At 41.5% G+C, this 57,671-nt stretch carries 51 protein-coding genes and 1 tRNA gene (1 of these 52 running past the window's edge); 34 read left to right on the top strand and 18 right to left on the bottom strand.

The window, feature by feature from the left end; all coding sequences use genetic code 11:
* The 19 genes from FTU38_RS02915 to FTU38_RS02820 all read left to right on the top strand — a co-directional run.
* Nucleotides 1-462: the 3' portion of an HK97-gp10 family putative phage morphogenesis protein gene (locus tag FTU38_RS02915; RefSeq protein ID WP_180110526.1), read on the top strand. Its footprint begins 27 nt before the window's first position; 462 of the gene's 489 nt are visible here — the last part of the coding sequence; its start codon lies off the left edge, out of view; it ends in the stop codon at nucleotides 460-462.
* On the top strand, nucleotides 462-830 hold the full coding sequence (locus FTU38_RS02910) for a DUF3168 domain-containing protein (protein ID WP_180110525.1): 369 nt from the start codon (nucleotides 462-464) through the stop codon (nucleotides 828-830). Before FTU38_RS02915 ends, FTU38_RS02910 begins: the two co-directional genes overlap by 1 nt.
* Nucleotides 831-874: 44 nt before the next feature.
* On the top strand, nucleotides 875-1,387 hold the full coding sequence (locus FTU38_RS02905) for a phage tail tube protein (RefSeq protein ID WP_180110524.1): 513 nt from the start codon (nucleotides 875-877) through the stop codon (nucleotides 1,385-1,387).
* A gap of 39 nt (nucleotides 1,388-1,426) precedes the next feature.
* A complete protein-coding gene (locus FTU38_RS02900) occupies nucleotides 1,427-1,900 on the top strand; it encodes a phage tail assembly chaperone family protein, TAC (RefSeq protein ID WP_180110523.1) in 474 nt (157 codons plus the stop codon).
* A 233-nt stretch (nucleotides 1,901-2,133) separates the two neighbouring features.
* Nucleotides 2,134-3,009: an exonuclease domain-containing protein gene (locus FTU38_RS02890; protein WP_180110522.1), complete on the top strand. Its 876-nt coding sequence runs from the start codon at nucleotides 2,134-2,136 to the stop codon at nucleotides 3,007-3,009.
* Nucleotides 3,010-3,028: 19 nt separating this feature from the next.
* Nucleotides 3,029-3,349: a hypothetical protein gene (locus tag FTU38_RS02885; protein ID WP_179997223.1), complete on the top strand. Its 321-nt coding sequence runs from the start codon at nucleotides 3,029-3,031 to the stop codon at nucleotides 3,347-3,349.
* A gap of 53 nt (nucleotides 3,350-3,402) precedes the next feature.
* Nucleotides 3,403-6,375 carry a hypothetical protein gene (locus FTU38_RS02880; RefSeq protein ID WP_180110521.1) on the top strand — a complete coding sequence of 991 codons (2,973 nt, stop codon included), beginning with the start codon at nucleotides 3,403-3,405 and terminating at the stop codon, nucleotides 6,373-6,375.
* Entirely contained in the window at nucleotides 6,372-7,553 is a 1,182-nt protein-coding gene (locus FTU38_RS02875) for a hypothetical protein (RefSeq protein ID WP_180110520.1), read from the top strand. Before FTU38_RS02880 ends, FTU38_RS02875 begins: the two co-directional genes overlap by 4 nt.
* A 3-nt stretch (nucleotides 7,554-7,556) precedes the next feature.
* Nucleotides 7,557-8,606, top strand: coding sequence for a DUF2163 domain-containing protein (locus FTU38_RS02870; RefSeq protein WP_180110519.1), 1,050 nt, complete (start codon nucleotides 7,557-7,559; stop codon nucleotides 8,604-8,606).
* A complete protein-coding gene (locus FTU38_RS02865) occupies nucleotides 8,606-8,821 on the top strand; it encodes a hypothetical protein (RefSeq protein WP_120375889.1) in 216 nt (71 codons plus the stop codon). The genes FTU38_RS02870 and FTU38_RS02865 overlap by 1 nt, the downstream gene beginning before the upstream one ends.
* Nucleotides 8,822-8,828: 7 nt before the next feature.
* The gene (locus tag FTU38_RS02860) at nucleotides 8,829-9,059 is read left to right on the top strand and encodes a hypothetical protein (protein ID WP_180110518.1); all 231 of its coding nucleotides are present in this window, start codon (nucleotides 8,829-8,831) and stop codon (nucleotides 9,057-9,059) included.
* Nucleotides 9,052-11,781 carry a phage tail protein gene (locus tag FTU38_RS02855; RefSeq protein WP_180110517.1) on the top strand — a complete coding sequence of 910 codons (2,730 nt, stop codon included), beginning with the start codon at nucleotides 9,052-9,054 and terminating at the stop codon, nucleotides 11,779-11,781. The genes FTU38_RS02860 and FTU38_RS02855 overlap by 8 nt, the downstream gene beginning before the upstream one ends.
* On the top strand, nucleotides 11,778-12,665 hold the full coding sequence (locus FTU38_RS02850; protein WP_180110516.1) for a hypothetical protein: 888 nt from the start codon (nucleotides 11,778-11,780) through the stop codon (nucleotides 12,663-12,665). The genes FTU38_RS02855 and FTU38_RS02850 overlap by 4 nt, the downstream gene beginning before the upstream one ends.
* A 150-nt stretch (nucleotides 12,666-12,815) precedes the next feature.
* Nucleotides 12,816-13,073, top strand: a complete 258-nt coding sequence (locus tag FTU38_RS02845; protein WP_180110515.1) for a holin — start codon at nucleotides 12,816-12,818, stop codon at nucleotides 13,071-13,073.
* Nucleotides 13,057-13,608 carry a glycoside hydrolase family protein gene (locus FTU38_RS02840; protein WP_180110546.1) on the top strand — a complete coding sequence of 184 codons (552 nt, stop codon included), beginning with the start codon at nucleotides 13,057-13,059 and terminating at the stop codon, nucleotides 13,606-13,608. Before FTU38_RS02845 ends, FTU38_RS02840 begins: the two co-directional genes overlap by 17 nt.
* On the top strand, nucleotides 13,605-14,114 hold the full coding sequence (locus FTU38_RS02835) for a hypothetical protein (protein ID WP_180110514.1): 510 nt from the start codon (nucleotides 13,605-13,607) through the stop codon (nucleotides 14,112-14,114). The genes FTU38_RS02840 and FTU38_RS02835 overlap by 4 nt, the downstream gene beginning before the upstream one ends.
* A 500-nt stretch (nucleotides 14,115-14,614) precedes the next feature.
* The gene (locus tag FTU38_RS02830) at nucleotides 14,615-16,030 is read left to right on the top strand and encodes a methylenetetrahydrofolate reductase C-terminal domain-containing protein (RefSeq protein WP_180110513.1); all 1,416 of its coding nucleotides are present in this window, start codon (nucleotides 14,615-14,617) and stop codon (nucleotides 16,028-16,030) included.
* Between the two features lie 187 nt (nucleotides 16,031-16,217).
* A complete protein-coding gene (locus FTU38_RS02825; protein WP_180009025.1) occupies nucleotides 16,218-16,628 on the top strand; it encodes a hypothetical protein in 411 nt (136 codons plus the stop codon).
* A gap of 97 nt (nucleotides 16,629-16,725) precedes the next feature.
* On the top strand, nucleotides 16,726-17,370 hold the full coding sequence (locus FTU38_RS02820) for a HEPN domain-containing protein (RefSeq protein ID WP_180110512.1): 645 nt from the start codon (nucleotides 16,726-16,728) through the stop codon (nucleotides 17,368-17,370).
* A 54-nt stretch (nucleotides 17,371-17,424) separates the two neighbouring features.
* On the opposite strand, the gene FTU38_RS02815 is transcribed toward FTU38_RS02820, so the two are convergent.
* Both FTU38_RS02815 and FTU38_RS02810 read right to left on the bottom strand, forming a co-directional pair.
* The gene (locus FTU38_RS02815; RefSeq protein ID WP_180004611.1) at nucleotides 17,425-18,621 is read right to left on the bottom strand and encodes an MFS transporter; all 1,197 of its coding nucleotides are present in this window, start codon (nucleotides 18,619-18,621) and stop codon (nucleotides 17,425-17,427) included.
* A gap of 123 nt (nucleotides 18,622-18,744) precedes the next feature.
* Complete coding sequence (locus FTU38_RS02810; RefSeq protein WP_180004610.1) at nucleotides 18,745-19,662, bottom strand: DMT family transporter; 918 nt, start codon at nucleotides 19,660-19,662, stop codon at nucleotides 18,745-18,747.
* Between the two features lie 941 nt (nucleotides 19,663-20,603).
* On the opposite strand from FTU38_RS02810, the gene FTU38_RS02805 reads away from it, so the two are divergent.
* The 5 genes from FTU38_RS02805 (at nucleotide 20,604) to FTU38_RS02785 (ending at nucleotide 25,831) form a co-directional block, all read left to right on the top strand.
* Nucleotides 20,604-21,731, top strand: coding sequence for a Re/Si-specific NAD(P)(+) transhydrogenase subunit alpha (locus tag FTU38_RS02805; RefSeq protein ID WP_078191288.1), 1,128 nt, complete (start codon nucleotides 20,604-20,606; stop codon nucleotides 21,729-21,731).
* Nucleotides 21,732-21,742: 11 nt separating this feature from the next.
* On the top strand, nucleotides 21,743-22,063 hold the full coding sequence (locus tag FTU38_RS02800; protein ID WP_078191287.1) for a proton-translocating transhydrogenase family protein: 321 nt from the start codon (nucleotides 21,743-21,745) through the stop codon (nucleotides 22,061-22,063).
* Between the two features lie 3 nt (nucleotides 22,064-22,066).
* A complete protein-coding gene (locus FTU38_RS02795) occupies nucleotides 22,067-23,521 on the top strand; it encodes an NAD(P)(+) transhydrogenase (Re/Si-specific) subunit beta (RefSeq protein ID WP_078191286.1) in 1,455 nt (484 codons plus the stop codon).
* Between the two features lie 347 nt (nucleotides 23,522-23,868).
* Nucleotides 23,869-25,200, top strand: a complete 1,332-nt coding sequence (locus FTU38_RS02790; RefSeq protein ID WP_180110511.1) for an ammonium transporter — start codon at nucleotides 23,869-23,871, stop codon at nucleotides 25,198-25,200.
* 13 nt (nucleotides 25,201-25,213) lie between these two features.
* Nucleotides 25,214-25,831 (top strand): hypothetical protein, encoded by a 618-nt coding sequence (locus tag FTU38_RS02785; RefSeq protein WP_111885449.1) that lies wholly within the window; start codon nucleotides 25,214-25,216, stop codon nucleotides 25,829-25,831.
* A 95-nt stretch (nucleotides 25,832-25,926) separates the two neighbouring features.
* On the opposite strand, the gene rsfS is transcribed toward FTU38_RS02785, so the two are convergent.
* The 5 genes from rsfS to FTU38_RS02760 all read right to left on the bottom strand — a co-directional run bounded on the left by rsfS (nucleotide 25,927) and on the right by FTU38_RS02760 (nucleotide 31,851).
* Complete coding sequence (rsfS, locus tag FTU38_RS02780; RefSeq protein WP_078191283.1) at nucleotides 25,927-26,328, bottom strand: ribosome silencing factor; 402 nt, start codon at nucleotides 26,326-26,328, stop codon at nucleotides 25,927-25,929.
* Between the two features lie 73 nt (nucleotides 26,329-26,401).
* Complete coding sequence (locus tag FTU38_RS02775) at nucleotides 26,402-27,199, bottom strand: hydroxypyruvate isomerase family protein (RefSeq protein WP_078191282.1); 798 nt, start codon at nucleotides 27,197-27,199, stop codon at nucleotides 26,402-26,404.
* A gap of 42 nt (nucleotides 27,200-27,241) precedes the next feature.
* Nucleotides 27,242-28,111 (bottom strand): NAD(P)-dependent oxidoreductase, encoded by an 870-nt coding sequence (locus tag FTU38_RS02770; RefSeq protein WP_180110510.1) that lies wholly within the window; start codon nucleotides 28,109-28,111, stop codon nucleotides 27,242-27,244.
* A gap of 32 nt (nucleotides 28,112-28,143) precedes the next feature.
* Nucleotides 28,144-28,932 carry a crotonase/enoyl-CoA hydratase family protein gene (locus FTU38_RS02765; protein WP_180004603.1) on the bottom strand — a complete coding sequence of 263 codons (789 nt, stop codon included), beginning with the start codon at nucleotides 28,930-28,932 and terminating at the stop codon, nucleotides 28,144-28,146.
* 111 nt (nucleotides 28,933-29,043) lie between these two features.
* Entirely contained in the window at nucleotides 29,044-31,851 is a 2,808-nt protein-coding gene (locus FTU38_RS02760; protein WP_180110509.1) for an ATP-binding protein, read from the bottom strand.
* A 153-nt stretch (nucleotides 31,852-32,004) separates the two neighbouring features.
* Between FTU38_RS02760 and cysM the strand changes: the two genes are divergently transcribed.
* From cysM to FTU38_RS02735, 5 genes are all read left to right on the top strand, one after another.
* Nucleotides 32,005-32,925, top strand: a complete 921-nt coding sequence (cysM, locus tag FTU38_RS02755; RefSeq protein ID WP_078191278.1) for a cysteine synthase CysM — start codon at nucleotides 32,005-32,007, stop codon at nucleotides 32,923-32,925.
* Nucleotides 32,926-32,957: 32 nt separating this feature from the next.
* Complete coding sequence (locus FTU38_RS02750; RefSeq protein ID WP_180009011.1) at nucleotides 32,958-33,776, top strand: 3'-5' exonuclease; 819 nt, start codon at nucleotides 32,958-32,960, stop codon at nucleotides 33,774-33,776.
* Nucleotides 33,777-33,782: 6 nt separating this feature from the next.
* Nucleotides 33,783-35,180: a 23S rRNA (uracil(1939)-C(5))-methyltransferase RlmD gene (gene rlmD / locus FTU38_RS02745; RefSeq protein WP_180105888.1), complete on the top strand. Its 1,398-nt coding sequence runs from the start codon at nucleotides 33,783-33,785 to the stop codon at nucleotides 35,178-35,180.
* A gap of 24 nt (nucleotides 35,181-35,204) precedes the next feature.
* The gene (locus tag FTU38_RS02740) at nucleotides 35,205-37,511 is read left to right on the top strand and encodes a bifunctional (p)ppGpp synthetase/guanosine-3',5'-bis(diphosphate) 3'-pyrophosphohydrolase (RefSeq protein WP_078191275.1); all 2,307 of its coding nucleotides are present in this window, start codon (nucleotides 35,205-35,207) and stop codon (nucleotides 37,509-37,511) included.
* Between the two features lie 81 nt (nucleotides 37,512-37,592).
* Complete coding sequence (locus FTU38_RS02735; RefSeq protein ID WP_180110508.1) at nucleotides 37,593-38,243, top strand: hypothetical protein; 651 nt, start codon at nucleotides 37,593-37,595, stop codon at nucleotides 38,241-38,243.
* A 62-nt stretch (nucleotides 38,244-38,305) separates the two neighbouring features.
* Here the strand turns inward: FTU38_RS02735 and secF are convergent, their stop codons facing one another.
* From secF to queA, 8 genes are all read right to left on the bottom strand, one after another.
* Nucleotides 38,306-39,268: a protein translocase subunit SecF gene (secF, locus tag FTU38_RS02730; protein ID WP_180110507.1), complete on the bottom strand. Its 963-nt coding sequence runs from the start codon at nucleotides 39,266-39,268 to the stop codon at nucleotides 38,306-38,308.
* A 10-nt stretch (nucleotides 39,269-39,278) separates the two neighbouring features.
* The gene (gene secD / locus FTU38_RS02725; protein ID WP_111885819.1) at nucleotides 39,279-41,177 is read right to left on the bottom strand and encodes a protein translocase subunit SecD; all 1,899 of its coding nucleotides are present in this window, start codon (nucleotides 41,175-41,177) and stop codon (nucleotides 39,279-39,281) included.
* Between the two features lie 54 nt (nucleotides 41,178-41,231).
* Nucleotides 41,232-41,561, bottom strand: coding sequence for a preprotein translocase subunit YajC (gene yajC, locus FTU38_RS02720; RefSeq protein ID WP_078191271.1), 330 nt, complete (start codon nucleotides 41,559-41,561; stop codon nucleotides 41,232-41,234).
* Between the two features lie 106 nt (nucleotides 41,562-41,667).
* Entirely contained in the window at nucleotides 41,668-42,798 is a 1,131-nt protein-coding gene (gene tgt / locus FTU38_RS02715; RefSeq protein ID WP_180110506.1) for a tRNA guanosine(34) transglycosylase Tgt, read from the bottom strand.
* A gap of 80 nt (nucleotides 42,799-42,878) precedes the next feature.
* A complete protein-coding gene (locus FTU38_RS02710) occupies nucleotides 42,879-43,775 on the bottom strand; it encodes a DUF4303 domain-containing protein (RefSeq protein ID WP_180110505.1) in 897 nt (298 codons plus the stop codon).
* Nucleotides 43,776-43,855: 80 nt separating this feature from the next.
* The gene (locus tag FTU38_RS02705; protein WP_180110504.1) at nucleotides 43,856-44,422 is read right to left on the bottom strand and encodes a LemA family protein; all 567 of its coding nucleotides are present in this window, start codon (nucleotides 44,420-44,422) and stop codon (nucleotides 43,856-43,858) included.
* A 54-nt stretch (nucleotides 44,423-44,476) separates the two neighbouring features.
* Nucleotides 44,477-45,505 carry a hypothetical protein gene (locus FTU38_RS02700; RefSeq protein ID WP_180110503.1) on the bottom strand — a complete coding sequence of 343 codons (1,029 nt, stop codon included), beginning with the start codon at nucleotides 45,503-45,505 and terminating at the stop codon, nucleotides 44,477-44,479.
* A gap of 21 nt (nucleotides 45,506-45,526) precedes the next feature.
* Nucleotides 45,527-46,567, bottom strand: a complete 1,041-nt coding sequence (gene queA / locus FTU38_RS02695) for a tRNA preQ1(34) S-adenosylmethionine ribosyltransferase-isomerase QueA (RefSeq protein WP_180110502.1) — start codon at nucleotides 46,565-46,567, stop codon at nucleotides 45,527-45,529.
* Nucleotides 46,568-46,745: 178 nt separating this feature from the next.
* Here queA and FTU38_RS02690 point away from each other — a divergent pair.
* Nucleotides 46,746-46,832 (top strand) — tRNA-Leu (locus tag FTU38_RS02690).
* Nucleotides 46,833-47,089: 257 nt separating this feature from the next.
* Here the strand turns inward: FTU38_RS02690 and FTU38_RS02685 are convergent.
* Together FTU38_RS02685 and FTU38_RS02680 are read right to left on the bottom strand one after the other, a co-directional pair.
* Entirely contained in the window at nucleotides 47,090-47,389 is a 300-nt protein-coding gene (locus tag FTU38_RS02685; protein ID WP_168378735.1) for an HNH endonuclease, read from the bottom strand.
* Between the two features lie 190 nt (nucleotides 47,390-47,579).
* Entirely contained in the window at nucleotides 47,580-49,814 is a 2,235-nt protein-coding gene (locus tag FTU38_RS02680) for an NADP-dependent isocitrate dehydrogenase (protein ID WP_180110501.1), read from the bottom strand.
* Nucleotides 49,815-50,936: 1,122 nt separating this feature from the next.
* Between FTU38_RS02680 and FTU38_RS02675 the strand changes: the two genes are divergently transcribed.
* The 4 genes from FTU38_RS02675 (at nucleotide 50,937) to FTU38_RS02660 (ending at nucleotide 56,991) form a co-directional block, all read left to right on the top strand.
* Complete coding sequence (locus tag FTU38_RS02675; RefSeq protein WP_180110500.1) at nucleotides 50,937-52,223, top strand: sensor histidine kinase KdpD; 1,287 nt, start codon at nucleotides 50,937-50,939, stop codon at nucleotides 52,221-52,223.
* Nucleotides 52,224-52,315: 92 nt separating this feature from the next.
* The gene (glnE, locus tag FTU38_RS02670) at nucleotides 52,316-55,075 is read left to right on the top strand and encodes a bifunctional [glutamate--ammonia ligase]-adenylyl-L-tyrosine phosphorylase/[glutamate--ammonia-ligase] adenylyltransferase (protein ID WP_180110499.1); all 2,760 of its coding nucleotides are present in this window, start codon (nucleotides 52,316-52,318) and stop codon (nucleotides 55,073-55,075) included.
* 18 nt (nucleotides 55,076-55,093) lie between these two features.
* Nucleotides 55,094-56,020 (top strand): branched-chain amino acid transaminase, encoded by a 927-nt coding sequence (locus FTU38_RS02665; RefSeq protein ID WP_078191262.1) that lies wholly within the window; start codon nucleotides 55,094-55,096, stop codon nucleotides 56,018-56,020.
* 83 nt (nucleotides 56,021-56,103) lie between these two features.
* Nucleotides 56,104-56,991, top strand: a complete 888-nt coding sequence (locus FTU38_RS02660) for a mitochondrial fission ELM1 family protein (protein WP_180110498.1) — start codon at nucleotides 56,104-56,106, stop codon at nucleotides 56,989-56,991.
* Nucleotides 56,992-57,492: 501 nt separating this feature from the next.
* On the opposite strand, the gene FTU38_RS02655 is transcribed toward FTU38_RS02660, so the two are convergent.
* Nucleotides 57,493-57,671: transposase (locus FTU38_RS02655; protein WP_180003507.1), on the bottom strand; the 179-nt coding region annotated here is incomplete at its 5' end.

Here is a 57,671-nt window from a genome sequence, read left to right as displayed (position 1 = left end):
GAAGATGCCCTTAAAAAAATGGATGAAATGACCAAAAATGTAGCCAAAAAACATGTAAAAAAAGCACTTCGAGTAGCTGCAAAGCCAGTTTTACAATCTGCTAAGGACAATGCAAAAAAAATTGATGATCCTAAAACCAGTGCTGATATTTCCAAAAATTTGGTTATACGTGCAGGTAAAACCAGTGATAAAAATTCGTCAAAAGTGCGTATTGGTGTTAAAGGAGGTGGTCAGTTTTGGCGAAGTAATAAAAATGTGCAACGTAAAGGCAAGCCACGACAGCCAAATCCGCATTACACCCCTGTGGAAAATGACACCAAACATTTTTGGCTAGTTGAGGTTGGGACATCGAAAACCAGAGCACAGCCCTATATGCGCCCAGCATTGGAATCTAATATTCAAAATGCGACAGATGCCTTTGCTGAAAAGTTACAAGCTGATTTGATGAGGGATATTAAATAATGCTTATTATCCCGCTATATGATTTATGTGCAGTCGATACGGAATTGGCAACATTGCTTTCTGATGGTGTTGGCTTAAAAGTTGGTGAGTTTGATGCCATCAACATGAATGATGCGCCTTATGTATGTTGGCAGATTATCAGTGCAGATCCAGAGCAGTATTTATCTGGCGTATCAGATATGGATGCGCTATATGTGCAAATTGATATTTATGCCACAGATAAAGGTACTACACGGAAAATTGCCAAGTTAGTGCGCAAAGCTATTGAAGAAAATTGTTCTATTGAGGATTTTACTGGCTGCGAGTTGGAGCCAGAAGTCAATTTGTACCGTATTCGGATTGAAAGCCGATGGTTAGAAGAACCTTAACTAAATGAAAGCCACCAAATAGGTGGTTTTTTATGGAGAAAATTATGGCACGACGTACACAGGGTACCGACATCTGGGTAGTTGATGAATCTAAATCCACACCAGGCGAATTTGAACTGGTAAAAGTTGTTGGGGCTTTGAATTTTAAGCCTGGTACTGATTCAAAGGAACGTATTGAAGTTACACCTTTGGATGAAGAAGAAAGTAAGAAATATATGGAGGGTGGTGGCTTAAAAGATACTGGTCAAGCAACATTTGAACTGAATGCAGATCCGAAAGAGGCTTCACATGGTCGTTTATACGATTTAGAAGTTTCAGGCAAGGAGCGTACTTTTATTGTGGGATGGGCCGGTAAAAATAAAGGTGAGGCAAAAAGTATTGTACCAACAGTGGAAGCTGCAACAGGTGCAGTGACCTTACCTGATGGTCGTAGTTGGAATAAATTCACGGGTTATATCGATTCTTTCCCGATGGATATTGATGCCAATACTGTAGTGAAAACTACAGTCACTATTCAGCGTAGCACCAAAGTTGAATGGATTCGTGAAACTGCTTAAACCCTAGCCCCGAAAGGGGCTAATTTTTTGGATTAAACCATGAAAAAAAAATTGAGCTTAGCCGATATTAAAGCAGGCATTTTAATAGATACACCCGAAAAAATAACCGTAGAAATTATGGTGAGTGGTGAGCCTTGCGAATTTGAAACCCATATTAAAATTATGGACTATTCAACTGCCATCGCTCAGATGCAAGCCAATCAGGAAAATAAGGAAGCATTGGCCAGTATTCTAGCGGATTGCATTGTAGATGAAAAAGGTGAACCTGAATTTACCGAAACTGAAATTCGTAAGCATTTTAGCAAGCCATTGATTGATGCAGTTTGGGCAGAAATTCTGAAGAAGAACTTTTTGGGAAAGGCTACAGCGAAGCCGAATTTGAAGGAGAAGAATTCTGGGCAGAGCTTGTCCTCAATGGTATTGGAGGCAGAACCATTGCCGAAGCCAAGCAAAGCCTTAGTCACAGAGAATACATCTATTGGTGGCAGTACAGAAAGCGCAGAGGAAGCTTAAACTTTGGACTGAGGTTTGAAGAGGTCTTGGCAGGATTGAAATTTATGTATGCCAAGGCAGAAGGCTTTCAGGTTGAAGATGAATATGACTTTTTACCGCACCACGATGCGCCTGAAATTAGTTTTGATGAGGCAATGCAGCAGTATGGTGTGGAGTAATGAAAGCTGCCTCAATGGTGGCTTTTTTATACGCAATTGATTATCGTGTCCTAAATTATAAATTTAGGGGGCACAATGGACTTTATAGCTTTAGATGTAGAAACAGCAAATTCAAACCCGAAATCAATCTGCCAAATCGGTATTGCCATTTTTAAAAATGGTGAATTAGTTGAAAGTTGGGGATCTTTGGTTAATCCACAATCTCATTTTGATGGGATTAATATGGCTATTCACGGTATTACACCAGAAGCAGTGAAAAATTCTCCAACCATAGGACAGCTTAAACCAAAAATAGATCAGCTAATTGGTGACAGTATTGTTGGGATTTATTCATGTTTTGACAAAATAGCCTTTGAAAGAAACTTTGATGACATTGATTACAATTGGCTCGATATCACCATGGTTGTTCGTAGAACATGGGAAAAAATTGCCTACAGTGGATATGGGCTTGCAAATGTTTGTTATTTGAATGACATTCAAATTGGCAATCATCATGATGCCGTGGCGGATGCGATAGCAGCTGGTCAGGTTTTAGTTTGTGCATTAAATGCAAAAAATATTCAATTAAATGATTGTAAATCTTTAATAAAAAGAAGAATCGGCTCGGTCATGGCACGTGGTGAAATGGTCGAAGGTAGAGCACCCTCAAATATCTTTATTGAGGGCGGTAATCCTGAAGGGGATTGGTTTGGTGATGTAGTTTGCTTTACGGGTGAATTGAAACTACCACGAATGGAGGCAAGCGTTATTGCCTCACAAATGGGTTTTAATGTAGGCACCGGTGTTACCAAGAAAACAAATTACCTTGTGAAAGGCCATCAAGATTTATTTAAGTTAAATGGTAAGACAATTAGTTCCAAGGAAGAAAAAGCTTTATCTTTAATTAAGAAAGGTCAGGATATAGTCGTTATTTCTGAAGAAGATTTCTTTTATATGATCAGTGCTTCTTAATAGATAAAAGGGGGACTTAATGAAATATTTGTTATTTTTATTGGTTTTTGCATCAAATTTAGTGGTTGCGGGACAGGAAAGAACATTAGACGAGCGTTGTGATGGCCATGCAAACTATGTCATGAAACTTTTAAAAAATAGATATCAAGGTGAGACTTTGACTGAACAGATTGATTTAGTTAATGAGTGGAGTGATCCAGTATATCGAGATGAAATCAAAAATCTTTTGTCAGAATTGATTTATACATTGCCAATTGAGCAGTCTCAAATAGATATTAAGTATCAGGCCTTGCATCTATATATTGCAGCATATAGAAACTGCATAAAAGAATATTCCTAAATTAGCTGAATGAAACCCCGTTTTACGGGGTTTTTTATTATCTGGAGAAAAGTATGGCTACAGCTTCATTGGGTCGATTAACCTTAGATTTAGTGGCGCAGATCGGTCAGTTTGTCGAGCCGATGAACAGAGCGGAACGCAAAGCCAAAGAATCGACAGATAAAATGGGCAAGGCTTTCTCCAATTTTAAAGACCAAATGAATCAATCATTGGGTGGCACTCAATTTGGTTCTGCTCTTGATGGTGTATTGGGGAAAGTAGACAGCTTGCGTGGTGGGGTTTTGGCTGCCAGTGGTGCATTGGCTGGCATGGCTGTTGGTGGCACAGCTTTAGCAATTGGTGGGCTTGCTAAGATGTCAATTGATGCTGCAAAAGCAGATGCTCAAATGGCTATGCTTGCTAATCGGGCGCAAATTGGTATTGAAAATTTCCAAATTATGACTGTTGCATCTCAGCAGTTAGGGATTTCACAAGATCAGCTCGGCTCTATTTTTGCAGATGTTCAGGAAAAATTGGGTGAATTTAGTGCAACTGGTGGTGGTGGTGCGGCTGACTTCTTTGATGCGCTTAAAAACAACACAAAAATGACCGATGCTGAGATAAAAAAATTTTCCAAAACGTTACAAGGAAAAGATGGTGTTGCAGCTGTCCAACTTTTAAAAAATAAGCTGGATGAGGTGGGTGCATCATCACAAGAACAACGCTTTGTTTTTGAAAGTTTGGGTAGCGACTTGGGTAATTTATTGCCGCTTTTTGCCAATGGCGGAAAGGTTATAAATGAATATGGCATTGCATTGAATGATGCAGGCGTGATTAAGTCACAAGAAGCAATTCAACAATCGCAATTACTTGCTGCACAGACACAAGCCATTAATTTGCAATTTCAAGGCGCAAAGAATCAACTGATATCGGGTTTTATGCCTGCATTGACAGGTGTTGCCGATGCAATGTTTGGCACTTCTAAAAATGGATTACAACTTACTGATATTGGCAGTGGTCTGGGTACGATATTTAAGTTTGTTGCATCCGTGGCAATTGGTTCTGGTCAAGCCATCAAAATGGTTGGACAAAATTTAGGTGGTGTTGCTGCTATTGCCGTGTCCATTTTAAGTGGTGATTTCAGAGCAGTTCCTGGTATTGCTAAGAATATGTTAGCGGATACACAAGACAGCTTTTATGATTTCTTCGCCAAAATGGATAAGATGTGGAATTTTACCGGTACGGTTGCCACCACATCATCTAACAAACTAGTTAATGCCAGTTTGGCTTTAGATGCGGCAAATATTAAAACCACAAGTAGTTTAAAAACTAATACCAAAGAAGCAGAAGAAAATGCCAAAGCCAAAGAAGCTCAAGCAAAGGCAATAGCTAAAGCTACTAAGGAACAGGCTGATTTAAACAAAATGGTTGGTGCTTCTGCACTTAGTGGTTTACGCATTAAAAGTGCTGAATCTATTGCTGGCGGTCAAGTTAAAGCATATACAGCAAATTTTGCTCAAATGGCTCAGTCTGCCATTGGTAGTTCTTTAACTCGTTTTACTGCATTTAATGACAGTTATCACAAGGGTACCAATAGTAAGCATGCTACAGGTAACGCTTTTGATTTTACGATTGATGATGCAAAAAAATCAGAACAGGCAGTGACTCAGCTTGAAGCATTGGCAAAGCGATATGGGTTTGTCGTTAAAGTCTTGGATGAATATAAAAATCCATCAAGTCGTGCCACGGGTGGACATATTCATGTTTCGGTTTTGGGATATAAGGGTTCAGCTGATGCTTTAAAAGAAGCAAATGCTGAATTGGATATAGTCAAAAAAGCAAATGAAGAAGCAATCCGTATTCGTGACGAGCGTGCTAAACAGCAGCTTTCAGTGGCTTCACGTTATGCAACTGAAGAGCAGGCGATGGCTGCTGATAATGAGCAGAAAATTAAAGACATTAATTTAGCATTTGCAGGAGATAAAACAGCTTTAGATAAGTACTTGAAACTTCAGGCCGATGCTTATCAGAAAGATGTTGAAGAATATCAATCGAAACAGATGCTGAAGTCTATTAGCGATAAAAAGGCTTTATTAGAGGTTCAGCAATACTGGATGTCTGCTGAAGACTATGCCCGTGAATATTACGCATTGGTTCGTGAAGAAATTCTCAACACAGCAGAATACTCACCTGAGATGAAAAATGCGCTAGTAAAGCAGGCGAATATTCAGCAGGGGGTAGAAGAAAACTCCAAGCGTGAACAGGTTTGGAGTGATTATCAGTCCATGATGGGGCTTGAAAAGTCTCCATATCAGCAAGACATAGATTTGCTTGCAGAAGCACGTGCGCAAATGTTGATTACTGAAGAAGAATATCAGCAGCAGCGCTTAGGAATGCAAATGGCTTATGGTGCTCAGTATGGTGCTGATTTTGCGGGCATGATGATGGGCTTAGTCGATTCTTCAAGCTCAGCTTATGCCCTTCTTGGCGGTATCCAAAAAGGTGCAGCGCTATTTTCAACTGCCATGAATAGCTACGCAGCTATTTCAGCTGCTTGGGCATCTGCACCATTTCCGTATAACTTGCCTGCAGTTGGTATTGCCACCATGGAGACGGGTTTACTTCAGGCTGCAGTATCTGCATTAAGCCCAGTAGGCTACGCATCTGGCGGTTATACAGGGCATGGTGGTAAGTATGATCCAGCGGGTATCGTTCACCGTGGTGAAGGTGTTTTAACTCAGGAGGAAATTGCTGCTTTGGGTGGTCCAGCTGGCTTTTATGCTTTACGTCAGTCTATTAAAAATGGCTTTGCAGATGGTGGTTTGGTACTTGATGCTCCTAAGTTGGAAAGCCCTAGAATGGCAGCAACACCGAAATATTTAGGGCAGCCAACAACAGCGCAGAATGCTATACCGCAAAGCCTTCAGATCAACAATATCTTAGATCCGAATATTGTAGGTGATTTCATGGGGACATCATCAGGTACCAAAACATTCATGAACTTCATTAAAAACAATCGATCTTCGATTAAGGCGATGATTGCATGAAATTAACAACGGAAAATTTTGGTGAAGTTATTTTATTAACTTCGCCAGCTTTGGTTGGAGGGACTGAAACATTAGGGTTTAAAACTGATGTGTTTGAGTCTAAAAATGGCACAGAAGTCAGAACTCCACTCAAAGATAAAGCCCGGCAAACGCTGGGTTTTTCTTCAGTGGCTATACGAAATGAAATTGCACAGCATTTCAATGCTCAATGGGGAGGAATCCGAAAAAACTGGGCAGTTCCCTTGTTTCAGGAATCTCAATTTGTTGGTGATGTAGCTCCTGAAGTTGTTGCAGATGGGGAGCCATTACCTGAGCAAACAGTAATTACTTGCAGAACTGATATTTATTCTTTTTATGAAGGTGGTCTTGCGTTACTCAAGAATAAAACTGAGCAAATACTTGTCGAGGTTCTAAGTGTTGCAAGTGACCGGATTGTTATTAAAAATGCAATTAATATTAAGGGTGCAAAGTTATATCCAGTGCGCTTGTGTTTTATCAATGGTGATATTTCACGTCAAATAAGTGGGATACATGTTCAAGCATCAATTACTTTTATTGTGATTGATGAACCAGAAGTATTGGAATCAGAACCAATTCAATTTTTAAGTCATGATTTGTATTTCTTCGGTCTGACTTACTCAGGCAGTGGTATGGACGCAACACTATCACAGCAACAAAACATGATTAATAACGAAGTCAGTGTGATTTTTCAAAACTCTGATTGGAATTTTGCACGATATTCAAAGCAGTACAGAGCAGTAATTCATAGTGCTGAAGATCTGTATGCATATCGGCAATTTTTGTTCAGACGTAAAGGGAAATACCGTCCATTTTGGTTGCCAACGTATGAAGCCAATATGCGCTGTAAAAGTACTGGCTTTATTTCATCGGTCATGTTGATTGAATCGGATCAATATAAGCAGCTCGGTGATGCCCGTAAACACATTGCAGTCAGAAGCAATCAAACGTGGACAGCACATACTATTACAGCATCTGCCCTGGTGTCAGGAAGTACTGTGCAAGTCACGGTATCGCCTGCACTGAATAAGAATGCTTCATCCATCGAACGAATCTCGTATTTGGGCTTGCATCGATTAGATGCTGATTCTATCGATTTGCATTATCAAGGTGCGGGAAATGTAGAAGTCACGGTACCCATTTTAGAAATAGGAGTTTAGGCAATGGGATTGGGCAAGTTTTTTCAATCACTAACCAACTCTGCAGTTCGTCGTGAGCTTTATGAATTTACCAGAGGCGATGCAAAGTTTTATTACACGTCGAGCGATAAGTCTGTTCAGGATGGCGAAATAATCTATGAAGCGATCACATTAACGAGATCGGCAATTGATTCAAGTAGTGATCTGGAAAAAAACTCAATTGATATTACCTTTGCACTGAACAGCAAATTCGCTCAAGACTGCCTGCGTTCAGCACTTGAAGAAAATATCTTGGTCAAAGTCAGCAAGTTGCAATTTGGCAATATTTCAACCTTGTGGCAAGGACGTGTTACTGCAGTTAAGCCAGATGGTGTAGAAATTACACTGAAATGTGAAACGGACTATACAAGCTTAGGCCGTGCAGGTGCGCGTTATAAGTATCAGCGAACTTGTTGTCATGATCTGTATGGCAGTGGCTGTAAGCTAGATAAATCACAATGGGGCATTCAAACAACGGTTAAGTCCGTGGACAAATTGAATGTGCAACTTCGGGATTTAGCTGTTGATGACAATTATTTCAGACTTGGTATGTTGCAGAGCAGTACAGGTGTAAATGTAGCAATTGAGTCGAGTTCTGGGCAATCAGTCACTTTGATTCGTCGCTTAGATACATTGGCTGACCAAGTGACGACTGATGAAGCGTTGTTGGCATATAACACGACAAAGCAGACTTGGCTGCAAGCTATAAATGCAGAAACGATTGCAACATCAGCCTTGATTGAAGCCATTGCAGATCGTGATGCTTTAGACCCGGCGAGTCCGACTTATGAGCAGGACTTATTGACAGCTCAGGCGATTGTCGATCAGAAACAAAGCGAACTCGATAACGCTCATCAGCAGACACAAGATGCGCAAAATGCATTTGATGTGGCATCTGAATCAGTGTTTTTTGTGACAGTTTATCCTGGCTGCATGAAGTCATTAACAGCATGTCATAGATTTAATAACACGGACAATTTTCTCGGCTTTGCATATATGCCAGAAGATAATCCAACAACCACGAGGATTGTGTAATGTTTGCCATTATTGCCGCAGTCGTTGCGGTTGCGGTTGCTGTCTTTTCATATATTCAGATGCGTAAAGGTCAAAAATCCAGATTGACACCTGGTGAACTTGATGTGACCTCTGCAGATGAAGGTGGATCAATTCCTGTCATTTTTGGGACCTGTGATGTTGCACCAAACGTCACAGCATTTTTAGCCGGTACGCCACAAGCAATCAAGAAATAGGTGAGTCATGGAATCACAAAATAGCCCGCACAAAGCGGGCTTTATTTTTGTCCATCATATACGTGCTTGCAGCATGTGTACGATCAAAGCAAGACGCTTTTTTTTGAATCAAGGTTTAACCAACGCTGAAATAAAAGATTTTTTTGATAACGGAATGCCAATAGCGCGTTTTGAAGAATTATTTGGCCATGATGCGATGGCGCAGCAAGTGATTATGAGGGCTAAAGAAGATGGCTAAAAAGAAAAAGCAAACGATTGGCTACAAATACTTTGCCAGTGGCCATTTTGTTTTATGTCATGGCCCGATTGATGCAATCACTAAGATTTCATTTCAGGAAAAAGACGCTTATCAGGTAGAGCAAGGCACGAATAAAACAATTTATATTAATAAGCCAAGTCTGTTTGGTGGTGACGAACAGCAGGGTGGTGTTCAAGGCAATATTGAACTCTTGTTCGGGCATGCTAATCAACAGAAAAGCAGTACTTTACAAAGAATTTGTGCAAAGATTTCAAATGCATTTGGCGGACTTATTTCTGCATATCGTGGGGTGTGTTCTGTCGTTTTTGATAATGTTTACATTGGCACCAGTCCAAGCATGCCTGACTCTAAATGGCGAGTGAAACGGATTCATACTCGTCATGATGGTATTAAGCAGTGGTATGACAGTAAAGCAGAAATTGGAACGGTATCAGTTGCAGATCTTGCGAAAATAGCATTCATTCTTGATGATTCAGGATCAATGTCAGCTGCAAACATGTCAAATATGAAAGCTGGTGTGAATAATATTTTATCCAAGCTTGCTGATCAGAAAATTGATGTGATGGTACAGGCAATCAACTCCGGTGTTCGTATTTATAGACAGGCAACTTCAGCTGATATTACTGCAGCTCAAAGCTTTGTAAATAGCCTGGTTGCATCAGGTGGCACATCAGCAACCTCTGCGTATGGCAATATCAATACCTTTTTTAATGGTAACTATAAAAATGGGCAGGTCATCACATTGTCTGATGGCGAAATGAGTTCTGTCTCGGAAGCTAAATCGATGATTGCAACAGCATTTTCCAGAGCCAAATTTGTGGGCCTAGGAATGGGAACTGTTGGAAGTTTGAATGAATTCGATAACACAGGTAATCCTGTTCAGGTCGTAGATGCCGATGGCATTTCAGCTGCTCTGAACTCTATTTTTTACAGTGAGGCGGATCTTAATCCTGCCCATATTATTCGTGAATGCCTAACGAATCAGATTTGGGGAATAGGTGTTTCTGAATCAAGTATTGATGATGTTTCTTTTAGAAATGCTGCTGATATTCTATTCCGTGAAGAAATGGGAATCTCTATTAAATGGACGGATTCAACATCGATCAATGAGTTCATTGATAACATTAAAGAGCATATCAATGCACAGCTTTATTTGGATCGTACGACAAACAAGTGGAAGCTTTATTTAATTCGTGATGATTATGATCTTAATGATCTAATTTCTTTAGATGAAAGCAATATTCGTAATCTTGACTTCGAACGTCGTACTTTAGCTGAATGTGTGAATGCAGTTACGGTGACTTATTATGACCGTGAACGTGCAAAAGATTCCACAGTCACTGTTCAAGATATCGCGAGGATTGCACAACAAGGTGGGGTTATTTCTCAGTCTATCGACTATAAGGGATTCACCAATAGCAATATTGCTGGGCGTATTGCTTTACGTGATTTGAAAACACTTTCCAGTACTTTGGCATCAGTATCATTTGATGTAGATGAACGTTTCTCAGAATCATGGCATGAGGGTATGCCGTTTAAGCTGTCAGATTCAAGTTATGGTCTATCTGAAGCAGTGATGCGTATTCGAACAATTAAACGTGGGGATGGCATAAATAATACGGTTTATGTCGAAGCGATTGAAGATTCCTTTAGCAGCCCAATGCAGTCTGTTATTGAATACGTACCGCCAGTGAGTGGGGCTGATAGCACTGCGCAAGATGCTGAGGCGATTGCTTTCGAAGTGCCATATATTGAGCTTGTTGAGCAGTATGGGCAGGATGAAGTTGATTCAAAACTTTCGAATTATCCAGATCTTGGCTATGTCGGTATGGCAGCAATTCGTCCAAATAACCAGCATGTTAATGCAAGTTTATATGTTGATGCGGGTGCAGGGTATGACGAAAGAACAACTTTAGATTTTTGTCCTAGCGCTTCTCTGAAAAATGACATTGGATATATTGATTCGAGTTTTGAACTTCAAAGTGTTGCTGAGTTTGAGTTACTTGAAATAAATCATCGAATCCAAGTAAATGACGAAATCATGGCATTTGTGAGTTTTGATGCAGCAACAAATATGCTGACTGTGAAACGAGGTTGTTTTGACACGGTGCCACAAAAACATGTTACAGGTTCAAAAATATTTGGTTGGGATAACTATTCAGGGATTGATGATATTGAATATTTGAGTGGCGAGGTTTTATCACTTAAAGCACTGACGCTGACCGGATCTGATGTACTTGAATTGAGCGAAGCTACTATACATAGCTTGACTTGTTCAGCAAGAGCAATTCGTCCATACCCACCGGCCAACGTCAAAATCAATAATGCATTTATGCCGCTGTATATAGAAGGCGGGCTACAACTCACCTGGTCGGATCGCAATCGTTTACAGCAGACCGGTGGTGTGCCACTCGGTTATTTTGAATCGAGTATTACGCTTGAGCCGAATACACAGACTTTGCTAACAGTGGCTGAGCTTGATATCGATGATGTAGTGCTTGTAACGCATAGTGTTAATGCAACTGGAACGAATACGTTTACGCTGGAAGAGGCAAACATGCAGAACGGCATTAGGTCTTTGCATATCAGTCTAAAAACAGTACGTGATGGCTATGAATGTATCAATGCGTTTGATCATACAGTGCGAATTTCAAATCTGATTGCACCGCAAAACGTGACTTTCGAGGTAATTAAGCTATGACAGCAAGTGTAAAAATTCGGACGAGCTGGACGGATGATAATGTCATCATTGAAGGTGTCCGGATTTACAAAAAACAGCAAGCATTTGATGTAAGCACACGCCCGCAGCCGTTAGTAGAAGTTACTGACGGCTCTTTGTTTTATGAAGACTCTGATGTTGTTGAAAATCAAACATACTTCTATATGTTGAGCTGTTTTTTGGGTGAGCAAGAAGTTTTTACAGAGTGCTTTGAGATTCAGGCTAAAAAAACAAGCCCGTACAGGGGGATTTATTTAATCGCATCAGCGAGTACTAATGATTTAGACACTATGTCTATGCTGAGCGGGATTATTGCAGAAATTGGAGAAGCTGTTTACACGAAAACATGGAACGAAATCGATAACATCCCCGCTGATGCGAAAATAATTATTGCTTCGCACTTGGATTATACGCAATCTGGCACTGCAGCAGGTGTTCTGAAGTTGGTTGAAAAATTTAACGCAGGAACCCCGGTTTTAATAGCTGCTTATACAGCCTCAACTCCGAAAATGCCAAACCTGGGCATTGGTGCAAATTTTTCAGATTCCAGCGGGTCAAATGTAGATATTTTAGCAAACACAATTTTAAGCTCGCCATTCAACACAGCACAATCAGCACTTGTCATACGTGAATCATCATACTATATGTCCGGGTTAGTTTCGCCGGCAAATAATGCGCAAATTATCGCCAGAAGGGAATCAACTGTTGTTGGGGCTATTTTAAAGGAAGGTGTGATTAATCGAAATAATGTTCCATCCCCCGCAAATGTCGCGTTTGCAGGGTTTGCTTACACAAGAATTGGAAGGCTTCTCAATGACACGGGCAAAGAATTGTTAAGAGAAATTGTAAGAAAGACGATGCGTTAATCATTATTGCACCTTCGGGTGTTTTTTTATTGCCAAAATTTAGGGGACAGTTGTGAATGAGCCAAGCGCGCAGCTTTGGAAAAAGTTAAATGAAGTCTCTGAGCAACTTATCAATAGTCAATATAGTTAGACATAAAATCTGGAGAAATCATGTCTGAAACTACAACCGTTGTAGCCGAAGCATCTGCAGCTGCAATCGGATCTAAAGCATCGGGAATTGGTGGAGCTGCATCTTTCGCAGCTTTTTTTATGGGGATTAACTGGATCGGATGGTTGTCACTTGGTATAGCAATCCTTGGCTTGCTGATCAATTTGTATTTTTCGTGGCAACGGAATCATCGTGAAAAAGAAATTCATCGTTTACAGGTCAAAAGATTGCGGGGGCAATGCGATGCAGGACAAGACTAGATTATTTGTTGCAGGTTCAACAATAGCAGCCGCATTAACAGGCGGTTTTTTTATATATGGACCAAGCGAAACACAAGTGCTTTCGACTGCACAAAAAGAAGGCTTCATAGCTAAGCCAATTATTCCGACAAAGAATGATGTTCCGACCATTGCTTTTGGAACAACAGTCTATCCCAACGGGACGAAAGTCAAAATGACTGATCCTGCTGTAACGCGAGAGCAGGGGATGGTCTTTTTACGAAAACACATGGATAAAGAAGCACAGCGCTTTAATAAAACAGTTTTAAATATCCCTCTTTATCAACATGAATATGATGCTTACACAGATTTTGTGTATCAGTTTGGTATGGGCAATTGGTCCAATTCATCAATGCTGCGCAATTTAAAACAGGGTAAATACAAAGCAGCCTGTGATTCATTACTGAAATATAAGTATTCAGGTGGATTTGACTGTAGTACACCAGGCAACAAGCGCTGTTCAGGTGTTTGGGCTAGACAATTAGAACGTCATCAAAAATGTGTGGGGGCATTATGAAAGACTTAGTTCAGGCATTCATCGCAAAATTTTATGAGGCCGTCATTATTGTAATGGCGGTTTTTTTATTACTTTCTCTTGTTGGGCTAGGTATTCAGTCGTGGCGTGTGTCCGCTTTAAAAGATGATTACGCATTGCTTGAATCGAAGTATCAAACGGATGTTGCTAAAGCTGAAGCACTAACTGAAAAGGCTAAAGCTGAAGCGATAGCATTAGAAAAGAAATGGTCTGAAAAGCTATTAAATGCGGAGATAACCCATAATGCAAAACTTCAAGAAATCATTACTGATAGTAATAGTGCTAAGTCCGCTGTTGAGCGCTTGTCAAAGCAAATCAATACAGCCACAGATCGTATGTCCACAGCTACCAGAGAAACCATCATTGAGTACGCCAGTGCCAACGGTGACATACTCGAAAAATGCGTCAGTGAATATCGAACAGTGGCGCAGCGAGCTGATGAACACGCAGCTGATGCAAAACGATTAAGTGATGCTTGGCCAGATTAGTTGTCCTCTTAAGTGGTCCAATTTTATATATGCCCTTGGTCTTCGGGCTGAGGGCATCTTTTTTGTTTTATTGCAACTATTTTGCAACTATTGATTTTTATATTATTTGTAAATTATTGAATAAGTTAAAATTATTATTTATTTACTGCCAATCCATCATGGGTGCAACACTAATTCGTGGTTGAAGTTTATTTTCAATGGGTTGGAGATCAGTCATTAAAAAAACACGCCTTAAAAGAACAAGATGGAAGAACGAAATGGAAAGGGTGAAGAAATACCAAAAGCAGTCTGAAATACGATGAAAAAAACCGCATTTCAAGACGCGCGCAATATTAGCATAAATTGTGGTTTGGGGCATGGTCTTGCTAGCGTGACATATTCAAGGTCAGGCTAGAAAAAGTCGGAAGTGTGGCTTAAGTAATTTAAATTTTTATGTGATTAATCTATAATTTTATAAACTTTATAGTATGGTTTCTCAGCAGATTTAACTGCCTGCCTTTATGTCTTTATTTTCCCAATATCTATTGCAACGCCAGTTTTGTATCTCGTTTGAATATCTAACGACGCAAAAAACGCATCTGGTCCCAACGACATTTGCAGGCTTTCCTGTGTGCATGACATTGGCTGACCGAGTACAAAGTGACACGGATATTGCTCCTTTAGAAGCAATGCAAGACTACCCTCAAAGCATTGAAAAAATTCTGCATTATTTGGGGAAAGGCCGAGATATCTCAGATTTTCAGACTTTTCTAAATGCTGCTCAGCAGCACGGGGTAGAGAATTTACTTTTGCTCAGTGGTGATAAACTCAAGCAGCATCAGGATGGGGCAAATGATCCGACTCTACGGAGCCGTTATTTAGAGTCGGTCAATCAAGTCATGGCAGCCAAAGACTATGGCGGGTTTTATTTAGGGGTAGCATTTAATCCTTTTAAATATGCAGAAGCAGAAAAGGATGCGCAGTATTTTAAACTGAATAAAAAAATTCAAGCTGGCGCTGACTATGTGATTACACAGTTGGGCTTTGACATGGATGTGTTGAGCAGTTACCAACGCTATATGCAGCAATATTATCCACGTGTGCCTGTATTGGCTTGTGTCATGCCGCTGACATTTGCCCGTGCCCGCTTTATGGCCAAGCAAAAAGTCGCAGGCATCGTGCTTTCAGCAGATGTATTAAATTTTTTGCAACAAGAACAGCAAACTGACGCCATACAAGCTGAACAAAATGTCTATGCACGCTGCGCTTTACAAATTTTAATGTGTCAGCATTTGGGCTATGCAGGGGTTCATTTATCAGCTTGCCATAAAGTGGAAGAGCAAGAGAAGTTGCAAAAAGCAATTTTGCAATTTGCCACATTAACGTTTGAACAGTGTTTAGCAAAATGGAAAATGCTTTGGCGCTCTAGTGTAGATGTGAACTTCCACCCGACGGGCGCAAATAACCATAAAGCTCCAGTTGAACAAGTTTTGAAATATAAAAGTATGCATGTCATGCATGAGTTATTTTTTAGTTCAAAACTGGCCAAAGGGGCGGGATCTTATATTTTTGCGGCCAAATTATGGCAAAAACCGAAAGCTGATGCGGCCTTGCTGAAAACAGAATTTATCAGTAAACATGGCATCGTGGGTTGTGAAAGTTGCGGACAATGTCGTTTAGGTGAAACCTTATATATTTGTCCTGAAACCTGTCCCAAAGGATTAGCCAATGGACCCTGTGGTGGCTCCAACCTTGACCGCTGTGAGTTTGAAGACCGTGAGTGTATACACTCGGTCAAAGCGCGGTTGGCGAAAGCCGTCGGTCAAGAAAAAATGCTGAAGCAAGAGCTCATCCCTACCGTTGCAATTGAAACTCGCCACAGTAGCTCTTGGAAAAACTGGTTTGTTCCACCGAATTCGTCACCAACAGAACAATAATTCACTTAAAGCATTATTCAGTCTAAAACCTTCATAAAGGTGATTCTTTCAAGCGCTAATCATTCTAAAAATCAGACGAATAGTCGTATAAAAAAATGAAAAAGATGAAATAAACAATTAAGATCAACAGCAGATGAAAATCAAAAATTAAAAATAGAAATGTGAAGAATTTGGGGAATACCACATGATGAAAAAGACCTGCTTAGGAATAGCTTTAGTTTTCACATTGTCAGGCACAACAGGCTGTTCAGTTGTCATGGCAAGCAAGCAGCCAAACAAGAAAAATACCGAAATGATTCAACAAGGGCTGTCTCGTAACTTGGTGATTGCTGAATTTGGCGCACCGATCACCTCTGAATATAAAAATGGCAAACGCTATGAAATTTATACTTTTACCCAAGGTTATTCGACTGCCAGTAAAGTCGGACGTGCATTTTGGCATGGTGCTGCAGATGTGGCGACCGTGGGGTTATGGGAACTTTTAGGAACACCTGCCGAATCCGTTTTTAATGGAAAGAAAATGTCTTATGAATTGATTTTTGATGAAAATGATCTGTTAGAACGTTATACCTATCTCACACAAGATGAAACCAAATAGTTGAATACAGAGATATTTTGATTGCATGCCGGTAAACAATTGCGCTAAGTTCAAATGGTAGAAAAATAAACGAATTATCCATTGGAATTTAGCAGGCATGATGCTACTTGAAGAAATATTTAAAAGTAAAAAGTCGGAACATACCGACCAATTTAATTTACGCATTCATCGAGGTTTAAGTTGGCTGAAAAAGTCAATTGATCTTCAAGATGATCTCGATTTGCAATTTATAAGTTTGTGGGTGTCCTTCAACGCAATATATGCGCAAGACTTACAGATTGCGCAGGACAAGCAAAGCTTAAGGCAGTTTTTATATGTGATCTGCCAAAAGGATGCAGAGCATAAAATCTACAATATTTTATGGGAACGTTTTAGTCAGCCGATACGGTTGTTTTTGGATAATCCCTATGTTTATCAGGGATTTTGGGATTATCAAAATCAAAAAATTAGCCATGACGCATGCAAAGAGGGCTTGGCGCATGAAAAACAAAAAGTACTGCACGCGCTTAAAGAAAAAGATTCCGTTGATATTTTAATGGTGCTGTTCAATCGCATGTATACGCTACGCAATCAAATGGTTCATGGCGGCGCGACCTATAAAAGTTCGGTCAATCGGAAACAACTTCAAGATGGCTGCACAATACTGTCGGCACTCTTACCAGTATTTATGGTGATTCTTTTGGAAAATGCAGAAACCTTGGATTTAGGCAAACCCTTTTATCCTGTAGTGCAGGTCAGTTAATTTCAAAAAAATAAAGCCATAGTAATGTGGCTTTAGAGTAATGATCCATACAGTTCATTGTGGATATTTTAGTTGCCGCGCAGTATAAAGTTGATCGATCAATACAAAAAATCCAGCAGCAATGACTAAGGCAATCCCTGTCATACAGGTGGTGGTCCAGCCGCCATGATGCCATGCAAACACGCCCAAAGCTGAGCCACATGCACCACCGACAAAATAAAAAGTCATGTAAATTGAATTGATTCGAGAGCGTGCAATCGGGTTGAGTTGGAAAATAATATTTTGATTACAGCTATGCACCATTGCCAAACCTAGATTGATTAAACCATAGCCCAAAATATAAAAAGCAAGAGATGATCCACCCAAATACAGCAGTCCCCAACTGAGGGCTAAGATGCTACAACCGAGCCAAGTTAATTTTCGGTTAAAACCCAAATCCGCCCAACGCCCAATCCATTGTGTTGATAGGGCACCAAACACACCAACTAAAGTCACGACACCGACCCAAACATCGGCCAATTGAAAAGGTGGCTCAGTCAGTAACATGGCAATGGTGGAAAACAGCATACTCATCGCGGCAAAGACACAGCCCCCAATTAGAGAACGGAAAATTAACCGTGGCTCATGTTTGAGTAATGCGCCCATTGACTGGAAAACTTGGCTGTAGGGCATCCGTGTGATGCTGACCACGGGCAGACGTTTTTTGAGTAAGAGTGCTAATACCAACATCAAGAGCGCACTGAGGATGTAAATCGATTTCCAATGAAACAGATAGGACAATAAGCCAGAGAGACTGGTCGATAACAGAATGCCGACCAATAACCCACTCATTAAAAAGCCAACAACTGCCCCAATTTTTTCAGGTCGTATCGCAACAGTGACCAAAGGGATGAGGACCTGAGCAGCCACTGAAAATAGCCCCGTGATAATGGTTCCTGCCCAAAGCATGTATAGATTGGTCGAAAAAGCACAGAGGGCTAAACCGACAGTCGCACCAAGCATGAGTAATGGAATAAATTTGGCTTTATTCACAATATCGCCAATCGGCACAATAAACAGTAGACCCAAAGCATAAGAAATTTGCGCAAAGGTGACGGTTAGCGCAACTTCAGATTGTGGAATTTGAAAGCTCTGTTGGATAGAAGCCACTAAAGGTTGGCAATAATAATTGGCACCCGCACATAAACCACATGCAGCAGCCATAAGCCACAACAGGGTTTTATCATGGCTAATGTCGATCGAGGCTTTCATAAATTGTCCAGATATTGGGCGGAAGCGTATGCAAAGAATTTGCTGCCACGCTGTTGTGGTCACTATAAGGAAAATCAAACAGGTCTTAAAGTGTTTCTCTGTGAATTGTATCCACGCACGCGTTTAGGATTTCTTACTGAGACTGATCATCAAGACACCCAGCATATTCAGACCGCAACCGACCCATTGCCATAGGTTTAAGTGTTCATTCAATAAAGCGACGGCCAGTAAAATCGTTAAAATGGGCCCGATAGATGCAATCATGGCCGATTGTGCAGCCCCAAGTCGGACGATACTTTGCATCATCAAAATGGTTGGAAGCACGGTTACCAATAGTCCTAGCGCTAAACCATACAGCCAGACTTGACTCGGGAGTTGTTGGAGCAAGGCGATAGGCTGTGGTGTTGCAAATAGAAAATGAATAATCGTCCCAACGCAGGCTATGCTCAGGGCTAGACCAGTAAAGTGTAAAGAACCAAACTTTTGCATGAGGCCTGGCGTGAGTAATAAGTAAATTGCAAATAACACGGCACTGGCAAAAACCAAACTACATCCGAGCCAAAAATACTGATCATGTGGTGTGGTACTTTGTTCTTGTAGCATCACTAACACTGTCCCGCCATAACTTAAAATCAGGGCAAGGATGGTTTTAAAACTCAGTGGCTTTTTGAATAAAACAGCGGAAGCCAGTACAGTTAATGTGGGATACAGGAAAAGTATAATTCGTTCAAGCGAAGCACTGATATACATCAAGCCACGGAAGTCGAGCCAACTCGAAAAGTAATAGCCGATTAGACCGGAAATGAGCAAGAGCACCCAATCTTTTCGTTGAATCGTTTGATAGGAACGTCGACTCAGCCATGCAATGACCAAGAAAAACGGCAATGCACTCATCATGCGTAAAGCCATGAGGACTGTGGCATCGACAAGAGGAGAAAGTGCATAGGCTTGCTTAATAAAAATCGCTTTGGTACTAAACAAGAAGGCAGCAATCAGTGCAAAAATTGCACCGATGAAGTGCGGACTAAGGTTTCTTGACATAAGTGACGGTGTGCCTCATGACGACTGAATGAATTCGACAGCATTGTTCTGATAAGTTTGAACTGTCATTTTGATTATAAAAAATGCATCGTGCGAGTAAAAATGCAAAAAAAGAATAGTACTTATTCCTTTATGCATAAGGGATTGCTAGATCAAACATGAAAAACAGCGGAAGAAATGACCAATTTGGTTTTGAATTTTTTAATCTCAACATGACTCGGCAGGTCAAATATATCAGGCTGAAACATTTAAGGTGAAAATTGCACACAAATGGTGCAATAGTGTTTTTTAGGGATAGAAAGTCAGTAGCGATATCATGATGCTAAATATTCAAAAAATTATTTTTTTAGCTAAAAAAGTCAATTCTAAGACTTAAGGCGAAGCATCAGGTGGGGAGGGCAAGATCTCAATAAACCCGAAACGTGCGCAAAAATCCATCGGATATTCAAGCTGACCAATTTGACGAGACTGTGGCAGAAAAATGTCAGTTTTCAATGCAGGTCAACACGTCAAAACTGTCAAATGAGTCAACGAGCTGATGCAGTCTGCATGAAAGAGTGACTCTACCTGACTTAAGTCGATTTGTAACGACAAGTTCGAATCATTAGTTGTCGAATGAAAATGTCACAATGATCAACGCGCTGAAACAATACGCGCTAAAACCGACTAAATTATTTATGTTTTGAGTCTTAAGTAATATTAAAAAGTTATAAGTAGAATAAAAATGAGTAATAAATCGACAAATAAAACTGAATAAATGAAATATCGCATCATTCTTTTCATGAATCATGAGTTCAAAATATAGGCATTTATTAAATAAATATTGGGTAGTATTTTAAAAAAGTTCAATTAGAATCCAAAAATTGTACAAAAACACATCCTGAGGGGAGACATCGCGGATTGCGATGTTTACTTAAGAAAAATTAGCTTGAGGAACGCTCATGCAGATCGGAATTCCAGCCGAAACTGTTGTCGGTGAAAATCGCGTCGCTGCGACGCCTGAAACAGTAAAGAAGTTGATCAGCGCTGGTCATAGCGTCGTTATTGAACGTGGAGCAGGGGTAAACGCTGCTTACATCGATAGTGCCTATGAACAAGTTGGTGCCAAAATTACGGATGATGCCTATACCGGTAGTCAAATGATTTTGAAAGTTCGTGCGCCTAAAGGTGACGAAATTCAAAAACTCACAGCGGGTACCACCGTTGTGGGGATGTTTGACCCTTACCGCAACACCGAACTTGACCAATTTGCGTCACAAAACGTGTCTGCATTTGCATTGGAACTTTTGCCACGGACCTTATCTCGTGCGCAAAACATGGACGTACTTTCATCTCAAGCCAACCTTTCAGGTTATAAATCTGTGCTTTTGGCTGCGGCAGAATATCAACGTATGTTCCCAATGCTGATGACAGCAGCAGGTACAGTGAAACCTGCACGTGTTGTGATCATGGGCGTAGGTGTTGCAGGCTTACAAGCTATTGCAACAGCAAAACGTTTAGGTGCCGTAGTTGAAGCAACTGACTTACGTCCTACAGCACGTGACCAAGTTGAATCTTTGGGTGGTAAATGGTTAGACGTACCAATGTCACCAGAAGAGCAACAAAAAGCAGCTGATGCTGCGAAAAATGGTTATGGCTGGATGCCGGGTGAAGACTACATTCGCGACCAAGCGATTATTGTTGATAAAGCCGTATCGAATGCTGACATCGTGATTACGACTGCATTATTACCGGGTCGTGACGCACCACGTTTAATCAAAGCAGAAACCGTTGCCAAAATGAAACCGGGCTCAATCATTCTAGATATGGCGGTTGAAACTGGCGGTAACGTTGAAGGTTCTGTCTGCGGCGAAAATGTCGTGACTGCCAATGGCGTGAAAATTCTTGGTATTCCAAATATTCCTTCAACAGTTTCGACTGAAGCGTCGGCACTTTACGCACGTAACGTTTTGAATTTCATTGAAACCATGTTTGATAGCGAAAAGAACTTCGCGATTAACCCTGAAGAAGAAATTCAAAAAGCACTACTTGTCACTCATGGCGGCCAAGTGCTGCTGAAACGTGGTTAAGGAGAATCATCATGGTTGAAACGATTACTATTTTTGTCTTGGCAATCTTTGTTGGTTACTACGTGGTTTGGGGGGTAACACCTGCACTACACACACCATTAATGGCTGTAACCAATGCTTTGTCATCGATCATTATCGTTGGTGCGATGATTCAAACCGTTGGTATCCCAGGTATTGTGGATGCAAGCGTACAGTTCCAAAGCATTAACGTGGTGAGTATTTTAGGTGCGATTGCCGTTTTCCTTGCAAGTATCAACATTTTTGGTGGCTTTGCGGTGACTGCACGTATGCTTGAAATGTTCAAACCTAAGCAAAAGAAAAAAGAGGGTTAATCCATGGAATTCATTAAAGAATATGCGGATTGGTTCTACCTGATTGGTGCCGTTCTTTTTATCTTAACGTTGCGCGGTTTGTCTGGTCCAAAAACTGCGATTCAGGGTAACCGTTACGGCATGATCGCAATGGCGATTGCTGTAATCACCACATTCTTTGTCGCAGATCATCCGGTGATTTGGATGATTGTGGGTGCAATGGTATTGGGTGCAGTTGTAGGTATTGCACGTGCAAAAACAGTTCCAATGACGCAAATGCCTGAAACTGTGGCACTGATGCACTCATTGGTCGGTTTGGCTGCGGTACTGATTGCGATCGCTGCGATTCTACATAACAACCAATTGACTGCGGCATTCGCGGAGAATGAAGCGGTATTAACAGCAGCGGGTGTAGAACATGCCCACATGAGCAAAGTTCATTTATTTGAATTGTTTGTAGGCTGTTTCGTTGGTGCGATTACATTCACAGCGTCGGTATTTGCTTACGGTAAATTGGCTGCGAAGAAATGGGCAAAAACCATTTCAGGTGGATGGGTAAAACCTGTTCAAGCCTTAATTTTCCTTGCGATGTTGGCGTGTGGTATCTACTTCTTTACCACAGGCAACATGAACGCATTCTGGGCAATGACTGTTCTTGCACTTGCATTTGGTTGGGTATGGATTGCGCCAGTAGGCGGTGGTGATATGCCAGTGGTGGTATCGTTACTAAACTCGTTCTCAGGTTGGGCAGCAGCAGGGATTGGTTTCACGCTTGAAAACAACATGCTGATTGTTGCAGGTTCACTGGTTGGTTCATCGGGTGCAATTCTGTCTTACATCATGTGTAAAGCCATGAACCGTTCAATCATCAACGTTTTGTTTGGTGGTGCAATGGGTGGTACAGCAGTAGCGGCGGCGGATAATGGTGAAAAAGCACAGCGTAATCACCGTTCAGGTTCTGCAGACGATGCTGGCTTCTTGATGTCAAATGCGGACAGCGTGGTGATCGTACCGGGTTATGGTATGGCGCAAGGTCGTGCACAAAATGCCGTGAAAGAATTGTGTGAAATCTTAAAAGAGCAAGGTGTAAAAGTTCGTTTTGCGATTCACCCTGTGGCAGGTCGTATGCCGGGTCACATGAACGTACTTTTAGCTGAAGCTGACGTTGCATATGAAGACATTCTTGAAATGGATGAGATCAACTCAGACTTCCCAGCAACTGATGTAGTACTGGTGATTGGTGCGAATGACGTTGTGAACCCAGCGGCAAAAGACGATCCAAGTTCTCCAATTTACGGTATGCCAATCCTTGAAGCGCATAAAGCACGTACCATTATGGTCATCAAACGCTCTATGGCTACAGGCTACGCAGGTTTAGACAATGACTTGTTCTATAACGATAAAACGATGATGATCTTCGGTGATGCGAAGAAAGTTGTGGAAGATATGACAAAAGCCATTAATGGCGGCGGTCATTAATCCATATTGCCAATGTCCCGCTGTAATAAAGCGGGACTGAGGAAGATTTAAAACCACCTTCGGGTGGTTTTTTATTTTCTTTGCTTTTATTTTCTTCGCTTTTGATTAATTGATGCTTCACACTAAAAGTGCACAAATATTTAGCGCATCAGGTGCTTGAATCAAATTGATGCGTGTTTTGAAACCAAGGTACAGATCGATGAGCTGTTTTGTTCCATTAAATTCGATCTCAGTGATTCAAAATATTGTCGCGAACTGGTTTTGTGACGCAATGCATTGAAAAATAATTAATTATCTGAAATTTGGTATTCTTTTTGCACAGCATGGTTATTCTTGGGGGAATAATCATGAAAAAAACATACTTGATGGCACTGTTTCTGAGTGTCCTGACATCGACTGCATGGGCAGTTGACCCGCAAATCGCCAATAATATTCAAGAAATTCGTATTTCGCTCGACAGTATTTGGGTGGTACTGGGCGGTATCTTGGTGTTCTTTATGCAAGCCGGATTTGCCATGATCGAAAGTGGTTCAGTTCGCAGTAAAAATACCGTGAATGTACTCATGAAAAACTACATGGATGCCTGCTTGGGTGGTCTGGTGTTTTGGTTGGTGGGTTTTGGTCTGATGTTTGGGGTCAATACCACGGGCTGGTTTGGCTTCAGTCATTTTGCACCCGATCAACTGGATGATTGGCACTGGAACCTTCTATTTTTCCAAATGATGTTTGCTGCAACGGCAACCACCATTGCCAGTGGTGCAATGGCAGAGCGGATTCATTTTGTCGCTTATGTGGTGAGTGCGGCCGTTGTCTCAGGTCTGATTTATCCTGTCTTTGGTAGTTGGGCATGGGGCAGTTTATTTGGCGGAGACGGTTGGTTAAAAGCACTCGGATTTATCGACTTTGCAGGTTCGACCGTGGTGCATTCAATGGGCGGCTGGGTTGCCTTGGCTGGCATCATTGTATTGGGACCACGTTTGGGTCGATTTGGACGCAATGGGCAAAGCCATTATTTACCAGGGCATAACTTACCTTTGGTAGCATTAGGCGGTTTTATTTTATGGTTAGCATGGTTTGGTTTTAATGCAGGCTCGACCATTAATGCCAATGTCAGCGTAGGACGTATTGCTTTAAATACGCATCTTGCGGCGTGTGCTGCCGTGGTTGCATATATGTTGCTCTGTCTCATCCGATCTAAAGCCATTTTGATTCGCAGTACGATCAATGCCTCACTGGGTGGTTTAGTTGCCATTACGGCAGGCTGTGCAACGATGTCTCCACTCTATGCAGTCATCACCGGTTTATGTGCAGGTGTCATGGTGACCTTCCTGCCAATGCTTATGGAAAAAATGAAACTGGATGATGTGGTGGATGCGGTGACGGTACATGGTTTCTGTGGCGCATGGGGAACATTGGCGGCAGGGATCTTCCTTGAAAATAATATGTTTAATGGCGATATCATCGCGATACAAGGGCTTGGGGTGATTGCAGCCTTTTTATGGGGCTTTAGCGTTGCGTTCATTGTATTTAAGGTCTTGGACAAATTGTTGGGTGGCTTACGGGTGAGTAAGCAACATGAACAACGGGGTTTGGACTATACCGAACATGCTGAATTGTCTTATCCCGAGTTTCAAAAAGATGTGACTTTTGAAACGGATGATATGACCAAGCGTCATTAACAGGAGTAAAGCAATGAGCACCGAACTGTTGAATTTGGCACAACGCCGCGAAGCTTTAGAAAAAGGCTTACAACAATTTATTCATGGGACGTTACTCGACAGTGCGCTACGGCACTGGGAACAGCAGTACAGCATGAAACCGTCATTTGTCTTAAATCGCTTCTTAAATGATATCTGTACCACAGAGGAGCTTCGCTTTTATCGTAAAGATATGCTGAAGCAAGTCTTGTATGAGTTATCTACCTTAGAAAAGCAGGAACTGTTAAGGGTTGAAAAACCGCAGGAGCAGGAGCAAGAAGACGAGCTCATTGCAGAGACCATTAGCGAAGCTTTTTTAGGCTTTATCGAGTCAGTCATGCTGACGGTGAAATCTACAGATCAGGCTGATTTCACCCAAGATGTGATTGAGCAATTAGAAGAAATCGGACTGGCAATTGCGGCAAATGCACAAATTAATTCAGCGAGTTTTGTCGAGTTTTTGCCCTTGACCAGTTATGCCAAAGTTTTAACGAGCATTTATGAAGTGTATTGTGACTTTTATGGCCCGATGCGTGCAGACCAAGTTTATGCACAAACCAAGCTGAAAATTAAAGCCAATTATCCTGAGGTGGATTTACATCAACTGCTTTAGTGTATGGGGTAAAACACCATGAAGCTGATTGCCCTTGGTGTATAAAATCAAGGGATAAAAAAAGCGACCTAATTAGGTCGCTTTTTTCTGGAAGCTTAAGCTACAGTTTCTGGAGCTGTACGCCATAAGCTTTCTAAATCATAGAATTTACGTGCTGTAGGTAACATCACATGTACCACTACAAAACCGAGATCAATCAGGATCCATTCAGCATCACGTTCGCCTTCAACACCGATAGGGCGGAATCCAGCTTTACGTGCTTCTTCTGCCACGTTGTCTGCAAGAGACTTAATGTGACGAGTTGAAGTACCGCTCGCAATAACAATCGCATCTGCTACGTTGCTGATAGTGCTGATATCAAGTTCAATAATATCTTTGGCTTTTACATCTTCAAGTGCTTCACGTACAACAGCTAAGCAAGCTTGTACGTCTTTGATTTGCGTTGATTTTGCGAGATCGAGAGAATTAGAAGCGCTGGGCGATGGTTCTAAATTCATAGAGGGTATGATTTCCTGACAATTTTACATGATCTAATATAGCGGTTTTGTTGCTGAATTTCAAATCAACACGTCATTGGCCATTGGCTAAATGAGGGAAGTATTTGTCTTTCCACGCAAAAGAATGTGATGAGTTGCTTCGTGGTCGGTATTCAGCCGCGATGTAACCTGTATATTGGCTTTGATCTAACCATTTAAAAATCTCTGCAAATGGAATCTGTGCTGAGTCAGGTTCATGTCGCCCCGGACAGTCAGCAAACTGTATGTGACCGATATCCTGAATATTTTCTGCCAAAGTACTGAGAATATCTTCACCCATCATCGCCATGTGGTAGCAGTCATATTGCATCTTCAAAGTAGAGTGTTGTACAGCTTCAAGCATTTCCTGAGCTTGGGCAATATTTTGCACCAAAAAGCGCGGCATATCAGTGCCATTAATCATTTCAAATACCGGTTGAATATGATGTTCGGACAACATGTGGCATGCCAGTTTAAGGTTGCTCGACAAGGTATTTAAACATGGGAGTAAGTCTGCATCTTGGGGCTGTTTGCCGGCTAAAATATTGACACTCGGTACATTTAACGCAGTGGCATAGCGAATACATTGCTCTAAGGCCTGATGAAATTGATTTTCACGCCCCGGAACTCCCGCAAGACCATCGCCGCCTTGCATCAAATCACCCGCAGGGACATTAATTAAACACAGGCTTAAATCATTGATAGTGAGCTGGGTTTGGATTTGCTCAATACTCAGCTCATACGGAAACTGAATTTCTACATGCTTAAAACCATGTTCACGAGCCAAAGCAAAACGCTCTAACAACGGCACTTCGGTAAAAATCATGGATAAATTAACCGCGAGCTGAGTCATGTATATCGTCCTTGAAGCAATTTACTTCTAAAGTGAAAGTCGTTAGTTTTGTTCGACATGTTGAATGATGGTGGCTAAATCTTTTTCTGCAAAACCATTGTCCTGATGGGCTTTGAGTTGCGATAAAGCAAGGCTGGCAACAGGGATGCTTAACTCAAACTCGGCGGCCAGTTGGACTGCATTATTCAGGTCTTTAGATAAAGTTTGAACTTTCCATTGCACGGGTTCGAACTGATGCGAGGCCATACGTGGAGTTAAAATCTGAAAAGGTTTTGAGTCTGCAAAACCACCTGCAAGCGCTGGTGCTAATAACGTGGTGTCTACACCTGATTTCTCGGCCAATGCGACAGCTTCTGCGATTAACGTGCTATTGGAAGCGACGATCAGCTGATTACAAATTTTGGTGGCTTGACCTGTACCTGAGTCGCCCATGCGGGTAACACGTTGAGATAAAACATTGTAAATCAGACTCAAATCTTGAATCGTTTGAGCATCACCACCGGCAAAGATGACCAAGGTGCCTTGCTCAGCGCCTGCTGTGCCCCCCGAAACAGGAGAGTCAATCCAAGTGACTTGTTTTAACTTTGCAGCATGAGCCAATTGATGGGTTTGATTTACAGAAAGACTCGAAAAATCGACAATAATTTGTCCTGCCGCTAAATGATTTTCGATGCTTGCATACACCGCGGCAATAGCAGCATCGTCTGCGAGACAAGATAAAACCACAGGATAATGGGCAATCTTGTCCAATTGAAGCGCTGTCGCGCCAATCGCAATCAACTCATCACACGCAGCGGCAGTTCTGTTCCATACCGCAACTTCAAATCCTGCCTGAATGAGACGCGTGGCCATACGGCTACCCATCAGCCCCATACCTAGAAATGCAATTTTTGTATTACGATCAAACGCCATGTGCTGTACTCAATCTATCCTGTGTGACTATTTTACTTATATTGGCGTGGTAAAAACTGAACCTCTGGGTTCTTGTCTTTTTTACGTGCCAATTGGCTGTTTTTGCCGAGCAGTAATTTAAATTGCCAGATTTTTTCTAAGCGTAAAGAGCGTTTTGGACTATGTTCCATAGCATCTAGCACTTGTTTTGCCGCTGCCAAGGCATCTGGTGAACGTTGCGATAATTCTTCGGCTAACTGCTGTGCCTGAAGCAAAGGCTGTACATTTAAATGCGTCACTAAGCCAATATCCTTGGCATATTCTGCGTCAAAAATACGTGCTGTAAGGGTTAATTCTTTGGCTAAATCCAGTCCAATCACACCTTTGAGTGAGCGGGTTAAGCCCATATCAGGGACTAAGCCCCAACGACTTTCCATAATCGACATTTGCGTTTTCGGGTGGGCAATACGGATATCGGCAGCCAAGGCAAGTTGCATGCCTGCACCAAAGCAAAAGCCTTCAAGTGCGGCAATCACCGGCACAGGAAGTTGCTGCCAAATCAGAAAGGCTTTTTGAAATAAACTTTGACCGGGTTTTAACAGTTCCCATGCAGCATAGGCACGATTTTTCGGATCATTTAGGTCAGCCAAATCAATGCCAGCACTAAATACATTGGCTTCACCGGTTAAAATGACACAGCGTAAGCTACGATCTTTTTTTAATTTTTCAGCGGTGCTGACCAATTCTTTGAGCAATGCAAAGCTCATTGCATTACGTTTTTCTGGACGGTTTAAGTAAACCGTTGCAATGCCATTATTTTTTTCTACACGTAATAAAGCCATGGTAATTACTCTTGTTGTTTCTGCGCCCGAGCATAGCATGCACCCTGACAGGATACATGACAGTGCAGTCACAACAGAAGCTGGACGGCACTGACTTTAGTCGGACTGTGCTTAATTATTTTGTTTGGCTAAGATTTGTTGAGCTGCGTGTTCAACTTGAGCCATGACATTTTTTAACTCATCAAAACGGTTCAGGGTTTCTTGGACAAAAGCGTCATCTGCTTTACGGCGTTCCTTACGTAAGGTCGATACAAACTGCTCAAAATGACCTGAAACCTCTTGGAGGGTCGGAGCGCCCACATAGCGGGTTGCGCCATAAAGCCGATGTAGCACATGCTCTAATTGTGGAAAATCTTCATCTTCGATGAGTTGAGCCATTTCATGGATTTCTTGCTCAAAGCTATCGACGAGCATTTTCAGTAAATCGACCGCAAGGTCTTCTTTATTCGCGGCCAACTGCAAGCTTTGTTGCCAATCTAAAATACTCGGCTCTAGGGCTTCAATCACTGAACTGCGCTCTAAAACCGGTACTTTCTTAAAGTTATCGGTAGTCCATTGGGTCAAGATTTGAATAATTTGATCCATTTGAATGGGCTTGGTGACATAGTCATCCATACCGCTTTGTAGGAGTTTTTGTTTTTCATCAGAGAGCGCATGTGCCGTCAAAGCGATAATTGGAAGGCGCTTATGATTTTCGAAGGTTGACTCAAGTGAACGAATAGCGCGCGTGGTATCGACACCTGACATCACAGGCATTTGAATATCCATAAAGATGAGGTCAAAAGCTGCCAAACCTTGCTCTTGGCGAGCCTGAATGATTTCGATGGCTTCTTGTCCACTCAAAGCCTTAGTGGTTTTAACATTTAACTCAGAGAGCAGGGCTTCAAGCACAATCAGGTTTGGTAAATGGTCGTCGACAGCTAAAATGTGCAGACCTTGACCATTAAATTCTTCATGCTGCTCTTGATCAAACCAAGGCTCATTACTCAATAACTGAATCAGCGCTGTACGGCTGAGTGGTTGATGCAATGGGCGAGCACGGTACTCGTTCAACATGCTTGGATCGAGCATCATTTGGTAGCCATAAACCGCTAAGTTACCGCTATAACGATGACGAATTTCTTTCAGTAAGGCTTCGGAGTCACCACTGTGATCGACGATCAACCAGGTATTTTCATTGGTTTTTAGCTGATTGAGTCGACTAAATAAATCAAGGATCGACTGCGTTTCAATATGTTCAACATCATAATTTTCTAAGTAATGACGTAGGACATTGGCGGTTGCTGGATGTGCTAAGTAGGAAACGACTTGTAGATTGCTAAATTGTGGATGCACAATTTCAATTTCTTCATCGACCACAAAGCGCGCAGTAAACCAGAAGGTTGAACCTTTTTCTGTTGGGGCACGTTCTTGGTTATCTTCAAAACCAATTTGTCCATGCATCAGGCTGACTAATTGTTTGGAGATGGCAAGACCTAAACCTGTACCACCAAATTGACGGGTCACAGATGCATCACCTTGCGAGAAAGATTCAAACAGTTTCTTACGGTCGGTACCGCTTAGGCCGATACCACTGTCTTGCACACTAAAGTGCAGCAGACATTGACCGATGTCATCATGCTCCATACGGACACGGACAATAATTTCACCATCTGGAGTGAATTTAATTGCATTTGAAATTAAGTTGGTCAAAATTTGCTTGAAGCGTAGGGCATCACCAACCACAAATTTCGGCACATTGTCCGCATAGTAGAAGGTCATATCGATGTGCTTTTGTGCTGCCAATGGTGACAACATATCCATCACATCAAAGACGGCTTCTTCTAAGTCAAATTGCGCAGTTTCAAGTTCTAATTTACCTGCATCAATTTTGGAGAAATCAAGCACGTCATTAATTAAAGCCAATAAGTGCGCAGAAGATTTACGAATCGTTTGTAGATATAAATTTTGTTCATTACTGAGGTTGCCTTGGCGCAGTAAAAGATGAATAAAACCATCAATACTGTTAAGTGGCGTGCGCAGTTCATGGGAAATATTGGCTAAGAACACCGACTTCGACTGATTGGCATGGATTGCTTGGTCACGTGCTTGACGGTAGGTAATATTTTGCACTTCTAAAGTATCAAGCGTGCGTCTTAAGTCATCTTCCGTTTGTTCGGTATGTTCACGTAGCTCTAAGAAACTGAAATGTAAGCGTTTAACCACATTGGCAATATCACGCTGTAATAAACGGAGTTCGCCAGTACTGTTAATGATCATGTGCTGATCTAGGGTGTCGGCATTTAAACGTTGTAACTGCATACGAATTTCGTACATTGGTGCAATCCAACGACGTGAATAGAAATTCAAACACAGCAAAAGTAATAAGAGCGTCAATAAACCTGTTGCAATCAACACGATTAACACGCGATAGCGGGCAATTTGCAGCGGTTGATTGTCCAGTTCAATGCTTAACCATGCCGGCGTCTGGGTTGAATCTGAAATTTTCAGGGCATAAATATGGTTGCCCTGATGTGCAATCGGTCCAATAAAAGACGCTTTACTGTCAAAAGCAGGCCAAATATCTTGATCTTGAAAGCCGATGCTCAGGCGGTTGTTGCCTTTAAGATCTAAAATTGCAGCACGAATCAAATGTTTTTCATTCAACATGCTTTGCATGGCATTACGAGCTTGATCAAACTGCCACGGATAAAGGTTGAGTAACTCTATGGCAGATTCTGACGTGGGTTGATAGCGCGTCAGGATCGCGACAGCCATTTGTTTTTGTTGTGCTTTGGCTGCATTGGAGGTTTCTGTTATTACCAACATTGCACCGACACAGGCCAAAATGGTGATCGGCACAAAAATAAGTGCAATCAACTGACCATAGGCATGATTTAAGTGTAGGCGTTTAAAAAGCTTTTTGTTGATATTTGACATGGTTTAAGCAGTTTATTCCTTATGCCCCGAATATTAGCATGGATTATTTAAAACTGATTGTGCTTTAATCACTTTCGCGAAAAAGCAAGGCAAATGGGTGCAGGCAAAGGCATTTTTTCATACAATAGGCGCACCTCGATATAGGTGTGAATAATGAGTAATACAACCCCTGATTTTCAAGCAGACGATTTTTTATTAGACCATTACGTCGGCAACACGCCGTTAGTGCGTTTACAACGTCTGGCAAGTCATACTCAAGCAACAGTATTAGCCAAGTTAGAAGGCAATAACCCAGCGGGTTCGGTCAAAGATCGCCCTGCATATAACATGATTATGCAAGCGGAAAAGCGTGGTCAGATTAAACCGGGTGATACGTTGATTGAAGCGACGAGCGGAAATACAGGGATTGCTTTAGCCATGGTTGCTGCAATGCGTGGCTATAAAATGACTTTGATCATGCCTGCAAGTTCTAGCCAAGAGCGTAAAGATGCCATGCGTGCCTACGGTGCCGAACTGATCGAATCAGAAAACATGGAAGAAGCACGTGATCTTGCCCTTCAAATGGAAAAAGACGGCAAAGGTTTAGTCCTAAACCAGTTTGGTAACCCGGACAATGTAGAAGCACATTACCTCACTACGGGTCCAGAAATTTGGAAACAAACGGGCGGTAAAATTACACATTTCGTCAGCTCTATGGGAACCACCGGGACCATTATGGGGATTTCGAAATATTTAAAAGAACAAAATCCGGATATTCAAATTGTCGGTTTACAGCCGTCTGAAGGCTCAAACATTGCTGGTATTCGCCGTTGGCCACAAGAATATCTTCCTACGATTTTTGACCCTTCACGTGTTGATCGTATTATGGATATTCCGCAAATTGAAGCGGAAAAAACGGCTCGTCGTTTAGCGCGTACAGAAGGTATCAGTGCAGGTACATCATCGGGTGGTGCGGTATGGGCTTCAGTTAAATTGGCTGAAGAAAATCCGGATGCCGTGATTGTTTGCATCGTATGTGACCGTGGTGACCGTTACTTGTCTACTGGTCTATTCTCTGTTGTTGATCCTGAATAATTACAGTGGCCGAACGGCACTGGTGAGTACTTATGCGTTTACCTGTTTTAATTTTTGATATCGAAACACTGACAGATTTGAAGTCAGGTGCGCATTTGTATGGACTGGATCTGCCTGAGGTGGATCTAGATGCTGCGCTGACTAAACTGCGTCGCCAAGAGGCGGGCACGGATTTTCAGCGTTTGGCCTTGCATGAAATTGTCTGTATCTCTGGACTATGGATTGATGAAAAGGGCATGAAGTTGTTTTCATTTAGCCGTGAAGACAATAGCGAAGCTGAAATTTTAAAAAAATTCGTTTCTATTTTTGAAAAGCGTCATCCGACCTTGGTCAGTTGGAACGGTTCACAGTTTGATTTGCCTGTGATTTTGTTCCGTGCCATGTATCACGGACTATCTGCACCAAGTTTGTTCGATCAGGGCGAGATTGATACGCAAAAGCGCTATAATAACTACCAGAATCGTTATCATCATCGTCATGTAGATTTGATGGATGTCATGGCCATGTTCCATGGTCGTCATTTTCAAAAGCTCGACGATGCAGCACATTTACTTGGTTTCCCCGGTAAACGTGGTGATGGTGGCTACCATGTGCCTGAATATGTGCGTGAACAACAGTGGATGGAACTGACCAGCTACTGTGAAGGTGATGTGCTCAATACATGGTTGATTTATTTACGCTGGCTGTTGCTGAAAGGACAGTTATTGTTAAATGATCATCAGCACTTGATTCAAAGTACGATTCAATATTTACAAACTCAGCCGCAACACGCTGACTTTTTATTGGTATGGCAGCAAACCTCGCAACGTACCGAATTCACCCAATCTGATTTCCCATCTTCCACACATTAGGTACGCATGAAACACAAAGCCAAACCCCAAAAAGCCCAACAACCCATTTATACATTTCAGGTTGAATCGCTTTCACATGAGGGGCGAGGCATAGCGCACTTTGGGACGCATCCAGATCATCCTGCAGAAAAACACGGTAAGAAAGTCTTTATCCGTTATGCCTTGCCGGGTGAAACGGTGCGTGCGCGTATTACTAATGTCGTTAAGCGTCTCGAAGAAGCAGACAGTCTGGAATTACTGAGTGAAGAGTCTGCTCTACGGGTTAAACCGGCCTGCCCACATTATGGGGTTTGTGGTGGGTGTAGCATGCAGCATATTCATCCCGACGAGCAAATTCGTTTAAAACAAGATGTTTTACAATCACATTTGCAACATTTTGCTGGGATACAACCTGATCAATGGTTAGCTCCTTTACGTTCATTGCGTGAAGACTACCGTCGCAAAGCACGTATTGGTGTGCGTTACCTACCTGCAAAAGATAAGCTTGTGGTTGGCTTTCGTGAAAGCCAGTCAAATAAACTGACTTCGATTGACCGTTGTATGGTGTTGGATCGTGAGTTTGGCTCCATCACCACACTCAAACAATTGTTACAAAGTCTGCAAGGTAAAGCAGATATTGGGCATATGGAACTGGCCATGGGAGATCAAGAAATTGCCCTCCTAATTCGTCATACGGCGGAACTTTGCGCGGAAGATGTCAACCAATTAGTAAAATTTGCGTTACATAAAGAGTGGCAACTGTACTTGCAACCTGAAGGGCCAGACAGCTTACATCGTGTGGATCATCCCGATGCACCGATGCGTCTGCACTATGGTCTAAGTGACTTTGCTGTGGAATTTGGCTTTAATCCTCAAGACTTCACGCAAGTGAATTCCACGATTAATCCGCAAATGGTGAAACTGGCATGTGAATTGCTTCAGTTACAACAGGGTGAGCGAGTTCTAGATCTGTTTTGTGGCTTAGGAAACTTTTCTTTACCACTTGCTCAATGTGTGGGTTCAACGGGTCAAGTCGTTGCAGTTGAAGGGAGTGCAGAAATGGTTCAGCGTGGTGCAGAAAATGCACAAAACAATGGCCTTTCGCAACTGAAATTTTATTCACAAGATTTAACAAAAGATTTTTCGCATCATTCTTGGGCAAAACAAGGATTTGATGCATTATTGATAGACCCACCACGTTCTGGTGCAGAAGAAATAATGCGTTATGTGCCCCAATTTGGTGCAAAAAGAATCGTTTATGTGTCATGTAATCCTGCAACACTAGCACGCGATGCTGGAATGCTGGTACAACAAGGCTACCGTTTGAAAAAAGCGGGTGTCATGGACATGTTTACCCATACAGGGCATGTCGAATCGATTGCTTTGTTCGAAAAAGAAAATCAGATAAACGATCAAAAGTTATGAAGCGTAGAAAACTAGGAGTAGGGTATGGTCACAGTACGTGAACAATTACCTGGACGTCTCAATGAGTTGTCACAGGAAACGACTGTAGAACATGCCGAGCAAGCACAGCATGATTTGGCTGAATGGCTAGAGCGTGTGAGTGGCATGTTTGACGGGGCTCCTCTAAAGCAACTCGAAGAAGTTGCACATCTGACCTTACAGAATGAACTTGAAACAACGGTCAACCATCGCTCGAATACCTTCTATACGGGTATTGAAATGGCGGATATTCTTGCTCATCTGTATGCGGATGAAGATACGTTATCAGCAGCCATGCTGTATCGAAGTGTTCGTGAAGGCGTAACCAGTTTAGAAGAAGTCCAAAGCAAATTTGGCGATCAAGTGCATGCTTTGGTGAAAGGCACGCTTGCCATGGGTAAGTTGTCTGACCTGATTGAGCAAAATAAACGTTTAGAAGATCATTTTAATAATAACCAGCGTGAACATTTGACCGGCATTTATAAAATGCTGATTTCGGTGACCGAAGATGTTCGCGTTGTATTAATCAAACTTTCTGAACGTACCTATGCATTACGTGAGTTAGCGCATTCAACCAAAGAGCGTCAAGAGCGTGTCGCACGAGAAATTTTAACCATTTACTCGCCGCTCGCGCACCGTTTAGGGATTGCACAGCTTAAGTGGGAGCTTGAAGATCTCGCTTTCCGTTATCTAGCACCTGAACGCTATAAAGAAATTGCCTCTTTACTGAATGAAAAACGTTTAGAGCGTGAACAATATATTCAGTTCGTTACAGAAAAGTTGCGTAAAGAACTATTAGATCATGGCATTGAGGCCGAGATTAATGGTCGGGTGAAACACATTTATTCGATTTATCGAAAAATGAAGAGTAAGAACCTAAGCTTTGATCAGCTTTATGACATTCGAGCGGTTCGTGTTTTGGTGGATAATGTACCTGAGTGTTATCACACACTGGGGATTGTTCATCAGATTTGGCGTCATATTCCGCATCAGTTTGATGATTATATTACCAACCCGAAAGCCAATGGTTATCGCTCACTGCACACGGCCGTGATTGCAGAGAACAAATCTTTAGAAGTGCAAATTCGTACGCATAATATGCATGAAGAAGCTGAACTCGGGGTGTGTTCGCACTTTAACTACAAAGAAGGTTCTAAAACCACAGATTATTCATTTAATCATCGCTTACATTCTTTGCGTGCCGTGCTTGAACATTATCAAGAACGAAATGATGCTAGCGCCCATAAAGAAGATGAAGATTCTGAAAACTTCGAACAAATCCAAGAGTTTGAAGATTTTGAGAAAATCTATGTGTTTAGTCGTGATGGTGATATCAAAGAATTACCACGCGGTTCCACCGTGCTCGACTTTGCCTATCATGTGCATACTGAAGTAGGCAACAAGTGCTATGCGGCACGAGTAAACCAACGTTATGTGCCTTTAACCTATACCCTCAAAACTGGGGAACAGGTTGAGATTTTAACCAAGAAAGATCGTGAGCCTAACCGAGATTGGTTGGTGAACTCGCTGGGTTATATCAAGACGGCTCGTGCACGTGATAAGTTGCGTCATTGGTTCCGTCAGCAAGACCGTAGTAAAAATTTGGAAGTGGGACGTGAGATTCTGAATAAAGAATTGTCACGTTTGGCGATTCACCCGAAAAGTATCGATTTGAATGATTACTGCAATCATTTTAATGTGAAATTGGGTGAAGATATATTGATTGGCTTGGTAAGTGGTGACATTAGCTTGCATGCTTTAATCAATCAGGTTAACCGTCATATGCACCTCGATCAGGATGAGCCTGAACTGGTGTTAAAACCAACATTGAACCCACGTGCAAGTCATACGCTTTCGGCGCATGGTATTTTGATTGATGGTTTGGACAATGTAGAACTACACATTGCTCAGTGTTGTCAGCCTGTGCATGGTGAATCGATTGCTGGTTATATCACGCTGAATCGTGGCGTAAGTATCCATAAGGTCGCATGTCCGGATTATATCCGTATGATTGGGCAAGAGCCTGAACGTGCGGTTGAAGCGGATTGGGAAATGCAGCCAACTCGTGGTCAAAGTGTGCAAATCGTGGTGGAAGCTTATGACCGTCGTGGTTTGCTTAAAGATCTGACTCAAGTGATTTTCTCAGACCAAATCAATATTCGTCAGGTGAATACCATTTCCGAGAGTGATGGTATTGCCAATATGAAGCTGTTGATTGAAGTGAAAGGCTTGGCGCAGTTGTCGAAACTGTTGGCACGTCTAGAGCAACAACCAGGCATTATTAGCGCACGTCGATTGGTACAAGGTAGCTAAAAATAAAGCTGTATAAAAAAACCCGCTGCGTGCGGGTTTTTTTATTATATTGGGGGAGAGAAATTATAAAATTGAATGCTTATGCTGCCTTCAGAGCTTTTTGAAAAGCGTCGACAGAATTTAACACGAGCGATTGACCATTGGGTGGCAACAGGCCCTTTTAAAAATGGTAAAGCCGTATGTGAACATTTTAGCTTATCAGTTCCTTTAATTTCCCAATTATTAAATAGTCATCGGCAGATTGGAGAGAAATTTGCACGTGAATTAGAGTCACAATTGGGACTCATTAAGGGAAGTTTAGATCATGAAGTTCAGTTTATAGAACAAAACAAGTGCACTGAGGAGCAAGCAAGCTTGGTCCTTTTTGAAATGCAGGTGGTTGAGACACAGGCATTTTCGTTAAAACCGATTTCAAATGATTCATCTCAATATTCAGCATTATTTAAAAACACTCAAGACCTGTATTTCATTCGCATCACAGCGTCGTATTATGCACCTATATTACAAGAGGGTTGGCTTGTGGTCTGTGACGAACGGCGAGGGGTAGAGAGATCGGATCTAGCCTGTGTATATTTGCGAAATGGCTTAAATTTAATTTTAAACGTGATACAGCAAACAGATGATACATGGCAATTTGCAAGTCTAGACCAAAAACGACAGGTAGAATTCCTGCAATCCGATATTAAAAAGTTACATCCTATTATTGCGATTTTGCCTAGCTCATTTATTTAAGGTAGTCGCATAAAAAAACCCATCCGAAGATGGGTTTTGATCTGAATTATAAGACGAAAAGCTTAAGGAATCTCTTCTTCTTCAAATTCAGGCTTCACTTGTACAATGAAGTCTTGACGGTTCAGGCCACGCCATAACGCGAAGGCTGTACCAATGTAGATTGATGAATATGTACCCACAAATACACCAACAAACATTGCAACAGAGAACCATTTCAGACCATCACCGCCTAGTACCATCATCGCCACAACAACCAGTAATAGTGTCATAGAAGTATGAATGGTACGGCGAAGTGTTTCAGTTAATGCACTGTTGACAACTTCGAGAGGTTCTGCACCGCGAATCTTACGGAAGTTTTCACGAATACGGTCAGATACAACGATGTTATCGTTGAGTGAGAAGCCGATAATCGCGAGTAGCGCAGCTAAAACTGTTAAGTCAAACGGCCACTGCATCATTGCAAAGATACCAATGGTCACCACGATATCGTGGAATAAAGACAGTACAGCGCCCATCGCAAGTTTGAACTCAAAGCGAATAGTGACATAAACCAGCATGAGCAGTAGGGCAAGACCTACAGCACCCGCAGAACGCACGTAGAGTTCATTACCGACTTGACCACCAACGACATCCACCTTATGCACTTCTGCTTTATTGCCCGGCAATTGAGCAGCAGTCGTAATGGCTTTGGTTAAGTCTTCAGCTTCAATCTCTTTTTGAACTGGCATACGAACCATCAGGTCGCGGTCAGATCCTAAAGTTTGTACTACAGGGTCTTTAAAACCAGCTTTTGTCAGCGCTGAGCTCACATCGGCAGATTTTACTGGTTGACTATAGTTCAACTCTGCTGCCACACCGCCAGTAAAGTCCAAACCGAGGTTTAGACCTTTGGTGCAAATAAAGAAGATACTTGCGAGGGTTAAGATAATCGAGATGAAGGCTGCCGGTTTGGCAATCTTCATAAACGGAATAATGTGCTCGTTGTCAGGACGGCCGTATTGTTTCGGTTGAGTATTTTCAGTCATCTTCGATCTCCTAAATGCTCAACTTCTTCAGGTTACGTTTTTTACCATAAATGATTTGTACGATGGCACGTGTCACAGTAATTGCTGTGAACATTGAGCAGACAATACCAATCATTAGGGTAACCGCGAAGCCTTTAATTGGGCCTGTACCAATGGCGAACAGAATGAAAGCAACCAGGAATGTGGTTAAGTTGGAGTCAAAGATGGTGTTATACGCACGATCATAACCCGCAACAATCGCCTGTTTCGGCGAGGCACCCCATTTAATTTCCTCTCGTATCCGCTCACAGATCAGTACGTTGGCATCGACCGCCATACCAATGGTAATCACGATACCTGCAATACCCGGCAGGGTGAGGGAAGCACCAATCCAAGACATGATGGTTAAAATCATGGCAAGGTTAACCACAAGGGCAAAGTTGGCAATCAAACCGAATACACGGAAGAAGACCACCATCCAAATCGCAACCAATAAGAAACCGATTTGAGTTGATAACACGCCTTTGTCAATGTTTTCTTGACCGAGGCTTGGACCAATCACACGTTCTTCTACGAAGTACATTGGTGCTGCCAATGCACCTGCACGTAACATCAATGCAAGTTCAGATGCTTCTTGAGGTGAATCTAGACCGGTAATACGGAACTGAGAACCCAATACGGCTTGAATCGTTGCAGCATTGATGACCACGGATTCGGTATAAGGTGTACGAACTTCAGTTTGTGTACCTGTTGCAGGATCTGCAACATAACTAATTTTTTGTTTGTTCTCGATGAACAAAACTGCCATTCGTTTGCCTACAGCATTACGAGTAGCTTCAGACATCAACTTACCGCCCGCAGTGTCCAAAGTAATGTTTACTTCAGCACCACCTGTATCTTGGCTAAAGCCTGATGACGCGTTTTGTACACGTTCACCCGTTAAGATACGGTTACGGTTAAGCAATAATTGACGACCACTGTCCAAAGATTCATAAGCAAAAGCTTCGGTACCCGGCGGTAATGAGCCTTTGGCTTGACCTGTGTATGGATCGATGTATTGATCATTTAAGTCAGAAACTAAGCGGAACTCAAGGTTTGCAGTACGACCAAGTACACGTTTTGCTTCAGCAGTATCTTGTACACCCGGTAATTCAACCACAATACGGTTGCTACCTTGAGTTTGTACTAATGCTTCCGCTACACCTAACTCGTTAATACGGTTACGTAAAGTTGTTAAGTTTTGGTTGACAGCATAAGACTGAATTTCTTGTTTACGTGTATCTGTGTAGCTTAAACGTAGTGTTGAACCTTCAGTTGTTGCAACCGCTTGTTGAGTATATTCATTGCCGTTACGACGAAGGAAATCCATAGCTGCAGAACGGTCATCATTATTTGCAAATTGCATCGTAATGGTGTTGTTGTTCAAAGATAAGCTATTGAATTTTAATTTATTGTCGCGAAGTTGGCGACGTAAGTCAGCCGCAGACGTTTCCATACGTTGTGAAATGGCTTTATCCATATCCACTTCAAGTAGGAAATGTACACCACCACGTAAATCCAGACCCAGCTTCATTGGTTTAGCACCAATTTTTTGTAGCCATTCTGGTGTAGTGGGCGCAAGGTTCAGTGCGACGACATAATTTTCACCGAGCCCACGACGCAGTGCTTCTTTCGCTTTTAATTGTTGTTCGCTCGAATCAACACGTAATAAAGCGGCATTATTGGTGAAGCTATTGTCATGGCTGGCAATATTTTCAGATTTTAAAATCTGCTCTGCTTTTTGTACGATGCTTTGGTCAATCTGGGTACCGGCTTTGGCACCTGAAATTTGAACAGCAGGTTCATCAGGATACAAACTTGGCAGGGCATATAATGTACTGATGACTAGTACCACTAGAATCAGTAGATATTTCCATGCTGGGTAACGCATTCGTTTTCTTCTTAAAATGAAAAAAGCCGTGCGGGTGCACGACTTATTTTTTGATTAAAGGTTATTTAGAGTGCCTTCAGGCAGAACTGAAATCACACTTGCGCGTTGTACTTTTACTTCTACGCCACGGTTCAGTTCAACAACTGCAAAATCACCTTCGATTTTTGTGATTTTACCCATTAAACCGCCCGCAAAAACAACTTCACTACCAACACCTAGGCTTTCAATTAGTGCACGATGTTCTTTTGCACGTTTTGATTGAGGGCGCCAGATCAAGAAGTAGAAGATTGCGACAAATACCGCAATCATCAACAGGTTTGCCATCATGCTTGGTTGCTGTGCAGCTTCACCTGCCGCGTGAGCAGTAGAAATAAAAAGGCTCATTTCATTTTCCTAAACTAAAAAAACTGGTTATCAATACTTTGATAAATAAATTGGACTTGTTCAGCAATTTACCTTGTCTTTTTCTTCAGCGCAAATGCTGAAAGAATTAATCTTGAGGACAAGGTGGCACTTCCATGCCGCGACGACGATAAAAGTCTTCAACAAACTCATCAAAAGTGCCATGATCGAGAGCATCACGCATCGCTTCAGTCAGACGTAGGTAATAACGTAAGTTATGAATAGTACCGAGCATCGAACCGAGCATTTCGCCGCATTTCTCAAGATGGAAGAGATAAGATTTGGTGAAGTTTGTACAGGTATAACAGTCGCAATGTGAGTCAAGCGGACTTTGATCATGACGATATTTGGCATTACGAATACGCACTAAACCGTCGGTCACAAAATAATGACCATTACGTGCATTTCGAGTTGGCATCACACAGTCAAACATATCGACACCGCGACGAACCGCTTCTACGATATCTTCTGGTTTACCGACACCCATCAAGTAACGTGGTTTATCCGCAGGCATTTTCTCTGGAAGATAATCCAATACTTTGATCATTTCTTCTTTTGGTTCGCCAACGGACAAGCCGCCAATCGCATAACCATCAAAATCAATTTCTTTCAGACCATTTAAAGATTCATCACGTAAATCTTCGTACATGCCGCCTTGGATAATACCAAACAGGGCATTACGGTTTTTCAGCACGTCATGATGTTGAGTTTTACAGCGTTTTGCCCAACGCAAAGAAAGCTGCAATGATTTTTGCGCTTCTTCATGTGTCGCAGGATAAGGCGTACATTCATCAAAAATCATCACGATGTCTGAATTCAGCGTGTGCTGAATATCCATCGAAATTTCAGGAGATAAAAAGACTTTAGAGCCGTCAATTGGAGAGCGGAAAGTTACGCCCTCTTCTTTAATTTTGCGCATAGCGCCAAGGCTGAAGACTTGGAAACCGCCTGAATCTGTCAAAATCGGGTTATTCCATTTCATGAATTGGTGTAAACCACCATGTTCACGAATAACATCTAGGCCTGGGCGTAGATATAAATGGAAAGTATTACCCAAAATAACTTGGGATTTAATTTCTTTAATGTCACGTGGGAGCATGCCTTTTACAGTACCGTAAGTACCGACAGGCATGAACATAGGTGTTTCAACGACACCATGTTCAAGGGTTAAACGGCCGCGACGAGCACGGCCCGATTGCGCCAATTTTTCAAACTTCATACAAGGTCCAGATCAAGGCGAAAAAACAGTTCGCTGATGGTAAGAGTGCTAAAAGTGCTCTATTTTCCTTGATTCTGCGGTTAAACGCTAGCTTTGTCGGGTGTTAAGTCTGTAAATTTATAGATCGCTTCTTGTGACAGGGCTTCATCTGAACTCTTGGCATTAAAATAAAACTGGTTAATTCGCTGCAAAATTTCTTCTTTTTCCATCGCAAATGTGCCTTTCGGGTCTGATGTCATGGCTACGATGCTGTCAATAAGCTTTTGAATATAGGGGTTCGTGGTTGCATAACTTTTTTCTAAGCTTAAAAGATAGACTTCATTGGCTACATGTAAATAGTTAAAAGGTTGTATTTCAACGATTTGAGCCAAATCAATCAGCAGGTCTTTATCATACTGAGACAGCTTCATACGTTTAGGTAAGCTGTCGAGTTTGAGCGGTTGTTTGGATTTGAGAAAATCGTCAAGTTGTGTACTTGGTATATTTAAAACCTGAGCTGAATAAATCTCTATTTCGGGCTGTGTAGGCACCGTGATAAAAAACAGAATATTGTCCAATTCAATGCCGTAGGACTGAGCCAAGTCGACTTTTGTTTGTTGTATGGCATTGAGCAAGATTGAAAGATGGTTAGTTGACTCAGACTTCATTGAGCTTTCGATCGAAGATGGATCAAGGTTTAAATAGCTCACTTCATTTACAGATGTTAGTTTAAACTGCGCCAAGTCTTGACTTAAAGACGGTAGGCTACGATAGCGCCATTTCGACACATTCCATCGATCATGCGCTGCAAGATATTGAGCAGAATCTTCATCTTCGGCAAAAATACTACGCTGCGTAGAGACAGCGATATAATCCATGGATAAATAGGAATTGAAGACCAACGTACATGCGTAAATATGGTCGTCCTGGTGCTGTTCATAGAGTTTGAAAAACGCCTGAATCAGCACATTTTTCAGTGCATTAATTTGATTTTGCATATTTTATTTTTCTTTCTAGTTTTGGAGGTGCTTGATCACCTCATCATTATTTTTTTACTTTGGTACGTTAAAGCCCGAACTTAAAAGTTCGGACGATAATCAAAATTTTGGCTGACAGCTTGATCGCGGAAAGGGCGAACCGCTTTTTTACTCAGCAATAGCGTATTAATAATATTGTTTGGAAACACTTGAATGTGGTTGTTGAACAACTCAACGTTGCGGTTAAAAATAGTAATCGCCGCACCGACATTTTCGTTTTGTTCTTCAATTTCATTCATCATTTTCAGATAAATATCATTGGCTTTGAGCTCTGGATAGTTTTCAACCACAACATTCAGGCTGCGCATTAGATCTTGATTTAAGGCTTCAATACGCTGTAATTGGCTGACATCGGTACTGTTTACGTTCAAATTCATAATGTTTTGACGGAGTTCAGTGACTTTTGCCAAAGTCCCTTGTTCAAAATTGGAATATTGCTCAACCAAAGGCTGTAATCCATCTAAAATTTTGATTTTTTGACGTTCATAGCTGGCTACATCTGACCATGCACGAATGGTTGCATTGTGATGTCGGACAATACTGTTGCGAATCATGATTGCGCCAATCACCAATGCAATGATGATTAAAACAAAGATCAAAAGCCCCATAAAATTTTATCCTCAAGATAAAAGGTCGTAATTTAAAACATTATTGAGTGAAATCTATTTTAAAAACTGCGTTAAGTCGTTTTTCAAATTTTCTAAAGCGTTTAATTTAAAGGTTCTAAGATGTCCACGCAATGCCGAAACATCCTGAATTCGTTTTGCTTTACTACTGACTTTAAATAAATCTGTAGAGCCAAGATAGCACATTATTCGGTGGCTCGGATGAAATAGCAGATCACCTTCACGGTTTTGAAAAAAATCCGCCAGTCGGAGTACAAAGCCCGGGCTGAGCAATTTAGCGATTTCCATTTGGTTCTCGCCATAAAACTTTAATTTTTGATTGGTTTGAATGTCGCTGCTGTGCCAAGGAAAACTATAGGGATAGCCAAAGTTTTTGCCTGTTGCAGATACGGCTAGTCCATGGATGCCAATATCAAAAACAAATACGCCCCACAGGTCTTTATGAATTTCTTTAACCGTGACTTCATCACCGTCTTTGTCACGTACTTTCAGTTCATTCACATAGTGATAATGAAAGACCATGACTTGATGCTGTTGCTGATTTTCATCTTCCCAAACGGTGCTCGCGAAGGTCTGAATATCATTCGAAAGGCTGCCTTGCTTAAACACGGGGAACATACGTTTAAGATTGCCAATAAATTGTAGATTATTCAGTGGCATCGAAATGTATTGAGGCTGTCGGTTAAAGGCCAGTTGGTATTTTTTTGCAATGCATTCGGTTTCTAAAAATGCAATTACATCTTCGATCGGATCATCTTTTTCATAGCTGATATACGCCCAAAACACCATGACCAATCCCGCAGCAAAGCAAAGCTGTGCCCAGCCATGATCGGGCTGAATCACAATAAACAGCATGAAGCCGATACCCAGTGCGGCTAAAGCCAGCGGCAGTAAATTTTCAAATTTGAGCGTAATGGGTGCATTCCATGGATGCAGCCCATCGAGGAGTTCTTGGTGAGTTTTTGCGTTTCGGCCGATATCCCAAAGCCGAGCGATATTCTGAAAAACCGCAGCATTCTTCTTACGACGAATATGGATGGAGTGCTTTACAGAATCGATCGGCATGGGGACTAAGTCATCGCATGATTATTGATGGTTAATATTATCAATTAACATCGCATCACCATAACTAAAGAAGCGATATTGGCTTTCGACGGCATGGTGATAGGCATTCAAAATATTGTCTCGATTAGACAACGCTGACACTAACATGAGCAGGGTAGACTCAGGTAAATGGAAGTTGGTAATTAAACGATCGACCACTTTGAACTCATAACCAGGGTAGATAAAGATTTGCGTATCACCTGTCCAGCCCTTGAGTTCGCCGCCATTGGCTTGAGCTGCACTTTCAGTCGCGCGAGTCGCTGTAGTACCGACAGCAATGACTTTATTGCCACGTGCTTTTGTCTCACGGATTAAAGCCATAGATTCTTCTGACACGTCACACCATTCGCTGTGCATGATGTGATTTTCAATGTCATTGGTACGTACGGGTAAAAATGTGCCTGCACCCACATGCAAAGTGACAAAAGTTTTATTCACGCCTTTGTCCGCCAATTTTTTGAGTAGCGCTTCATCAAAATGTAAGCTTGCTGTTGGTGCTGCAACTGAAGCCAATTTGGTCGGATCGTTAAAAACAGTTTGGTAACGTTCGGTATCAATCGCTTCTGCTTCACGGTTAAAGTAAGGCGGAATCGGTAAAGCACCGTATAAATCTAAAACTTGTAAAATAGGCTGTGAAAATTCCACAACAAATAAGTTTTCATGACGGCCTTGAACGGTCACTTTAACTTCGTCTGGACCAATAAATAATTCCGCACCTTCTTTAGGCGTATTGCTGGCTTTAATGTGGCAATGTGCGGTTTTTGGGTCAAGAATACGTTCAACCAAGACTTCAACTGCACCGCCAGTTGCTCGTTTGCCTTTCAAGCGGGCTTTCATTACTTTGGTATCGTTCAGTACCAATAAGTCACCTTCATTGAGTAAGTCTAAAATGTCAGTGAAATGATGGTCGTGGTATTCGCCATTCAGGTCGAGATGGAGCAGGCGTGATGCACTACGTGTTTCAAGCGGATAGCGGGCAATGAGTTCGTCAGGGAGATTGAAGTTAAAGTCAGAAAGTTGCATGTTAAGAAATCTGAAAAGGGGATAATGAAATTTGGCTTAGTATAAGCTTTTTTGGGTTTTAACGCTGAAATTGATGGATTATCCATCTAAAAATTCTTATACGGTTTATTTTTAATCAAATGAGAACATCATGCGTTGACAAGTTTTTGAAACAGTTTATTATACGTTTCAACACCTTCCCGAGGTGGTGAAATTGGTAGACGCGGTGGATTCAAAATCCACTATCAGAGATGATGTGTCGGTTCGAGTCCGACCCTCGGGACCAAAATTCTAAAAAACCCCAAGCTTATTAAGACTTGGGGTTTTTTATGTCTAAAAGTAATGAATTATATAAAATTCCTAGAAAATTTCCAATGATTTCACTAGCCACGTTTCAGGTGGTCACTTCGTAAAATGAGTACCTGAATTTTGTTTGGGTACTCATGGTGGAATCAGATGCTAAGCTTAAATTATTAGATCAATACAATAATCAAATGTGATTGATCGGGTGTCTTATAGGGCTTGTAGTATTTAAAAGATTTATTAACTATCTAAAGCTACTTTGATGACATCTGCAATTGTCTCAGTGTTGACACCTCTTTTTCGAGCATTCTCAGAGTGGAACCAAGTTGCTAAGTCTTTATTGCCTTTAGATGCATTGCAGCCAACACAGCACAATGCAATATTGGTTAAGGTTGTAATTCTTATATCGTTGATAATGTGTTCCCAAGACTTCTTGTTGGCTCTTTCAGTGCCAAACTTTTTGCCGCAATATACACAGCACAGGTCTCGCTCCGAGACCGCATCTTCTATGTGCTTTGGTATTCCCCATGAATTTGCCATTTTAGGTTTTCCTTATTTTATGGCTGTAGTTGGATGAAAAAGCCTACCTTTGATAGCTCACATTCATAAAATTTAGAGCAAAGTATTAAATGAAAGAGTTGTCATAATACTATAGAAATGAGGGTAAAAAAAACCAGCGCCGAAGCGCTGGTTTTTTTACATCACTAACTTACGTTAGTTTTGCATCAACTTATTGAGCAGCATCAAGAGCAGCATTCAAAGTTGCGCTTGGACGCATTACAGCATTTACTTTTGCTGTATCTACAGCGTAGTAACCACCGATGTCCGCAGCTTTACCTTGAACTTCAGCAAGTTCTGCAACGATTTTTTCTTCGTTGTCAGCAAGAGCTTGAGCAAGAGGAGCGAATTTCGCTTTAAGATCTGCATCTTCATCTTGCGCAGCAAGTTCTTCAGCCCAGTATTTAGCAAGGTAGAAGTGGCTGCCACGGTTGTCTAGTTCGCCAGTACGACGTGATGGAGACTTGTCATTGTCAAGCAATTTACCAGTCGCAGCATCAAGTGTATTTGCAAGAAGTTTAGCTTTCGCGTTGTCTTCTTTGATGCCCATTTCTTCAAGAGAAACAGCAAGTGCCAAGAACTCACCTAAAGAATCCCAACGTAAGTGGTTTTCTTCTACAAGTTGTTGTACGTGTTTAGGCGCAGAACCACCCGCACCAGTTTCGTACATGCCGCCACCAGCCATTAGAGGCACGATAGAAAGCATTTTCGCAGAAGTACCCAATTCCATAATCGGGAACAAGTCTGTTAGGTAGTCACGTAGGATGTTACCAGTTACAGAAATTGTATCTAGGCCACGAGCAACACGTTCAAGTGTATAACGCATAGCACGTACTTGAGACATGATTTGAATGTCTAAACCAGTAGTGTCGTGCTCTTTCAAGTAAGTTTGAACTTTCTTGATGAGTTCGTTTTCGTGTGGACGGTACGGGTCAAGCCAGAAGATCGCAGGCATTCCTGAGTTGCGTGCACGAGTCACAGCAAGTTTCACCCAGTCACGGATTGGAGCGTCTTTCACTTGGCACATACGCCAGATATCGCCTTCTTCCACGTTTTGTGACATCAACACTTCACCAGTTTCTAGGTCGGTGATGTTTGCAACACCCGCTTCAGCGATTTCGAAAGTTTTGTCGTGTGAGCCGTATTCTTCAGCTTTTTGCGCCATCAAACCAACATTAGGTACAGTACCCATAGTGCGTGGGTCAAAGTTACCATTCCATTTACAGAAATTGATCATTTCTTGGTAGATACGCGCGAAAGTAGATTCAGGCATTACAGCTTTACAGTCGTACTGTTTGCCGTCAGCACCCCACATTTTACCGCCACCACGGATCATTGCAGGCATAGATGCATCTACAATTACGTCATTAGGTGAGTGGAAGTTAGTGATACCTTTTGCAGAATCAACCATTGCAAGTGCAGGACGGTGTTCTTGGCAAGCGTGTAAGTCAGCAATGATTTCTTCACGAAGAGAAGTCGGAAGAGTTTCAATTTTTTCGTAAAGACCAGACATACCGTTGTTGATGTTAATACCTAACTCATCAAACAATTTGCCGTGTTTTTCGAATGCTTCTTTATAGTAAATCTTCACACAGTGACCGAAAACGATTGGGTGAGACACCTTCATCATGGTCGCTTTTACGTGTAGAGAGAACAAAATGCCTGCTTCTTTACAATCATCTAATTCTTTTTCATAGAAGTCGCAAAGTGCTTTTTTGCTCATGAACATTGAGTCGATGATTTCGCCGTCTTGAAGCGCAACTTTAGGCTTAAGAACAATAGTTTCACCAGACTTAGTGATCAATTCCATTTTTACATTGCGAGCGCGGTCTAAAGTCATAGACTTTTCGCCGTGGTAGAAGTCACCTTCGTCCATGTGAGAAACGTGAGTTTGTGACCACTGTTTCCATTCGCTCATAGAGTGCGGATGTTTCTTCGCGTAATTTTTTACTGCAGTAGGCGCACGACGGTCAGAGTTACCTTCACGAAGTACAGGATTTACAGCAGAACCTAGGCATTTGCTATAACGTGCCTTGATTTCTTTTTCTTCCTCAGTCGCTGGGTTTTCTGGATAGTTCGGAATTGCAAAACCTTTAGACTGTAATTCTTTAATGCAAGCAGTTAATTGGCCAACTGAAGCACTGATGTTCGGAAGTTTGATAATGTTTGTGCTTGGATCTTGGGTTAATTGTCCAAGCTCTGCCAAGTTATTTGGCACCTTTTGTTCTTCGCTTAGGTAGTCTGAAAATTCAGCGAGTACACGTGCTGCAACTGAGATATCGCGTTTAACGATTTCAACGCCAGCAGGTTTAGTAAAGGTTTCAATGATCGGCAGCAGAGAGTAAGTCGCCAATAATGGCGCCTCGTCGGTCAGTGTGTAGATGATAGTTGACTTTCCACCAGCCATATATAGCCCCTTGCTTTAGATTGTGTCTTTGAGGTCCGAGCTTGTGGCTCGCCTCTATGAACCGATTTGCTTAAATAAAACTATGAAAGTATCGGGGTTCATTGCTTTTCAGTCAACGCAAGATCCTGTGATGTGGTCATTTCGTAGAAAAATGATACAAAAGAAGTGCAGTTTGACGCCCAATTTTAGCGCAAAACCGAAAAGGGAAATATTGAAAGCTTGTTATTCATAGCTTAAAGCTATTGAACAATTAAATTTATATCATTTTTTTGGGGCTGATCTGTTCTTTATGGCTCGTTCAAGTTTTAGTTGTAAAGCAAAGCGTTTGATAGGTCAAACCGAATGCCTTAACTTTTAGGTGTAGATTTGGTGCGGAAGTTCGAAAATTAGTCAGGATTGGGGACTTTATTAAAGAACGACGTGAGTTTGATGCTCCGTTTGACTTTGAACGTTCGCGGAATGTTTATGCGATAACTTATATATCTGATGAATAAGGCATGGCACTTTTTCAGCTTCAGTCATTTGGGTGAATGAGTTCATGTACAGTAGAAGCATGAAACGAATCTTTAGCTCAGTTTAATAAAGTAAAAGCGAGCAGGTATGGTTTAACGCTCAAATGACACACACAACTGATAAAAACTAATAAATTAGTCTAATAGAAAAACTTAAAAATAGATTCATTTAGTGTAGCTGACTGAAACGAGCATCCTGATGAGCAATCTGGTCGTAGAATAATCATAAAACTCACTGTTTTTTGTGATGTAGTTAAAGAAAATTAAACCCAGTTTTTTAGGTCTTATGTAAGTGAATATTTCTTTTGGTCATGTTTTTAGTTTGAATAAAACGCGAAAAGTACGATTTAAAATAAACAGTTAATAAAATTTAAATTAATTTAAGTTTCTAATTTTATTGTTTTAATTTTTGTTTTACCTTTAATGTTATGTTCTTTATAGATATTTTTATTTTCTAATTGGATGAAAGTTCAATTAAATAGCGCATTCGTAAATGATGTTTGTTTTTTTGTTGGGTTTTGTTATTGAGTGTTTGGGCTATTTTTGCTATTAATCTTGAACAGAACAGTTGGTTTTTATCTTTAAGATAAACCCTGAGGAGAGCAACGGGATGGCTTTACGTTTACTGGATATTGGTACACAAACCGAATTATTAACTGCCTGTCGTTTGTCTTTATTGATGGGGGTTTATACGGACGACAACCGCATTGCAGAATTTTTAAAGTTCGCGCGTGGTATTGTGCAAGTCGATAATGCTGTCCTCGCATTTAAAAATGAACCTTATATATGGTATGCCTCAGAGCACATATTTAAGGCATTTATGGCCGAAGCTGATGATGATCGTCTAGATCAGTTTTTTGCTGAACGTTCTCGTATAGACCGCGACGCTGAAAATTACCAAGCTTACTGCGACTATATGCAGGAACTAGGTTTAGGGCATCAGCGTTTAGTCGCTTTCGATTTAAAATATGATCAAGAATCTATCGGTAAAGTGATATTATTCGATGATCAAGTCACTGCATTTGAAGCCAAACAATTAAAGATCGTTGAAGAATTTGTACAAAGTCTAGTCAACATCATTCAACTCCGTGTTGAAAATGCCGAATTAAAAGAAGCCTATGAACAGCAGTCGGCACTGAATTTTAGTAAGACTAAATTTTTCCAAATTATTGCGCATGATTTAAGAGCACCTTTTCATGGTCTACTGGGTTTTTCAGAGGTTTTGGCGCAGGAACGCAATACCTTAGATGATTCAAGTGTGCAAAATATTGCAGACTATTTATATGACACCACACAGTCGACGTATAACCTTTTAGAAAGCTTATTAAACTGGGCTATGGCAGAAGGTGGTCGCTTTGTTTATCACCCGATTAATTTTGATTTACATCAGTCTGCAAAAATCGTAAGTGATGTCTTAAATAGCTTGGCTGTGAAGAAAAATATTCGACTGATCAATGCCGTGCCTGAAGGCATTAAAGTCAATGCAGATATCAATATGATCACATCAGTGATGCAAAACTTGGTGTCAAACGCATTGAAATTTACCCATACCGATGGTAGAGGTGTGGTGACGATTTCAGCCGATCGAGATGGAGAACGGGTTGTATTCACTATTCAAGATACTGGATTGGGCATGACCCAAGCTCAGATTGATGATTTATTTCAGCAAAAACTGACGGTTAGTATTAAAGGTACGGCAGGAGAACGTGGTACGGGGTTGGGTTTAGTCCTTTGTAAACGTTTTGTGGACTTAAATCAGGGTGAAATTGTGGTGAACTCGAAAGAAGGTGAAGGCACACAATTTAAAGTCTGGTTGCCAAAGGCGACGAGTTTGCATCAAACCTTAAGTACTGAGAGTAGCAGTGCACAGAAAGATGCGACCTTAAGCGAGCTTTAAACCGCGTCTATTGGTATAAAAGCCTAAAAATACTTTTCCCTAAGCGTTATCAACTGTTATAACTAGAAAAAAATCACGCTAGGGTTTGTGAAATGAATGCGGAGCAATTGCAGAAAACATTACGTGCCAGTCAATATGCTGAACAGGTGCTCGGAATCCATCAGGCCAGTTTAGAACAAGACTATGCAATTGATCAGTTTCAAACCTCGCTCAGTACAGCACAAATTCAACATTTTGTCGCAAGCAGCCTCGCTGATATCCAAGATGAAAATAGTTGGATGCGTGCAATTCGTGTGCTGCGCGCACGTCTGATGTTTCGTTGGATTTGGCAAGATGCCAATCAACTCACCGATGTCGTCACCTTAACTCGAGAGCTTTCAGACTTTGCCGATGCGTCCATCTGTGCGGCAAAAGATTTTGCGCTGAATCCGTTGATTGCGAAATATGGCGAACCGCTAGGCTATAAGGGGAAAGTTCAAGACCTAATTGTGGTTGCCATGGGAAAACTTGGTGCACAGGAACTTAATCTTTCAAGTGATATTGATCTTATATTTGCCTTTGATGAACAAGGCGAAACCAACGGTCGAAAATGTATCGATGTACAGCAATTCTGTATTTTGTGGGGACAAAAATTAATTTACCTGCTTGACCATATTACCGCAGATGGTTTTGTCTTCCGTGTAGATATGCGTCTACGCCCATGGGGCGATGGTTCTGCCTTGGCAATCAGTCATGCGGCATTAGAAAAATATTTAAGCCAGCATGGTCGCGAATGGGAACGCTATGCCTGGATTAAGGCACGTATCGTCACGGGCGGTAAAGAAGGCGCAGAGTTACTAGAAATGACCCGACCATTCGTCTTCCGCAAATATGTCGATTACACCGCTTTCGAAGCTATGCGTGACATGAAAGCCATGATCGAACGTGAAGTGCTACGTCGTAATATCGAAGATGATATTAAACTCGGTGCAGGCGGAATTCGTGAAGTTGAGTTTATTGTTCAAGTCTTTCAGCTCATCTATGGCGGTTCAAAACTCGAGTTGCAAGACCGTCAATGTTTAGTGAGTCTGCATCATTTAGGTGAAGTTGGATTATTAGAAAATACCGCGGTTGCTGATTTAGAAGATGCGTATTTATTTTTACGTCGTATTGAACATGCGATACAAGCGCTCAATGATCAGCAAACCCAATCGTTGCCACATGAGCCTGAACCCCGCCAACGTATTTTAGATACTTTAGGTTTTGCATCTTGGGATGACTTTTTGCATGTACTCAATCAGAAGCGTGCCAAAGTCATTTACCAATTTGAGCATCTTATTAAAGAAAAAGAACCCGATCCGTTATTGGAAAGTTTTAGTCATTTAGAAGCCCAGTTGAACGATGTTCTAGATGATGATGCCAAAAATTTAATTCACGAATTTTGGTATGGGCATGCGCTGAAAAAATTACCTGCCAAAGCTGTACAGCGCTTAAAAACCTTTTGGCCACATCTCATTGAGGCGATATTACAGTCAGATAAACCTCAGGTAGCCTTACTACGTCTCATGCCTTTGGTGGAGTCGGTGCTGCGCCGTACGGTCTATTTGGTGATGCTGATTGAGAGCAAAGGAGCATTACAACGATTAGTGAAAATGGCAACAGTGAGTCCTTGGATCTGCGAAGAATTGACGCATTATCCCGTGCTGTTGGACGAGTTTTTGTCGATGGATTTTGAGCTGCCAAAGCGTAAAGATTTAGAAGACTCTCTACGTCAACAACTGCTTCGAATTGAAATTGATCAAGTTGAAGATCAAATGCGTGTTCTTAGATTGTTTAAAAAATCCAATGTCTTAGCGGTTGCTGCTAGTGATGTTTTGGCAGAAAGTCCGTTGATGAAAGTATCGGATGCATTGACCGATATTGCAGAAGTGTCGGTGAATGCAACCTTGCATTTGGCATATCAAATTGTTGCCAAAAAACATGGCTATCCAATCGATGCAGAAGGGCAGCGTTGTTCGATTGATCACACGGCTTTCGCGGTAATTGGCTATGGCAAGGTGGGTGGCATCGAGCTGGGTTATGGTTCGGACTTGGATTTGGTGTTTATTCACTATATGGACGAACAAGCGGATACCGATGGACAGAAACCAATTAGTGGCTTTGAATTTGCCATGCGGGTGGCACAAAAATTTATGTCCTTAATGACCACGCAAACCCTAGATGGTCGAGTGTATGAAGTGGACACACGTTTACGACCTTCGGGAGAGGCGGGGTTATTGGTGACCAGCTTAAAAGCTTTTGAGCAATATCAACATAAAAATGCTTGGGTCTGGGAGCATCAAGCTTTGGTACGTGCCAGAACCATTGCAGGCGAGCACAGTTTACGGATTGAAATTGAAAACTTGCGCTGCAATATTTTGACGCAGCCACGAGATGAGAACAATGTTCGTGCAGAAGTGCTCAAAATGCGCCAAAAAATGAAAGACCATCTAGGTTCTTCTAAAGAGCAGCAAAAAGATGGAATTTTTCATTTAAAACAAGATGCAGGTGGTATCGTTGACATCGAATTTATGGCACAGTATGCAGTATTAGCATGGAGTGGGTCGAATCCCGATCTCGCCCATTACTCTGACAACGTACGAATCCTTGAGGATGCCGCAAGAACGGATTGCTTATCCAGCGCCGATGCGACAGCATTGATTCAAGCTTATCTCCGTGAACGAGCCGAGAGCCACCGTTTAGCACTTGCGAATCAATCCATGCAAGTTTCAGCTGACGATTGGCACGATACCCGAGTGGTCGTTTGCAAGCTATGGCAAAGATTAATTGATCCAACTGCAACGTTTGCATTGGATAAAAATGACTGTGTATAAAAATTTGGAGTGTGTGCCATGAACTTGGCTGATCGTGATGGTTTTATTTGGCAAGATGGACAATTGGTTGACTGGCGTGAGGCGAAAACTCACGTATTAACACATACATTGCATTACAGCATGGGTGTGTTTGAAGGCGTCCGTGCTTATGAAACTCCGAATGGAACGGCTATTTTCCGTTTAAAAGAACACACTAAGCGTTTATTAAATTCTGCAAAAATTTATCAAATGAAAGTCCCATTTGATCATGCAGCATTAGAACAAGCTCAAATTGATGTGGTTCGTGAAAACAAATTGGCTTCTTGCTACCTACGTCCAATTATTTTTATTGGTTCAGAAAAATTAGGTATTGCAGCAACTGACAATACAATTCATGCCGTTGTTGCTGCATGGAGCTGGGGTGCTTACCTTGGTGATGAAGCGATGGCGAAGGGTATTCGTGTTAAAACGTCTTCATTTACGCACCATCATCCAAACGTGACCATGTGTAAAGCAAAAGCATCTGGTAACTATACTTTGTCCATTCTTGCACACCAAGAAGTGGCACATGCTGGCTATGACGAAGCAATGCTACTCGACCCACAAGGTTATGTATGTCAAGGTTCAGGCGAAAACGTATTCTTAGTTCGTGATGGCGTGATTCATACACCTGACATCGCGGGTGGCGCACTTGATGGTATTACCCGTCAAACCATTATTACGATTGCGAAAGACCTTGGTTTTGAAGTGGTTGAACGTCGTATTACACGTGACGAATTCTATATCGCTGATGAAGCATTCTTCACAGGTACTGCTGCTGAAGTGACGCCAATCCGTGAATATGATGACCGTCAAATTGGTGAAGGTTGTCGTGGTCCAATCACTGAGCAAATCCAAACTGCATTCTTTAATGCGGTTCAGGGTAAAGACCCTAAATATGCGCACTGGTTAACTTACGTAAAATAAGCTGATCGGTTAAGATGAAAAGGCGAAACTAAGTTTCGCCTTTTTTATTGGCTTGAAGATATTGAATTTTTTGGAACGAGACTATGCATATTGTTTATGTCAGTGATGGTAAAGCAGGACATCGCTCACAGGCTCTAGGTTTATTTAAGGCCATGCAGCGCCAATCTCAGGAAGCAGTCACATTTCAAGAAATTTCAATTGATGATTTGCCTATAGCGACACTTATTTCTGCACTGTTTAGCCATCAAGTTCATGCCGTAGAACACGTGCCAACCTATATTTTTGGCGTCGGCAGCCATACGCATTTTCGAGTATGGCTGTTAGGCAAAGTGTATAACAAAGCCAAAACCATTATTTTAATGAAGCCCAGCTTGCCGTTTGCATGGTTTGATTATGCAGTAATTCCACAGCACGATGGTATTCAGGCATCAAATAAAGTACTGACCACACAGGGTGCGTTAAATCCTATTGTGAATGAGGAGCGACATCAGCATGGTCGAATCCTGATCGCTTTGGGTGGCTCTTCAAAACGCCATCAGTGGAATGCAGCTAAAGTACTTCATGCAATTGAACAGATAGTCGAGCAGAATCCAAATTCACAAATCATTTTGACCACTTCACGGCGCACACCACAAGCGTTTTTAGCAGAATTAAAACAGTTAAAGAATATTGAAAAAGTACAGATTTTCCCAGTTGAAGTCACTCCGCAAGGTTGGATTTTCGAAGAAATGCAAAAAGCTGAAGCGGTTTGGGTAACTGAAGATAGTGTTTCAATGATTTACGAGGCTCTCACCGCGGGTTGTAAAGTCGGGGTGATTGAAGTGGATCGACTCAGACATGATCGAATTACAACATCTGTCGATCACCTTTTTCATCAACAGTATATTACTCATTTTACTGCCTTGTCTAAGTTAGCTCAACCACAATATTTTGCTGAAGCAACTCGAGTTGCAGTTGAAATATTTAAATAATGAACAGATTCTTTAATATAAACATCTAGATAAATTAAGATACTAAAATGCAGTGACTAACGCTTACGCTTTTTTTGAACAATATCAATAAAATAAATGATGGAAAAAAAGCCGTAACTTAAGTACAGTGGCGTTCAAAATTTGTATCTAAGGAAAATAGCAGCAAGTCCTGATACAAGAACATTATCGGAGATAGGAATGACATTGCTTCTACATAAAAAGAGTGTAATTCACTTTTTTTATACATTTTTTTTAGTGCTTTTTTTGGGGGGGCAGAATACTTTTTAACAAAGAATGGCGTAGTAAGTATTGAGTTCTCAAAATATGTTGAAAGTTACATATTAGTTTTCATTTTATTTTATCTCAGTTTATTATCTGGGTATAAAACTTTTTCCTTAATTGTAACTAACTTTATTATTTACATTATTGGTTCCAATATTGTTTTTTTGACCTATTTTGGCCGTTTATTAATGCCTTATGATATTAGATTTCTTTCATAAGTCATTTTTCACTCAGCTCCAAGTTATAAATTCCAGCAATTAGATTGAATCTTAATGCTAGTCTTTTGCCTCGATTGCGATATCGCTCAGCAAGAATTTTGAAGGTTTTCAAACTGCCAAATACATGCTCAATTCCAATTCTTCTTTTATTGATTTCCTGATTATAGATTTTTAGTTCGG

The sequence above is a fragment of the Acinetobacter sp. YH12098 genome, assembly GCF_013419235.1.
Taxonomy (GTDB): Bacteria; Pseudomonadota; Gammaproteobacteria; order Pseudomonadales; family Moraxellaceae; genus Acinetobacter; species Acinetobacter amyesii.
The sequence above is the reverse complement of the archived record's forward strand: the minus strand, read 5'-3'. Positions and strand labels throughout refer to the sequence as shown.

What these genes read in the sequence shown, in the direction of transcription:
- FTU38_RS02795 (WP_078191286.1), top strand. Translation starts at nt 22,067, where the DNA reads ATGGAATTCATTAAAGAATATGCGGATTGGTTCTACCTGATTGGTGCC.
- rsfS (WP_078191283.1), bottom strand. Translation starts at nt 26,328, where the DNA reads ATGAATTTAGAACCATCGCCCAGCGCTTCTAATTCTCTCGATCTCGCA.
- FTU38_RS02815 (WP_180004611.1), bottom strand. Translation starts at nt 18,621, where the DNA reads ATGAAAGCCTCGATCGACATTAGCCATGATAAAACCCTGTTGTGGCTT.
- FTU38_RS02700 (WP_180110503.1), bottom strand. Translation starts at nt 45,505, where the DNA reads ATGCCGATCGATTCTGTAAAGCACTCCATCCATATTCGTCGTAAGAAG.
- FTU38_RS02805 (WP_078191288.1), top strand. Translation starts at nt 20,604, where the DNA reads ATGCAGATCGGAATTCCAGCCGAAACTGTTGTCGGTGAAAATCGCGTC.
- FTU38_RS02675 (WP_180110500.1), top strand. Translation starts at nt 50,937, where the DNA reads ATGGCTTTACGTTTACTGGATATTGGTACACAAACCGAATTATTAACT.
- yajC (WP_078191271.1), bottom strand. Translation starts at nt 41,561, where the DNA reads ATGAGCCTTTTTATTTCTACTGCTCACGCGGCAGGTGAAGCTGCACAG.
- FTU38_RS02705 (WP_180110504.1), bottom strand. Translation starts at nt 44,422, where the DNA reads ATGGGGCTTTTGATCTTTGTTTTAATCATCATTGCATTGGTGATTGGC.
- secD (WP_111885819.1), bottom strand. Translation starts at nt 41,177, where the DNA reads ATGCGTTACCCAGCATGGAAATATCTACTGATTCTAGTGGTACTAGTC.
- FTU38_RS02890 (WP_180110522.1), top strand. Translation starts at nt 2,134, where the DNA reads ATGGACTTTATAGCTTTAGATGTAGAAACAGCAAATTCAAACCCGAAA.
- FTU38_RS02770 (WP_180110510.1), bottom strand. Translation starts at nt 28,111, where the DNA reads ATGGCGTTTGATCGTAATACAAAAATTGCATTTCTAGGTATGGGGCTG.
- FTU38_RS02680 (WP_180110501.1), bottom strand. Translation starts at nt 49,814, where the DNA reads ATGGCTGGTGGAAAGTCAACTATCATCTACACACTGACCGACGAGGCG.
- FTU38_RS02740 (WP_078191275.1), top strand. Translation starts at nt 35,205, where the DNA reads ATGGTCACAGTACGTGAACAATTACCTGGACGTCTCAATGAGTTGTCA.
- FTU38_RS02835 (WP_180110514.1), top strand. Translation starts at nt 13,605, where the DNA reads ATGAAAGACTTAGTTCAGGCATTCATCGCAAAATTTTATGAGGCCGTC.
- FTU38_RS02910 (WP_180110525.1), top strand. Translation starts at nt 462, where the DNA reads ATGCTTATTATCCCGCTATATGATTTATGTGCAGTCGATACGGAATTG.
- FTU38_RS02880 (WP_180110521.1), top strand. Translation starts at nt 3,403, where the DNA reads ATGGCTACAGCTTCATTGGGTCGATTAACCTTAGATTTAGTGGCGCAG.
- FTU38_RS02660 (WP_180110498.1), top strand. Translation starts at nt 56,104, where the DNA reads ATGCATATTGTTTATGTCAGTGATGGTAAAGCAGGACATCGCTCACAG.
- FTU38_RS02820 (WP_180110512.1), top strand. Translation starts at nt 16,726, where the DNA reads ATGATGCTACTTGAAGAAATATTTAAAAGTAAAAAGTCGGAACATACC.
- FTU38_RS02870 (WP_180110519.1), top strand. Translation starts at nt 7,557, where the DNA reads ATGGGATTGGGCAAGTTTTTTCAATCACTAACCAACTCTGCAGTTCGT.
- FTU38_RS02840 (WP_180110546.1), top strand. Translation starts at nt 13,057, where the DNA reads ATGCAGGACAAGACTAGATTATTTGTTGCAGGTTCAACAATAGCAGCC.
- secF (WP_180110507.1), bottom strand. Translation starts at nt 39,268, where the DNA reads ATGACTGAAAATACTCAACCGAAACAATACGGCCGTCCTGACAACGAG.
- FTU38_RS02850 (WP_180110516.1), top strand. Translation starts at nt 11,778, where the DNA reads ATGACAGCAAGTGTAAAAATTCGGACGAGCTGGACGGATGATAATGTC.
- FTU38_RS02685 (WP_168378735.1), bottom strand. Translation starts at nt 47,389, where the DNA reads ATGGCAAATTCATGGGGAATACCAAAGCACATAGAAGATGCGGTCTCG.
- FTU38_RS02845 (WP_180110515.1), top strand. Translation starts at nt 12,816, where the DNA reads ATGTCTGAAACTACAACCGTTGTAGCCGAAGCATCTGCAGCTGCAATC.
- FTU38_RS02785 (WP_111885449.1), top strand. Translation starts at nt 25,214, where the DNA reads ATGAGCACCGAACTGTTGAATTTGGCACAACGCCGCGAAGCTTTAGAA.
- cysM (WP_078191278.1), top strand. Translation starts at nt 32,005, where the DNA reads ATGAGTAATACAACCCCTGATTTTCAAGCAGACGATTTTTTATTAGAC.
- FTU38_RS02810 (WP_180004610.1), bottom strand. Translation starts at nt 19,662, where the DNA reads ATGTCAAGAAACCTTAGTCCGCACTTCATCGGTGCAATTTTTGCACTG.
- FTU38_RS02900 (WP_180110523.1), top strand. Translation starts at nt 1,427, where the DNA reads ATGAAAAAAAAATTGAGCTTAGCCGATATTAAAGCAGGCATTTTAATA.
- FTU38_RS02790 (WP_180110511.1), top strand. Translation starts at nt 23,869, where the DNA reads ATGAAAAAAACATACTTGATGGCACTGTTTCTGAGTGTCCTGACATCG.
- FTU38_RS02905 (WP_180110524.1), top strand. Translation starts at nt 875, where the DNA reads ATGGCACGACGTACACAGGGTACCGACATCTGGGTAGTTGATGAATCT.
- rlmD (WP_180105888.1), top strand. Translation starts at nt 33,783, where the DNA reads ATGAAACACAAAGCCAAACCCCAAAAAGCCCAACAACCCATTTATACA.
- FTU38_RS02710 (WP_180110505.1), bottom strand. Translation starts at nt 43,775, where the DNA reads ATGCAAAATCAAATTAATGCACTGAAAAATGTGCTGATTCAGGCGTTT.
- queA (WP_180110502.1), bottom strand. Translation starts at nt 46,567, where the DNA reads ATGCAACTTTCTGACTTTAACTTCAATCTCCCTGACGAACTCATTGCC.
- FTU38_RS02765 (WP_180004603.1), bottom strand. Translation starts at nt 28,932, where the DNA reads ATGGCTTTATTACGTGTAGAAAAAAATAATGGCATTGCAACGGTTTAC.
- FTU38_RS02665 (WP_078191262.1), top strand. Translation starts at nt 55,094, where the DNA reads ATGAACTTGGCTGATCGTGATGGTTTTATTTGGCAAGATGGACAATTG.
- FTU38_RS02830 (WP_180110513.1), top strand. Translation starts at nt 14,615, where the DNA reads ATGTCTTTATTTTCCCAATATCTATTGCAACGCCAGTTTTGTATCTCG.
- tgt (WP_180110506.1), bottom strand. Translation starts at nt 42,798, where the DNA reads ATGAAGTTTGAAAAATTGGCGCAATCGGGCCGTGCTCGTCGCGGCCGT.
- FTU38_RS02750 (WP_180009011.1), top strand. Translation starts at nt 32,958, where the DNA reads ATGCGTTTACCTGTTTTAATTTTTGATATCGAAACACTGACAGATTTG.
- FTU38_RS02825 (WP_180009025.1), top strand. Translation starts at nt 16,218, where the DNA reads ATGAAAAAGACCTGCTTAGGAATAGCTTTAGTTTTCACATTGTCAGGC.
- FTU38_RS02855 (WP_180110517.1), top strand. Translation starts at nt 9,052, where the DNA reads ATGGCTAAAAAGAAAAAGCAAACGATTGGCTACAAATACTTTGCCAGT.
- FTU38_RS02760 (WP_180110509.1), bottom strand. Translation starts at nt 31,851, where the DNA reads ATGTCAAATATCAACAAAAAGCTTTTTAAACGCCTACACTTAAATCAT.
- FTU38_RS02735 (WP_180110508.1), top strand. Translation starts at nt 37,593, where the DNA reads ATGCTGCCTTCAGAGCTTTTTGAAAAGCGTCGACAGAATTTAACACGA.
- FTU38_RS02885 (WP_179997223.1), top strand. Translation starts at nt 3,029, where the DNA reads ATGAAATATTTGTTATTTTTATTGGTTTTTGCATCAAATTTAGTGGTT.
- FTU38_RS02775 (WP_078191282.1), bottom strand. Translation starts at nt 27,199, where the DNA reads ATGACTCAGCTCGCGGTTAATTTATCCATGATTTTTACCGAAGTGCCG.
- FTU38_RS02865 (WP_120375889.1), top strand. Translation starts at nt 8,606, where the DNA reads ATGTTTGCCATTATTGCCGCAGTCGTTGCGGTTGCGGTTGCTGTCTTT.
- FTU38_RS02860 (WP_180110518.1), top strand. Translation starts at nt 8,829, where the DNA reads ATGGAATCACAAAATAGCCCGCACAAAGCGGGCTTTATTTTTGTCCAT.
- glnE (WP_180110499.1), top strand. Translation starts at nt 52,316, where the DNA reads ATGAATGCGGAGCAATTGCAGAAAACATTACGTGCCAGTCAATATGCT.
- FTU38_RS02875 (WP_180110520.1), top strand. Translation starts at nt 6,372, where the DNA reads ATGAAATTAACAACGGAAAATTTTGGTGAAGTTATTTTATTAACTTCG.
- FTU38_RS02800 (WP_078191287.1), top strand. Translation starts at nt 21,743, where the DNA reads ATGGTTGAAACGATTACTATTTTTGTCTTGGCAATCTTTGTTGGTTAC.